Consider the following 51309-nt stretch of genomic DNA (forward strand, 5'->3'; position numbering starts at 1 on the left):
GTTTGTTTTTCACATCTTGTTTAGCTAGTTCTAAGTTAGCGGAAAGACTGTCTAAATTGCCTTTAATTTTCTTAAGTTCCTCTAACGTGTTACCAGTATTCGGCTTGTTTTCTTTTAACTCAGCAAGTTTGTCCTCAGCAGTTTGTTTCGCTTTCTTTAACTCAGCTAATTTTTCATCTACTTGTTTTTTTACTTCCTTAAGTTCATTAACCTTTTGATCGATGTTTTGCTTATGTTCTTTTACTTCAGCAACTTTATCTTCTACTTGTTTTTTATGCTCTTTTATTTCCGCGATTTTATCTTCGGCGATTTGTTTGTCTTGCTGAATTTTTGCATCTAGTTCTTGTTTATGCTGTTTAACTTCGTTAATTTTTTCATCAGCAACTTGTTTACGTTCATGTAGTTCATTCACCTTCGTATCAACATTTTCCTTAACCTTGTTAAGTTCATTGAATGTTTGATCCACGTTTTCTTTGTGTTGCTGTAATTTCGCATCTAACTCTTGTTTATGTTGCTTAATTTCAGCTAATCGATCTCCCGTACTTTGCTGAGGAGTAGCATCATTTACTTCCGCATGAGCAGAGTTCGCGCCAGCAATCATTGCTAAAGCTAGTGTAGACACAGCAATTGTTTGTTTTGTTTTCATATTTTTGTACCTCTTTTCTTTCATATGCATGAGCTGTTTTGTGTAAAATTGAGCATATAGAAGTAGATTCTTCCATCATTATATACCATCTGCGCCGCCTAGAGGAAGTATTTGCATAATAATCTATGATTATGTAATTTTTATAATCTCTTATTTCGGATAGGGGAGTACTCTTTAGCGATATGAATAATTTTTAATATAGTAGAGTTTACATCCTTACTATTACGAATAACAAGCAAATAATCAGCTTCATTTTCTACAGGATCTACTACGTCTTCATGTAGTGATTCAGCTTGGTTGTCTTGGTCCATAATAAAAGAATTAGGCAACTCTGTTTCTAGCTCTTTTGCAAATGTAGTTTTTCCACTGTGTGTTTTTCCAACTGTAATGATGACTAATCTTTTCATGACGCCCTCCATTTGTATTGTTATGAACTGGAATATTCGGTGTAGATCGAAATCTTCCTGCTAGAGATTACACAAATTGTTGGAGCATTAGTAGGGTGAAAACTTGACAAAAAAACTTATTTATGCTATAATTTACCAATTTAAAAATATGGTGTATAATAGGGTTCTCCTGGCCAGGGGAACCCTATTTTTGTTGTGAAAATGAAGGAGAGTGTATGTGCGTGAAACAAGGTGAAGCAAGTGTAACGTCGTTAGTATCAGCTTTCGGAAGGGCGTATCATAGTGAATTTGATAATCCTAAAATCTTTGATGATTATGTAGCTAAAGATTTCATTTCACAAAAAGAACGTAACAATATTGAAACGAACATGGTTCAAGGGATTCACTTTTTCAATACAGACATTGCAGAGCAGTTTCAAGACAATCCAAAAGAAATATTAAAATGGATTACGCAAGTTCAGTTATCACCAACACCTTTAGTACGTGCCGCATATTGTGAAAGAGTATTACTACGTGAAATTACATTAGGAGCGAAACAATACGTCATACTCGGTGCAGGCTTAGATACGTTCAGTTTTAGACACCGAGAATTAGAAAATAAAATAGAAATATTTGAAGTGGATCATCCTTCTACGCAGGCGTTTAAGAAGGAAAGAATAAAAGAAGTAGAACTTGAAGTTCCAAATCACCTTCATTTTGTTTCGATGGATTTTACGAAAGGAATTTCCTATGAACAGTTACAGACTGAAGGATTTGAACATAAAAAGACTTTCTTTAGCCTTTTAGGTGTTACGTACTATTTAACGAAAAAGGAGCTTGCTAGTTTAATAGAGTGCTTGTTCGAGATAGTTCCAGTAGGGAGTTCTATCGTTTTCGATTATCCCGATGAAAACTTATTTACGAAAAAAGGACTATCCAATCGAGTTGAAAACATGGTGAAAATGGCTGCGGTAGGCGGAGAACCGATGAAATCATGTTATTCTTATGCCGAAATGGAAGCACTGTTAGAGAAGGTGGGCTTACTTATTTATGAGCATTTATCACCAGAGGATATAAATACATTGTATTTTGAAGGAAGAAATGATTATTTAGAAGCTTTTGAGACGGTGCATTATGTGCATGCGGTGAAGAGGTAGAGGTTAGTAGGCATGGAGAGGAATCTCTGTGCTTTTTTGTGGAAAACAAGAGGATAGGGTTTATTGGGAAAGATAATGAAAAATATATTGCTATATAAGTTATTATATCTAAATGAACATCAGGAAGAGTTTCGGGTATATTTGTCGGAAAACATAGAATATTCAACAAAAATCCATGATTATGTTATATAATGATTTTAATAAACCATATTTTAGAAATTACCCCCGATTGTGTAGAAGGTATATTTTGTTTTGATAAGCTAAAATGTTTAGCTAAAAGAACTTGTAGTGGGGCTTGCTACAAGTTTTTTATTTGTAAAATTTTTATTGGCTAAAATATGGAAAAAAGGAGGATGCAAGTTTGATAAGAAATTTAAAGAAAGCAGCACTTAATTCGTTAGATGGGAAATGGGGAGTAAGTATAGGGATATCGGCGTTATACTATTTTGTACCAACTTTAAGTGCATCAGCAATCGCTAGTTTTATATATTTAATATTTGGTTTGTTTATTGGGATAATTGGTTTGGATGTTTTCTTTATTTATTCAATGGGTGGGCAACTACAAGTAGATCTAACAGCACTAGTTTTACTTATTCTAAGTTATTTTTTTATAGGACTGATTTGTTTCTTAATTTACAGTGTCATACAAGGTATCTTTAATTATGGGTATTCTGTTTTCACCTTATGCTTAGGTAAAAATGAAGATGCTAAGGTGGACGATGTATTTGTGGGGTTTAGGAAAAATAATTTGTGTAAATCAATGAAATTAGGAGTGTTGCAGGCTGTTTTTCTATTTTTATGGAGTCTGTTATTAATTGTTCCAGGTATTATTAAATATTTTTCTTATTCAATGGCATATTATATTTTAATAGAGAATCCGGATTATACAGCAAGTGAAGCATTAAGGGAGAGTAAAAGAATAATGAAAGGACATAAGTTCAAGTTATTTGTTCTTTGGTTATCTTTTATTGGTTGGTTTTTATTAACTGCATTTATAGGCATGTTTACATTTAATCTGTCATTCATATTCATTTCCCCTTATTACAACACAACTGTCTCGCATTTTTACTTAGACTTAATTAAGAAACAAGATGCTAGAGAAGCGAAGGTAAGTATATAAAGAATATAATTAGTAAGAAAATATGTATAATGTATATTTTCTCGATTGTGGACATGCAATTAAGCATATCCCTTTTTAATGTGATATTGAAAGAAATAAAGAAGCTGCAATTGGATATGTTTTACTTATAATAATTTGGACAAGGATGTTATAACATTGGAGGAATTTAAAATGAGGAAGAGTAAAATGTTTCAGGATTTTAATTTTAAGTTAGTAGTAATTGAAGCTTTATTAGATAAAGAGCCACTATTTCTAAAAGAATTGAAAGACTTAATAGAAAAGCATACGAATTATTTTGAATGGTATTCAGGAGCTGGGCCAATTGTTGAAATCAAAGCTTTTTTAGAAGCGTTAACTTTGGAAATAAGTGATTTGGAAAAGATTGAGTCCCTTTGCTTTGATGGTGGGAATGAAATTTATCATATTTTAAAGCCTGATTGGGACGGTGAAGACAGTTTATTTGATGTTATATCTGTTGAAGGATTTCAAAATCTAAAAAATTTAAAAACAGTGGAATATATTTCAATGTGTTACCCGAAAGTATTAGAACCATTAAAACAGGCTGGAATAGAAGTTGAGGATTAATGAAGAGAATTTAAAATGGTAAAGTACTTTATTGAAATTGTGTAAAGGAAATTAAAACACAACATATTAAACGAAGTGATTTATCGTATAAATTTACATTCAGTTAATATTAGTAGGTTAATAGAAAAATTAGTGTTAATTGTTAAATGGGGCGTGTAAAAAAGACAAAATCTCTTAAAAAACACTTAAATTTTTACTCCATTAATCTTTACAATCTCCCCCTATAATGTGAATTGGACAAGCACCTAAGAGAAAGCAGAACATGTCAGTTTGTACATTCTATTATTAGGGGGAGAATTTGTATGAAAAAGACAGTTGCTTCATTAGCAGTTATGGCGGCATTATTACCGACGTTTTCAGCACATGCGGAAGGGAAAGAGCAAGTCCGGAAATCAGCTACAACTTTTAACGTTATTAGTGATATTCAAGGGGATTTAGGGGATTTTGATCATGTGCTAAAAGATATGAACAAAGTGACGCCACTTTCTAGAGCGCTTATTATGAATGGGGATATAACGCCAACTGGACAACAGTCACAATATGATGATGTAAAGCGTGTGTTAAATAAAAATAAGCATCCAGAAAATGTATGGTCTACTGTTGGGAATCATGAGTTTTATGCTGGGAAATGGACAGCAGATGGGAAACTCTCTCAAAGTACATGGCCAAATGGTGTAACTGAGGAAACTTTATTTAACCGCTATCTGAAATTTAGTGGACAAGAAAAGGTATATCATAAAAAAGAATTAGATGGGTATCCGCTTCTATTTTTAGGAACTGAAAAATATATGAAATACCACGATTCAAAAATGTGGGACGAAGTATATATGAGTGATGAGCAATTAGGTTGGTTAAAACAAAATTTAGAAGAGTATAGTCAAAAAGATAAAAATAAGCCAATCTTTATTTTCTCTCATCACGTTTTACCTGATACGGTATCTGGATCAAGACAATCGCCGTATTTACAAGATTATTTAAACGTGGATAAATTGTACGATATATTAAAAGACTATCCGCAAGTTGTTTTCTTCACGAGTCATACGCATTGGGATTTAAACTTACCTGACTGGGCTGGTAAAAAGAAAATTAAAGGCGGAGATGAAAAAGGTTTCACTGTTGTAAATACGGGCGGGATTGAAACAGGCTGGATGTCAGCAGGACCAAATGGAGGAGAGAAAACTGCTCCAGATGGCTATTCATTTAAACAAGGGTTACAAGTGAAAGCATATGGTAACGATGTAATTGTGACAGCTTACGATTACAAACGTGATAAGGATATAAAGAAGTTATTAATTAGTGATTCAAAAATTGCGCAGATGGCACCAAATGTAACGGCAGATGATCGTAAAAATATAATTGTCGGTGCAACTGAATATATGGAGTATTCTATAGAAGGAACGAATGAGTGGCATACGTATAGTAAAGCAAACCCTCCGAAATTTGATGGGGATAAAGTGGTATATGTACGCCATAAAGGTGAAATGAATTTAGAGCCGGGATTAACACAGTTACTTCGTTTTTCGATAAATAAGTGATTGGAGGGAGTCTGCATTTGAATGTGTGGGCTCTTTTTTTGTTGATGAGAAAGGGGTTGCCTGTCTGTCGTTTTTTGTCGATAGATCGATATATTAAGAAAATCGTTGATATATTGCAAGTTACGATAGATATATTTGAAAAATCGTTGATATATTGTAAGGAATGAACGATATATTTAAAAAATTGTTGATATAAATTTCATGTACCGTAATTAAGTTAAAATCATTAATACGGTTTTACTTATCAAAACGAAATTCTAATACATTTTTAACCGAGAAAGATGACTTCACCATTTTTACGTGTAATAATAGTAACGTTACATATATTGTGAAAGAAGTACAAAAGGAGCGTTACAATGAATTTAGCTAAATTCCCGAGAAAAAAATATACAGAATCATATACACCAATTGAAAAGTTAAACAACTTTTCTGAAGCACTTGGTGGCCCGACTATTTATTTTAAACGAGATGATTTACTTGGTTTAACAGCTGGTGGCAATAAGACGAGAAAATTAGAATTTTTAGTTGCGGATGCACAGGAAAATGGTGCAGATACGTTAATTACAGCTGGTGGTATTCAGTCAAATCATTGCCGCCTCACACTGGCAGCTGCGGTAAAAGAAAAAATGAAATGTATCCTTGTATTAGAGGAAGGGCTTGAGCCAGAAGAGAAGAGAGACTTTAACGGAAACTATTTCTTATATCACTTATTAGGTGCTGAAAATGTCATTGTTGTACCGAACGGAGCAGACCTGATGGAAGAAATGCATAAAGTAGCAAAAGAAGTAAGTGAAAAAGGTAATACACCATATGTAATTCCAGTTGGTGGATCAAACCCTACGGGTGCTATGGGATACGTTGCTTGTGCGCAAGAAATTATGGCGCAATCATTTGAACAAGGAATTGATTTCAGTTCAGTTGTTTGTGTAAGTGGTAGCGCTGGTATGCACGCTGGTTTAATTACTGGTTTTGCTGGAACACAAAGCCACATTCCTGTAATTGGAATCAACGTAAGTAGAGGAAAAGCTGAGCAAGAAGAGAAAGTAGCAAAACTTGTAGATGAAACTTCAGCACATGTTGGTATTCCAAACTTTATCTCGCGCGACGCTGTTACGTGCTTTGATGAATATGTAGGACCAGGCTATGCGTTACCAACGCCGGAAATGGTAGAGGCAGTTCAGTTACTTGCGAAAACAGAGGGTATTTTACTTGATCCAGTGTATACAGGTAAGGCGGTAGCGGGATTAATCGACTTAATTAGAAAAGGTAAATTTAATAAGGAAGACAATATTTTATTCGTACATTCAGGTGGTTCACCAGCTTTATATGCGAATACTTCTTTATTTGCGTAAGTGTAAAAAGCATTGGGTATCCAATGCTTTTTTGTTATATACTGGAATTATTGAGAGGTAGGAGGATGATATGAATTCAAATTTAAAATGGATTATATACAGTACTCGGCATTTCTATTCTATTAATCTTATTTGCGGCTTATGGGGTGTATTCTTATTTTGCATTTTAAAAGCGTAATGGAAGTGAACCATAATGTAATGTATGTTATAGTTTGATATGTTAATTACTTACAATAATTTCTACAAGGAGAATACATAATGAGAGCAAAGAAACTAGTAACGTTAGCAGTTCCATTTATGCTGTTAGTCGGATGCGAGGCAGGAGATAAAGATTCTACTCATAAGACTGAGCAAACTAGTAAAGCAATAACGAAAACAGTACTTTCCGAACAACAGTATCCGTACTACATATGTGAGCAAGTGGTAGAGTTCCAATTTAAGAAGGATGAACTATTACTAAACTTAGGAGAATCCTTAAAGGACAAAGAAAAAGCAAAAGCTGTTTTAAAAACATCAAACGAGATAGATAAAATTTTAGACAATATGGAACACATAAAAGTACCTGATACATACAAAGACATTCACAAATCCATACAAGAAGGGGTAACAGAGGCAAGAAAAGCAACGAAGTTAATTAAGGATGCTGGTAAAGAAGATAAACAGAAGGTTCAAGAAGCTACAATGAAAGGTACTGAATTTTTATCAGGTGTAGACGGAGAGCATTGGAAAAAAGCAATTTATGAGTTATCGCAGGAAAACAAAGATGCTTATAGTAAGGCACTTGATAAGAAAGTAAAGGAGCACTCAAAGTAAAACAGTAACTTGTAACAATACATATCCACCTAAAATTTCCGCGAATGCTATGCTAGGAAGTTAGGTGGGAGATTACTGTCCTTAAATGTGGTTGATTAAAGCTACAGCCACATTCTCCTGTTCTAATTAACTAAAAGAAGAACTTCCCCATCCCGATTAGACTACTAATCATTCCTATTCCACTCATGGTGCCTTTTCCTGCTGTAAATAAGTTTCCAAGCATTCCTAGCTGACCGTTACCTCCGTTATTTCCCCATCCCATTGGGGCCCACGGACTACCCCATCCTGGAGGGTTTCCAAAAACACCCGAGTTATTGGTATTGATATGAAAAGGCTTAGCTGGCGGAGATAATAAAGCGGCAAGATGACCTTGTGCGAACATCCCTGTATGATTGAATGGTTGGGCCCAGGGGAAGGGAGGTTTTTGAAAATTAAAACCTGCATGACCTGGTAATGGAGGCCAATTAGTAGGGTGACCTTGTGGCATTATCCCTGCATAATTGATTGGTTCCCCCCAAGAGAAGGGAGGGGGTTGGGGAGTGAATCCCGTATAATTGGCTGATGAATCCCAACTAACTGGATAGACTCGGTAACTCCAATTCTCAGGAATCTTCAAATCATTCATTACCTCAGATTTAGTTATTTCGGGCTGTGAATATAATGAAATTTGGTTAGTATATTGTTCCCCGTTTCCCTTTGAATTCAAATACCAATATTGGTGCATACGCTTATTCTCCTCACTTTAAAAATGTAATGTTAGACTTAGCCTATGTAATATTCCTTTTTATGGATGGTTACATAACTAGATCTACAAGCCTGTATTTAAAGGAATAGGTGTGTGGCCTTGTTGATTTAAAGTTTCACTTTATTTTAGAAGGGTATTTTCAGTCGCTTCTTTTATATATTTCAGCCTAATTTAAATTCCGTTAACAAACGTTTTTATAAAGGTTTAATCAAAAAAAAGATTTTAAAATGTTATGTTGGGCAAGTGGAATTGCTAAAAAGAGAATATCCATTCGAAGAGTTTGGCAAAATACTGCAAGGGTAATGTTTTCTTGTGCAAATATGTAAACGATTTAAACGAATCAATGAAATTTATAATGAAGGGGCAATTAAATATATGAGTGAAACATTACATAAAAGAAAACCACCATATTTAATGCTTGTAATTCTTTTTATTGGGGCATTTGTTTCATTTCTAAATAACTCGCTTTTAAATGTAGCCTTGCCATCAATAATGAAAGATTTAGACATTCAAGATTATTCAACGATCCAGTGGCTTTCTACAGGGTATATGCTTGTAAGTGGTATATTAATTCCGGCATCAGCATTTTTAATAACGCGTTTCTCGAATAGAAGCCTATTTATTACATCTATGTTGATTTTTATTCTTGGTACTGCCTTAGCGGCTGTAGCGCCGAATTTTGGTTTATTACTTACTGGTCGGATGGTTCAAGCGGCAGGCTCTTCAGTTATGGGGCCTTTGTTAATGAATATTATGCTAGTAAGCTTTCCAAGAGAAAAAAGGGGAACAGCAATGGGGATTTTTGGACTAGTTATGATTACAGCTCCAGCAATTGGACCGACACTATCAGGTTATATTGTAGAGTATTATGACTGGCGTTTGCTTTTTGAAATGATTTTACCGTTAGCAATCATTAGCTTACTGTTAGGGATTTGGAAATCTGAGAATGTCATGAAACAAAACAAAAATGCAAAACTTGATTATCTCTCATTACTATTATCTTCTGTCGGTTTTGGCAGTTTGTTATATGGATTCAGTTCTGCGAGCTCCGATGGTTGGACAAATAAAGTTGTCTTAACAACCTTAATCATAGGCGCTATTGCCCTAATTGCTTTTATTATCCGCCAATTAAAAATGGATGAGCCGTTATTGGATTTACGTGTTTACAAGTACCCAATGTTTGCACTTGCGTCTGTAATTGCAATTGTCAACGCAGTGGCCATGTTTTCGGGGATGATTTTAACCCCAGCTTATGTACAAAACGTCCGGGGTATTTCACCGCTGAGCTCTGGGCTGATGATGCTTCCAGGTGCGGTAATAATGGGGATTATGTCACCAATTACAGGTAAACTATTTGATAAATATGGTCCTCGTATTCTTGGTATAGTAGGACTTTCCATTACAGCCGTTTCAACTTATATGCTAGCAAACCTGCAACTCGACTCTAGTCACACACATATTATTCTTATTTATACATTGCGGATGTTTGGGATGGCGATGGTGATGATGCCACTTATGACAAATGGCCTTAATCAATTGCCAACTCGCTTAAACCCGCACGGTACGGCTGTTAATAATACAGCTCAACAAGTGTCCGGTTCGATTGGTACTGCTATTCTTGTTACGATTATGAATTCTGTAACAAAAACAAAAGCTGAAAGTCTAATGGCTGATGTAGATCCAACAACCTTCACAGAGGCTACGAAGGCAATGTTAACTCAGAAGGCTTTATTATCCGGAATTCAATATTCATTCTATGTAGCGCTTGGCATGAATGTTGTTGCACTACTATTAGTTTTTTTCGTTAAACGTGTAGATACAAGTGCGGAAGCTGTCGAGAAGTTAAATCGGTAGAGAAGAATAAAACGCTAGATAATGATTCCTACAAGTTTTTTTGCTGCTAAGGCGCCGATATTTAAAGCTGGAAAAGAGCTGAAAGAAGCAGTGAAATAATTATATATAGTGAAAGAGGACCTGACGTTCATATCAGGTCCTCTTTCATTAGTAACACGGTATACTTGCTTATCGTATTGGTTTAACTAAACTACTGATTTTTCGAATACTACAATCTTAAGCTCGTCAACTTCTCTATTTTGGGGTGTTTTAGAAGAAAATAAATCAAAATGATCGTTTTATAAACAAATGCAAGAGATGAGATCCGTTTGCAAATTCTCATAAACATTATAATTTTAGCTTATCTTTTAACACCAATATTAAAAGGCTCCAATTATATTTATTCGCTTCATTTTAATTTAGTATTTTTCTACAATTTATAAATCTAATTGCCAAGCTTATACTCAATATCATAATCATGAATAGTTAGGGAAAAGATAAAATAAGGTAATCAATTACATATCTGTATCCCAGGCAATTAGTTGCTATTTCCTCTTTATTAAATGGGATATGCTATTTCATGCTTTTTTGAAAGGGTGTTTTAAATGGAAAAAAAAGTATCTGCCATTCCCCAGCCGAAAACATATGGACCGCTGGGTAATCTCCCATTAATCGATAAAGATAAACCGACTCTATCGTTTATTAAGCTGGCGGAAGAGTATGGTCCCATTTTTCGAATTCAAACTTTAAGTGATGCCATAATTGTCGTTTCTGGACATGAACTGGTAGCAGAAGTTTGTGACGAAACGCGGTTCGATAAAAGCATAGAGGGTGCTTTGGCAAAGGTTCGTGCCTTTGCTGGAGACGGATTATTTACTAGCGAGACTCACGAGCCTAACTGGAAAAAAGCTCATAATATTTTGATGCCTACATTTAGCCAACGGGCAATGAAAGATTACCATGCCATGATGGTCGATCTTGCTGTACAACTCGTTCAAAAATGGGCACGGCTTAATCCGAATGAAGACGTAGATGTTCCGGAGGATATGACTCGCCTTACGTTAGATACAATTGGTCTATGTGGTTTTAATTACCGATTTAATAGCTTTTATCGTGAGACCCCTCATCCTTTTATCACTAGCATGAGCCGTGCTCTAGATGAGGCAATGCACCAATTGCAGCGGCTGGATATAGAAGACAAACTCATGTGGAGAACGAAACGTCAATTTCAGCATGATATCCAATCTATGTTTTCTTTAGTAGATAATATTATTGCTGAACGTAAAAGTAGTGGAGATCAGGAAGAAAATGATTTACTTTCCCGTATGTTAAATGTACAGGATCCGGAAACTGGTGAAAAATTAGATGATGAAAACATTCGTTTCCAAATTATCACTTTTTTAATAGCTGGGCATGAGACAACAAGTGGATTGTTATCTTTTGCAATTTACTTTTTATTAAAGAATCCGGATAAGTTAAAAAAAGCCTATGAAGAAGTAGACCGTATTTTGACAGATCCTACTCCAACATACCAACAAGTTATGAAACTGAAGTATATACGGATGATTTTAAATGAATCGCTACGTCTATGGCCTACCGCTCCAGCATTCAGTCTCTATGCAAAAGAAGATACAGTGATTGGCGGGAAATACCCAATTAAGAAAGGAGAAGATCGTATTTCTGTTCTTATTCCACAGCTGCATAGGGATAAAGATGCATGGGGAGACAATGTGGAAGAATTCCAACCTGAACGATTTGAAGAGCTGGATAAGGTTCCTCATCATGCTTATAAGCCATTTGGAAATGGCCAGAGAGCATGTATCGGTATGCAATTTGCACTTCATGAAGCCACTCTTGTAATGGGAATGCTTCTTCAACATTTTGAATTAATCGATTATCAAAACTATCAGCTGGACGTAAAACAAACATTAACGCTAAAGCCCGGTGATTTTAAGATTAGGATTCTACCCCGAAAACAAACTATTAGTCATCCTACTGTTCTTGCACCTACAGAGGACAAGCTGAAAAACCATGAAATTAAGCAGCACGTTCAGAAGACACCTTCTATTATTGGGGCTGATAATCTTTCACTTCTTGTTCTGTACGGCTCGGATACAGGTGTAGCAGAAGGTATTGCAAGAGAATTAGCAGATACAGCTAGTTTAGAAGGGGTTCAAACGGAAGTGGTAGCTCTTAACGATCGAATTGGAAGTCTACCGAAAGAAGGAGCGGTTCTTATTGTAACTTCTTCTTATAATGGAAAACCGCCAAGTAATGCAGGACAGTTTGTGCAATGGTTGGAGGAACTAAAACCAGATGAGCTAAAAGGTGTTCAATACGCAGTTTTTGGTTGTGGAGATCATAATTGGGCTAGTACCTATCAACGGATTCCAAGATACATTGATGAGCAGATGGCTCAAAAAGGAGCAACAAGGTTTTCTAAACGCGGAGAAGCAGATGCAAGTGGTGATTTTGAGGAACAGCTCGAGCAATGGAAACAAGGCATGTGGTCTGATGCGATGAAGGCATTTGGATTGGAATTTAACAAAAATATGGAGAAAGAGCGTAGTACTTTGAGTCTGCAATTTGTCAGTCGTCTTGGAGGATCTCCTCTTGCACGAACATATGAAGCAGTTTATGCAACTATACTAGAAAATCGTGAACTCCAATCATCCAGCAGCGATAGAAGTACACGACATATCGAGGTATCCTTGCCAGAAGGCGCTACATATCAAGAAGGAGACCACCTTGGAGTGCTGCCAATTAATAGCGAGAAGAATGTTAATCGAATTTTAAAACGCTTTGGATTAAACGGAAAGGATCAAGTCATACTGAGTGCAAGTGGACGAAGTATAAATCACATACCTTTAGACAGTCCTGTTAGTTTATTGGACCTTCTTAGTTATAGTGTCGAAGTTCAAGAAGCAGCCACTCGTGCACAAATACGAGAAATGGTAACATTCACAGCATGCCCTCCTCATAAAAAAGAATTGGAAGCATTATTAGAAGAAGGGGTCTATCATGAACAAATACTAAAGAAACGTATTTCAATGTTGGATCTTCTTGAAAAGTATGAGGCTTGTGAAATCCGATTTGAACGCTTTTTAGAACTGCTTCCTGCGCTCAAACCGCGTTACTATTCTATTTCAAGCTCTCCACTTGTTGCACAGAATCGTCTGAGCATTACGGTCGGTGTTGTTAATGCGCCTGCATGGAGTGGAGAAGGGACATATGAAGGAGTCGCTTCTAATTATTTAGCTCAGCGTCATAATAAAGATGAGATTATTTGTTTCATTCGAACGCCACAATCAAACTTTGAATTACCTAAAGATCCAGAAACACCAATTATTATGGTTGGGCCAGGTACTGGAGTTGCACCATTCCGTGGATTCTTGCAAGCGCGTCGTGTTCAAAAGCAAAAAGGTATTAATTTAGGACAAGCGCATCTATATTTTGGTTGTCGTCATCCTGAAAAAGATTATCTCTATCGTACAGAGCTAGAAAATGATGAAAGAGATGGATTAATCTCTTTACACACAGCTTTTTCTCGTCTAGAGGGACATCCCAAAACATATGTACAGCATTTAATAAAACAAGATAGTATCAATTTAATTTCGTTATTAGATAATGGAGCTCATCTTTATATATGTGGTGATGGCAGTAAAATGGCTCCGGATGTAGAAGATACCCTTTGTCAAGCATATCAAGAAATTCATGAAGTCAGTGAACAAGAAGCAAGGAATTGGTTGGATCGTGTGCAAGATGAAGGGCGATATGGAAAAGATGTTTGGGCTGGTATATGAATGTTTCTTAATTAGATACGTATTAACTAATGAACTTCTTTCGAATAAATTTCACTTTATTAGTATCGTGTATTTAGCTGAATAATGATTAACCGGACTATTTAGTATCTACTAAATAAAAAACAGGACCTGATATGCATCTATCAGGTCCTGTTTCACATAGACATTATACATGGATATTTTCCACACATTATCAATGTTTGTAATGTAGTTAGCCTTGTGGGTCAGCTATAAAATCAGATATTATTTTTTCAATATCGAAAGGAGTAATCCCTTTATCCAAAGAGAAAATAGTTTCTGCTTCTTCGATGTCTTGAACGAGTTCACCTCTAGCTTCAATATGTAATCGGAACAAGTCATATAAATTCGGTTTAACTAAATTAGTTAAAGCCTTTCCAACTAGTATCATACCTTTTTGATTAGCCTCGATGGTATTATCATAAGTTAGATCTCTTGTAAGAGATAAATCTGTCCAAATCAATTTTCGTTCCTTTAAGTCTAAGATAACTGGAATAGAGATTTGGGTGTCGGCAGTAATATCCACTTTATCTTGAACAGTAGAAGGTTCAAATATTTCACCTGAACCAGGATATTGACGAACCATCCAACCAGTAAAGCATTCTGGTAAATCTTTATATGGTTGGTCTGTGTAAGAAAGCGAAGTCATGACTACATAGCGTCCACCATATTTCAGCACAGACGGAATATCGAAATCAATGAATTCAGATGCCCCCTTTGGTGCAGAAGTAATGTCTCCGCTATGGTAGGCTTTGAAATTTTTTGAACGTAAGTTCGTGAAGGATACATGTTCTTTGTATTGCCAATCTTCGTCGTATATTGCAGCAGACAAATCAATGTCAACGCGTCCTGTATGTTGTCCATTCACATAGCCTTCTTTCCACCATAGGAAAAAACGAATCGTATCTCCTTCTGGCAAATCTACTTTACTTCCTCGAGATAATGTGCGAAGCGCTTTGCTGGCTGAACGTTGAGAGAAGGGAACTAAGTGATTTTTTAACTGTTCATCCAAAAATACTTTTCCGAGACTTGGAAGTTTTGCGAAGCGATTTTTTAAAGTATCTTCACACATTTTTACAATCATTAAACAAATATCCTCTGAGATAAATGGAAGTGTATTTTCAATACCTATAGCTTTTGCTACATTTCCCTTTGGAAAAAAGGTACGAAATTCATTTTTATCATTTCGATGCTTAAAATGAGCTGTGAGTTGAAGTAATACAGGAGTAGAAACGTCTCCTATTATACTTAGAAACTCTTCGAGAATATGGAAAACATCTGTTGACTTATCACTACATAAACGGATTAAATGATCCAAGCGTCTGGCAAATTCCCCAGGGCGAGTTTTTAAAAGATTTTTCGCTGTCATGATATCACGATTCAACAAAGCTGCTTCTATTTTTCCATTAAATGTTTCAACTTTAATGTTGTTGCGAAGAATCTCAAATGCTCGGTGGGTTTTTGGGAAACGAGTATGATATTCTGCTGGATGAAGAATTTCACCTAGACGAATCCAACGTTTTTTGTATCGAAGCATATCTTCAGTAATGTTTCCGCATTGCTCTAACAATCCTAAAAGGAAGCGTCTTTCTGCTCGGTTAAACTTCTTGAATCGAACGGAAGATGCTAAACTCACATCGCCTTCAGATAAAGCAACTGCAAGGCGAAGAACATCAGTTGCTGTTTTAAAATACTTTGCAGCAGCATCGGCTGATATTTTTCTGTTTATTAATAAAACTCCAATTATAAAAGACATATTTTCCTTATGAGGAATTACATTAGGTAGAAAACAGGAAACATCTTCAGTGTGTGTAATAGCCCATTCTACATCTGTCTTATCAGTTGAGGAAATAGAGCTGTTTGCACTAATCAATTGAGAAATCATTTGATTGAAATCTTCTTCACTTCCTAAGTTAATAACTTTCAAATCAACGCTATCTAAAAGAGGAAGTCGTTCTTCTACTTTTGATACAGGTAGGCGCAACGTCACATAATGAATAATAGCATTAATGTATAAATCAGCGTCACTTAAATCCATCATTTGTTGCGGAAAGTTTGGATACATAGGAGTAAACTGAATATGTGCACCAACCATTTCTTTTAAATGTTTTACCAACTCTTTGTAAAACGATGTGAATGTATCAACCGAAAGTGTTTGCAACTCTTCTATTAAAGGCTCGGAAAAAGTAAATCCTAAACTTTCCAAGTTTTTTAAAACAGTGGCTAAATAAATGTTCGGTAGTTTATTTTCTTCTCTTTTTATAATTACTTTCAAACTTCTTCTTATGTAAATAGAATTTTTCATGAGAACGCCAGCTATTCACTCCTTATAAAAGAGGGGAATAGTCTGACTGTCCTCCTTTCAGTGGTAGATTTTTATTTTTACATGCATAAACACACTAATTATAGAGAAATGCACTGAGGGTACATAGCTATTTTTTAGTGGAAAATTAGGGGTATAACATTTAGTTGTTAAGTGGTAATTTGTTAATTAAGAAAAGAAAACCTCTACATCAATGGTTGATAAACTAAAGTTTATTCAATCCCAAAGAAGAAAGAGGTTTTATAGTCTAATTGTTTTCATAGGAAATTGACAACTCTAAAACAATTTGAAATTTCTGGAAAAGAAGGAAGAATTGTCATAGCCTATGTGTTTAGCAGGAAAGTAACATCCCTATTTCGCCAAAGAAGTTAGAAGGAAGGAACGTCATAGCCTGCTTTATTAGTATATTCTCTTGCGAAGAGCAATTCAAGTATACTGTCTGATTTTTTATATTTTTCTTAAAGGGGAATTTTCATGTTTATCCCGCATTAACGGGTAGCCCGATTGGTGAGTGGGATTAAAGTTTCACTTTATAAATAGGGAGACCATCACATGCCCTTTTTATAATACTATTACGGGAGGATTTTTATTTTTGATATATTATACCATTTATTTAATGGTATAATATGGTATTAGTTCTATGGAATGGAGTTGAATGAGTATTATAAATACAAAAGGTGAAATTAAAAAAACAAAAAGAAAAGTATTACTAACTATAATTACTATGTTAGTAATTATAATTGGGTTTGGATATTGGAAATTTTTTAGTTTGCAAGGTGTTCCAAAAGGGGAATTAATTCGAACAGTGAAATCTCCAGATGGAAAATATCTCATCAAGACTTATTTTCATAATGCAGGATCATTAAGTGCGGATGCTGTTAGGGGTGAATTAGTTAACCTTGATACAGATTCAGAGAAAAATATATATTGGAATTATCCAGATACCGATCCATATATTGAATGGGTAAATAAGAATATTGTTAGAATTGGAGATCAAACTTTAGATATTTCACAGAAAGAAACCTATGATTGGCGTGATGATGATAAGCACGTTAAAGAAATGCCTAAACAGTTTAGTAGATAAAGCAAGAAAATTTAAATTTATTTAATCTTATTCGTTTAACTATAGATAGGATTATATGAGTGAAAAAGTCCATTTAGATCTTCTAAATGGACTTTTTTAGGTTTCTAGATACGACTACTGATAAAAATGGAACAAACTTGTTACTTAAGTTGTCTATTAAGTATACGTATAAAACAGGTGTTCATGATAATTCGCTCATTTTATCCCGCTATTTACCCGTAAAAGCCCGATTGGTGAGGGCTTCTTGCATTTCACTTTATGAAAAGTGAGATGCAAGAAGAGTGATATCCGATAGACTTTTTCATTGTGTCGGTATGTATAACACCTAGAAAAACTATATATTCTTGAAAGAGGTTGAAAATGTATGATAGTCTTAAACAAGTTTTTTAACATTTTACATTACAAAAAGATGGTACCTGTAGTATTTCTTTCATGTGCAACGCTTATAGGCTGTTCCGATGGTAATACTCAATCTGAATCACTTAAACAAACGAAACAAACAAATCAAATCAAACAAGAAACTACTGGTAATGATTCTTTTGCTAAACTTGAAAAAGAATTTGATGCTAAACTTGGTATTTATGCATTGGACACTGATACGAATCAAACCGTTACGTATCAATCAGATAAACGGTTTGCATACGCATCTACCCACAAAGCTTTAGCTGTGGGAGTACTTTTACAAAAGAAATCAATAGAAGATCTAAATCAAAGAGTTTTGTATACTCGTGAAGATCTTGTTAATTACAATCCAATTACAGAAAAGTATGTTGATAGGGGGATGACTCTGAAAGAGCTTGCAGATGCTTCCCTTCGATATAGTGATAATACTGCACAAAATCTTATTCTTAAACAATTAGGTGGACCTAGCGAATTCAAAAAATCACTGAGAGAAATAGGAGATACCGTTACAAATCCTGAACGTTTTGAACCAGAGTTAAACGAAGTGCATCCAGGAGACGTACATGATACTAGTACCCCAAAGGCATTAGCTACTAGTCTTCAGGCTTTTGCGTTAGGAGATGTACTTTCAACTGAGAAACGGGATTTATTAATAGATTGGATGAAAAGGAATACTACCGGAGACAACTTAATTCGTGCTGGAGTTCCAGGAGGATGGGAAGTAGCTGATAAGACGGGCTCGGGATCTTATGGAACCAGAAATGATATCGCAATTATTTGGCCACCAAATAAAAAGCCAATTGTTCTTGCGATACTTTCTAATCATGATAAAGAGGATGCTAAATACGATGATAAGCTTATTGCAGAAGCAACCAAAATAGCGCTGGGTGTCTTAAAAGCTAAAAATAAATAATAATAGTATTAGTTATTGAAATTTTCCTGTTTTTCCGTCACAATACTGTGACGGTCTTTTTGTGTATTTTACAAAGAATCGTCTTAATTAAAGAAAAAAAGATAGAAACTATCTCTAGTAAGTTTATTAATTAAGTAACAACAAATATATGCTTTATTGTATACTTATTGCATTTAATGTGGAGGAATAATATGGAGTCAAAAATTCTTATTGTTGATGATGATAAAGAGATTAGAAATCTTATCTCTGTATATCTAGAAAATGAAGGCCTAAAAACTCAAAAGGCAGAAGATGCTATACAAGCTTTACAACTGTTAGAAGAAAAGGAATTTGATTTGGTTATTTTAGATATTATGATGCCGAATATGGATGGCATTGAAGCATGTATGAAAATTAGGGAAGATCGCAATATGCCTATCATTATGCTATCTGCAAAATCTGAGGATATAGACAAAATTCAGGGCCTAGCCTCTGGTGCAGACGATTATTTATCAAAACCGTTTAACCCATTAGAATTAATCGCTAGAGTGAAATCCCAATTAAGAAGATTTAAAAAATACAATACGTCCGTAGAACATAATAAAAGCATTCTAGAAATTGGTGACTTAACCGTAAATACAGATACACGTCAAGTATGGGTAAGAGGAAAAGAAACAAGGTTAACTCCAAAAGAGTTTGCTATTCTCGAACTACTTGCCCGCAACAAAGGGATTGTCCTGAGTGTAGCAAAAATATATGAAGCAGTTTGGAAAGAGGTTTTTTATAAATCAGACAATACCGTCATGGTGCATATTACAAAAATAAGAGACAAAATTGAAGAGGATTCTAAACATCCCATTTACATTAAAACTGTTTGGGGAATTGGGTATAAAATATGAAGAATGTTAGTTTCAGAAATAAGATCATTATAAAACTTCTTGGTGCTGTTGCAATTAGTTTTTTTATTTCATTTGGTTTAACAATCCTCATTTTGGCATACGTCATAGATCCATTATTTATAAAACACGAAGAATTTGGTATGTTTGAATTCAATGTCGCAATGTTGTTCTTATTCGCGTTCGCAATCTTTACCTTTATTATACTTTTTTTGATATTGGTTCGAAAGAAAATAGTATATTTGAAGCTTATTTCTGATAACGTGAATGATATTGCCAATGGAAAACTAGGTCTAACAATTGGGATTAAGGGGAAGGACGAATTGACCCAACTTGCTAAAAATATCAACTATATGTCTAAGGAATTGGAAAATACATTTGAACAAGAAAGACGATTAGAACGTACAAAAAATGAACTCATAACTAACGTATCTCATGACTTACGCACACCGTTGACATCTATTATTGGTTATTTAGATTTATTAAAAAGAGGGCAATACAACAATAACACACAATTACAGGAATACCTTGAAACCACTTATTCAAAGTCACAGAGACTGAAATATTTAATTGATGAGCTGTTTGAATATACTCGTTTATCAGGCATAGATGCTAAGTTAAATCTTAATGAAGTTGATTTATCAGGTCTGTTGGAGCAAATAGTTGGAGAATACATTCCTATATTTGAAAAGGAAAGTTTAATCGTTCAAAAATCAATTACACAAGAAATAATACCTATCTTCATAGATGCAGAAAAAATGGTACGTGTATATGAAAATCTGTTTATGAATGCGATAAAGTACAGCATGAAACCATCCCAATTATTCATATGTCTTGAATTAATGGATAACAAAGCAATTTTAAAAGTATCAAATAAAGTCGAGAGACCGCCTGTTAGCGATCCAAATAAATTGTTTGAAAGGTTTTTCAGGGGTGATAAGGCAAGAAAAAATGATCAAGGAAATGGACTGGGACTTGCTATCTCAAAAAGAATTGTTGAACTTCATGATGGTAATATACATGCAGAATATGAAGATGGCTGGATGTCCTTTATTGTTGAACATCCAATCAAATAGACCGGCTTATGGAATTACAGGTTCCATAAGCTTTTTTTATAAAACTTAAGAATTCTTAAGGATTTTACAGGGTGTTTCCTAATTTTCATAGTTTATCATGGGTGTATTCAAAGTGATGAGGTGAGCAAAGAAGAAAAAAGGAAAGACTTCATTGTAGCTTTAGGGTGAATGCAATATGACTATTTTATTAGTAGTAAACAAACGTAGTAGCTTATTGTAATGAAATAAAAAATGTAGGAGGATATAAATGATAAAGCCAGTTGTAGATGTAAAAAACATTCAAAAATTGTACGGTAAAAAAGGTGAGAATCAATCACATGCATTAAAAGGTGTATCATTCTCAATTCAAGAGGGGGAGTTTGTCGGTATTATGGGGCCTTCTGGTTCTGGTAAAACAACATTATTAAATGTAATTTCAACGTTAGATAAAGCGACAGGCGGCATTGTTGAAATTGCAGGAACGGATATTACGAGAATGAAGCAAGGTGAACTTTCTGATTTTCGTTCACAAAAGTTAGGGTTCATTTTCCAAGACTTTAACTTATTAGAAAATTTATCTATCTATGAAAATATCGCACTCCCACTTTCACTTCAAGGTGTTTCATCTCGTAATATTGGAAAGAAAGTAGAAAAAGTAGCTGATATGTTAGGTATTACAGCTATACTTCAAAAATATCCTTCTGAAGTATCTGGTGGACAAAAGCAACGTTCTGCAGCAGCACGTGCGTTAGTTCATGAACCAGCAATTATTTTGGGAGACGAACCGACTGGAGCTCTAGATTCTAAAAATGCAACGAGTTTACTTAATGCCATGACAAGCTTAAATAAAGAGCAAGGTGTATCCATTATGATGGTTACGCATGATCCTTATAGCGCGAGTTACTGTCAGCGTATTTTATTCATTCAAGATGGTGAGTTATATAAAGAAATTCATCGCGGTGGTACCCGTGAAGAATTCTATAAAGAAATTTTAGACGTGCTTGCAAACTTAGGCACACAAAAAGCGTAAGGAAGGAAGTTCAATCATGTTATTTAAGCTTTCTATGTCAGGCCTAAAAAGTAAGTTGCAAGATTACATTGTTTTACTTGTTGGTCTTATTGTCTCTATTTCAACTTTTTATATGTTTCAAACGCTAGCATCCAATAAAACGTTCCTTGAATCTAACTCTTCTATTAGGGATATTGTGGCTGTCTTTAAAATTGGTTCCTTTTTGTTAGCGGTTATCACATTTTTTTATATTTTATATGCAAACTCTTTCTTATCAGCTCTTCGTCAAAAAGAATTTGGTATGTATATGATGTTAGGAGCAAAAAAGCATAAAGTTACATTACTTATGTTTATCGAAACAATCGTATTAGGCGCTGCGTCTCTTGCGATTGGTATTACAGTTGGTGTAGGACTTGCAGAAGGAATCGGTCAGTTATTAATGAAACAACTCGAGTTTGCTGGTGAAGGTTATAAAGCATTTTATCTGCCATCAATAGCTATTACTTGCGTCTTCTTCTTTGCACTATTTGTATTATCTGCAATTATGAATAGTATTAAATTATCGCGTATTTCTGTACTGCAACTTGTACATGCAGATGCACAAACAGAACGTGTTGCCATAAAAGGAAAAATGACAGTTGTAATTGCATTCCTTGGTATTCTTTTATTAGGTATTGGTTATGCATCACTGATCTATATGTCATATGCAAATCCGCTAATTGCTTTGGGATTAATGGCCGTCGGATTAATCTCAGCAACCGTTGGTACTTACCTTATATTTGGATCCCTTCTTCCAGTTATGATTAACAAGCTAAAGAGTAATAAAAAACGTAGTGAAAAAGGCCTCAATGCTTTTACTTTTGCACAATTAAATTTCCGCATTAATAGTCTAACAAATGTGCTTGCAACAGTAGCAATTTTAGTGGCTCTTGGTGCTGGTGGAATTGCTTGTGGTATGGCATTTAAAAACAACATTATAAACATGACAGATCAAATGCGAATTTACGATTCAGTCATTCATAATCCAACTGCGGAAGAAAAGACAATTTTGGGTGGTATCTTATTTCAAGAAAAATTTGAATACCATTACAAAGTTGATGATAGGTATGTTTATTATCTTAAAGAAGATGTAGAAAAAAATCGTCCTTTCTTGCAAGGTATGAAAATAGAGAAAGTTTCAGAGGAAATACCAATTGGTGCATTTTCAATAAAATGGGTTAAAGGAGAGATCGACACAAAACAATGGATTCAGGCTTTCAGAACGATCCAGCCAAATTATATGTATCCTGATTATGAAATCAAAATTGTAGAACAAAACATATACGATGGGTTGAAGGGTAAAGAAAGTACTGTATTTATAGGGAAAACAGATGATTTTGGATCATACATAAAAGAATGGAAAAAACTTGATGAATTACAGATAGCAAAATATAAAAATGTGAAAGCGGAAGAATTGGATAGTAAGTATCAAAAATATATTACGAGTCATGATTTTTCCAGCGGACTAATGTTTATGGGCTTTTTCGTTGGAGTTGCATTTTTAGCAATGATGGCAAGTTGCTTAATGTTTAAAGTTCTGTCGGGAGCATCAAAAGATGTAGCACGTTATCAAATGCTTCGTAAAATTGGTGTTCGCCGAGAATTATTAACAAAATCAATCTATAAAGAGTTATTCTTCATATTCTTATTCCCAGCAATTGTGGGGATTACTCACATATTAGTTGGTATGAACATGTTTGGATCGCTTTTAATCGATCCGTACTTTCGTATTTGGTTACCACTTGTTATTTTTGTAGTAATTTACTCGATTTATTACTTGATTACAGTTCAATTATATAAAGGGATTGTACTCCCGAAAAAAGATTAATGTAATGATGTTATTTATACGAAGTATAGACATAATCGGACCTCGTTTTATTGATTATTTTGAATGGGTACAAGAAATTTAGAAATAATAGGTGGACTAGCACTACAGTCCATAAACTATTTATTTTAGATTTTAAATTAAAAATTTATCTTTTATCTAAGAAGGGGCGCGGCAACGATTACTACTTTTAGGGGCCATTGGCAAGTTTTATTTAATAGGATTAATTTGTATGAGTTTTCTTTAAAGCTTGTAATGCTATAATCTCATAAGTTAAAGTTTCACCCTGAAAATCTATTATTTATAATGAGTAGCCCGAAAGAGAAAGGATTGTTGCCGTGTCCTATCACCATCAAGCAAGGTTGATAGGTATGCGTCACTACGCCATATAGTAAAAATAAAGGCTCAAAAACGGCTTTTGTCGATTTAAAAGCTGCACGGATTTGTTTAATTTTATGAAAAAAAGTAAGAATCACCAATATAATTGGCGGTTCTTACTTTTTTTTACATACATATTATTAGCATGATAGCATTAAAAATTTTTGTACGGAGAGAGAGGTTTCTATATGCTCTATGATGAAAATATAAGTTTAACAGGACGTATTGTATCGCCTGGTGAAGCGCAATATGATTCAGCACGTCAAGCGTTCAACACATTTTTTAATAGATTCCCTTTTGTTATTGTCTTTGCACAAAATACTCAAGACGTTGTGAATGCAGTACGATGGTCGTTACATAATAACGTACCTATCCGAGTACGTTCAGGAGGGCACAATTATGAAGGCTTGTCAGTTTTAGATGGTGGTATTGTAATTGATGTCAGTGAGATAAATCAAATAAAAATAGATCCAACATCAAAAACTGTTACAGTAGGAGCTGGTTGTAAAAATCTCCATCTAGCTGAGCTTCTTGGGAAAGAGGGATTAGCTATTCCTAATGGGGTCTGTCCTAAACCAGCTATCGCAGGAATAGCGCTAGGTGGTGGGCAAGGTATTCTTTCTCGACCATTAGGACTACTACTTGATCATGTCGTAGAAATAGAAATGGTTGATGCTAACGGCTGTGTATTGCAGGTTAATGATCAGGAGCATCCTGATCTATTTTGGGCTTTACGTGGTGGAGGCGGAAGTTTCGGTATTTGTACATCTTTTCGCTTTCGTACTCAGGAAATTAAGACTGTTGGTTTTGTTGAAGTTAGTTGGAGGCATCAAGATTTAAAAGCCGTTATACAGGAATGGCAAAAGTATACTCTACCTACTTCTGATAAACGCTTTACTCCTACATTATTATTGTCTTCAGAAAAGACAGCTCCTGTGTTGATGCATGGGATTTTTCATGGATCAGTTACAGACTTACAGAAATTGATACAACCACTTCTCAAAATTGGATCACCTATAAAGGTAGACATAAAAGAACTCTCTTATTTAGAAGCTATAACGTTAATATCCAATCATCAGCCTACAACTCCTTTTCCATTTAAAAGCGTAGCACCTTTTATGGATTCTTTATTACCTGAAGAAGGTATTGCTACGATTCAACATTTTATGAGTCAATCTCCACCTAATTCTACTGTTTCTATATTTTTTCAGGGCTTAGGGGGGACTGTTTCTGCAGTACCCGAGGAAGCAACTGCTTATTTTTATCGAAAAGCTCTAATGAATATGGTGTTATTTTCCACTTGGGACAAACCTGAGGGAGCTGCACAAGGGATTCGTTGGGTAGAAGCTTTTCGTCACGCGTTAATTCCTTTTACGAAAGGTGTCTATGTTAACACACCTGACCTCTCAATGAAAGATTGGTCGGATTTATATTATGGTGAAAACTTTAAACGATTGACTCAAGTGAAAGCTAAATACGATCCAGAAGATATTTTCAATTTTCCACAAAGCATTCCACCTGTTTATAAAAAATAGAAATCCTTTGCCGACCTTAAATTTTGCAATTTATAAAGAATGATAGATAATCCTTTTTGGAAATAACAATTAAAAGAGAGAGATAACATTGATTATTGACTGTATCAAAAGTTAAATCACTTCTTTACAGAAGGAGAAGGAGAATTAAGTCAATCGGATGAATAGTATAGTCCTGCTAATATCCCAGAGTATGTTATAAATGATATTGCCACTTGGGTGCAAGGAAGAGTGAAATGAAATTAGCAACTATATTTTTAAATGACTATTTTCAGAGACAACAAGTGAATTAGGGGGGACTGGTTTAGAGGAATCCCCACATGAAAAGACCTGAAACTGTCTTCCGTATAGCGATAATAAAGATGTTTAATTTCTAATATAGAAAACAATAGCGTTGCTACATTCAATATGTAGTAACGCTATTTAAATTTTTTAAAACAGGGTTAAATTTTTCAAAAAAATTACCTATCAAAAATAATATTCAACTAAATTCATAAGTTTATCCCGCATTAACGGACAGTGAGACCCCCACCTCAAAATTCAGCGAGAGCAAAGAAGTGAGGTGGGGCGGGCTGCCCGTAAAAGCCCGATTGGTGAGGGCTGATAATCAGTGGGGGATGAACAAAACTCCCACTGATTAAAGTTTCACTTTATCCTTTACTGTATCTTGTAACTACATTTTACCTTGCTGTAGAGAAACAAAAAACATTTTTCTTATTCAATAATTCCAATTTCTAGAGCCTTTTGAACAGCTTCTTCTTTGTTGCGGACTCCTAGCTTTGTATAAGCTGTGGAAGCATAATTTCTGACCGTACCATTCGATAAATATAACCTTGATGCTATGGTAGTGTATCGAAGTCCCTTTGCCACTAGCTGCAATATTTCTATCTCCCTAGCTGTTAGCTCATAAGCGGTTGCTTTTGATTGTGGTGTCTCTTTTTGCTCATCAAACTTCTCAAATATTTTGTGAGACATTCCCTGATCAATCAGTGTCCCACCTTTGTGAATAAGTCGGATCGTATTAGCTAGCTCCAATGTTTCAATAGATTTGAGTAAAAAACCATCCGCACCGTTGCGAAGGGATTCCAACGCCTGTTCGGTATCCTGAAAAGTTGTGAAAATCAATACGCGGATATGTGGCCATTGTTGCTTGATTTTTTTGGTTGCTTCGACTCCATCCATGTGCTGCATATCTAAATCCATAAGTATAACATGGGGTTGAAGGCGCCCACACAAATCGATGGCTTCATTGCCATCCTCAGCTAAACCGACTACATTTAAATCTTCATATCTATCGAGTAGTGTCCTCAAACTTTCCCGAACAAATGGTTGATCGTCTACAATTAACAAACGAATAAGTCCATCTTTTATTTCAGTTTGTCGCGGTATGGTACATGTAACAAGCATTCCTTCCTCTGGCTTTGTATATACAGACAATTGACCTTGCAAGTTCATTGCCCGTTCTTTCATCGCATTCATACCAAAGCCTTCCTGCCATTCTACATTTCCTTTTCCATTATCTTGAACTTCTAACCTCGTATATTGTTCGTCAAACTGCAATGAAACTATAATTTCAGTCCCCTGACCATGACGTACTGCATTCGTAAGGGACTCTTGTAAGCAACGAATGAATGCGATCTTCGCTTGCCGAGACAGCTGATATTCCTCTCCGAATGTCCTAAAACTTACATTTACCTGAGCGTGCTCCTGAAATTCGGCTCCAAGATTTTGTAGAGATTGAATTAAGGAAGGCGATTGACATGAAGAATCCATTTGATGTAGGTAACCTCTCACGTCCTCGATACTTTTCCGTCCCATTTCAAGCAGAGAGTCTAGCCTCTGTATACCCATTTCAGTAGAAAGTTCGGTACGCAACGTTTCCATCCCCATAATAATAGAAGTATAAGCATGACCAACTGTATCATGAAGCTCACTCGACAGTCTGTTCCGTTCTTCCGCCAGTGTGATGCGTTCAATCTGAGACATATATTGCTCAAGTACCGCGTTTTGTTTACGAATTGATTCATTTTGTTTATGATTGACGATTAATAAATGAAAAGCGAAGCCCATTACATAAGCAAGTCCATAGTAGGTAACCAAAATCCAATAGCTATTACTTGGCGCAACCGCATAGAGAATTCCAGTTGTTATAAAAACTGTTGTTGGAGCTGTCCAATAATAGGACAAATGCTTACTATTCGCAGCAATTAGAAAAGCCGATATCAGAAATGTAACGTTAGCTTCCGGAAATAAAGAGGTTAAATATATACACAGTCCACCATATAGCAGTATTTCTGTGAACAAGTAATATTTGTAATTGAACAGTAAGGCTACCCATGGAATCGAGAAGGCAACAACCTCCCAAAAAATAACAATCCAAAGTGGCAATGTTAAACTATCCTGAAAATCTAATGTGGTTATGGCGATAGAGACACTAACAAGTATACGGACTCCTAACATAATCCAATCGTACCAAAACCAATACTTAACCATATCTAACAAGTCATTTACCCCCTAAATAGCCTACCTTTTTACTTCCTATAGTATAAATTAATCCTTCATGCCTTATTATACTTTTTAATTTAAAACTGCGATACTACTCACAGACTGCAAACTTCTATTGATTTAGTTGCTGAATCATACTACGTGTATAGCCCCCAATTTTCTGTGTCAAACCTTCTACTATTCTAATACTTATGGCGGTAAATACTATACCCATAAACATTACAAAGAGTGACTTGGCAAACGTATCTATCTGTATGAATATAATATTCATATCGATGTATCGATACAGTAGTGGTGCCAACAGGAACATAAGTGGCATTACATAAAAAATGATTGCACTAATAAGACTGAAAATGCCAATCACAAATTTCTGCATTAACCAATAGACAGCAGACCAAGTACAACGATCTGTAAGCACTAATTTCACCTGAGCCCAGTTCGATGTATCCATTGTTATATTTCTATCGTAAGAGTCTGTTGAAATATCTGTATAAATTTTCGTCTGTATGCGCTCGAATTGGATAAAGTGTGTGGTAGTCTGTAGTACGCGCATAATTAATGGAATCCCAACAACAGTAAATGAAAGGGTGAAACTAAATAGCAGAGCTATTAGATAAAAACAAAAATAAAACAATCCTGTAACGAAAGTTAGCAATAAAAAATAACCATTCTGGATGAATTTTGATTTCATAAAGTTCATCGCTCCTATCTATGTAATAACCGAATCATACTGCTTTTTTTGTCATTCTCACTAGTGTAAAAGTGTCATATGACATTTCTAAATGATGCTAAAAAGGGGAGAGCAGCCTACTGCTGGTTAAAAAGATGCTTATATCCCGCTATTTGCCGGGCAGTAAGACCCCCACCTCAAAATTCAGGTGGAAGCAAAGAAGTTAGGTGGGGGTCGGGCTGTCCGTAAAAGCCCGATTGGTGAGGGCTGATAATCAGTTGGGATGAACAAAACCCCTACTGAATAAAGTTTCATTTTATTAATCCTCCACAAAACAATCCCGTTTTTGCATTTGCAAGAACGGGATTGTTTTGTACTTTTATTTAATATGAGATGGACTTGTTTTTCGAATGTGAAAAATAATATCAAATTGCTCAAGCAATGATTTATCAAAGTATGTCGATTCGTTTGGGAATATTTGTCCCCCTATACTTAGTAATGGTCTTTTGGCTTTAACCCATTTCTCTGCTTGTCCTTTAAGGTGACGGTTATCCAATAAAAACATGTTATATGGTACTTTTCCGAGGGTATAGTTAAAACTATTTACATTTTGTGGAATCGCACGCGTTGTAATCTTACCTCCAGTAGAAGGATCATATTCGCTGTATAAGGTGAAATTCCCCTTCGTAGTTGTACTACCAATTGTGACATAATTATTGTCTAAACGTTCCTTCAAAAATTGCCCCGCAACATAAGGGTATAATTTCTCATCGATAATTCCTTTAGCAATATGAATATTGTGTCCCCATACCATCGTTTTACCACCAAATGTTTCTTGTGCCCACATTGCATGATCGGCCAAGTATTGCTCATGTAGCTTTAACATACTTGGATAGTCGTTAGGAATTAGCATTGTGGTAAATTTCTCTATTGCACTTGCCGTTGCTTTCGCCCAGATGTACTCGGGTGAAACTATTTCTGTGTTGGCTTGTTTATTCTCATCTTTTAGTAATCGAGCTACTCTCTCAGCGTTTGCTTTGAACTTTTCTTTTATTTCAGGAGCAAGGTCCATATATTCCTGTGTACTTCCATTAAAAGCCGACAATTCTTTATAATTTTCTTCTACTTCTGCCAGCAAATTTGGTCGATGCAGCTTTACATAATCAATTACTTTATTAAAGCAACCTTGGTCCAATTCCTTTAAGTCGAGCCCGATAAATTGGATCTTGTTTTTATTGGATGGATCGGCATTATAATCTTTCATCCACTCAATCATGGCTATAATTTCATCAGTAGGATATAACAAGTTTAAAAACTCCCTAGGGTTTCCTTTTCCTGTTTGGATATATTCATTTAGCTTTAAGCCGTTTCCCCAATCTTCTTCCATTGCGAAATTTGTAAAACCCATCTCAGTAACCAAATATTTCACAAGGCGAAATTTCATAGTGAAAATTTCAGAGCTTCCATGAGTATTCTCTCCTAATCCCACATATTGCGCGCTCCCAATCATTTTCTTAAGTGGTTTTAAATCCTCAAATGATTTTGACGGCTCTATCGTTTTTAATGGGTAAGCCTGTGATTGTATGGATTTAACTATATTTTTTTGTATTGATTGACCTGAATTTTCGACTGCTACTGTTTGAGCCTTTCCTACTTCTACACATCCTGTGACTAATAAAGCTGTACTAACCATTGCAATTATGCTTTTCTTATTCATTTTTTCCACCTCAATTGAATTATTTGTAAAGCAAGATTGATTCATTGTACTTGAACGAATCAATTGCCTTAATTCAATTGTTATCTATTCCATATCATATTTTCTAGTTACATATTGTCATAAGGTTAATTGACACAGGTCATAGACTAATCATTACACTTTTGTACTATCGGTTATGACAACTTATAAATAATAATTACATTGATGAGTCGTAAGTAAGACTAGACTATAAATTGGGGAGGGATTTTAAAGATGAATGAATCTGTATACAAAAACATTTTTATTCTAAGTTGTGTCTGTGGAAATGACAAGAAGTAAATTCGATAAACAAGTGAATGAAAGGGGAAGGGCGGATTAAAATGATATTACACGCAAAATCGTTCCACAATAAAGATAAAATCCAACGTGCTAAAATAGGACTTCAACTCTTTTTGAGTATCTTAATCATTACTTCTATTATCCTAAATGTAGTAGTAATAATTACGAAAAGTATGCCGCTTATTGTGGTATATATGTTTACCCCAGCATTATCTTCTATTTTGACTCGCATAATACTGAAAGAAGGGTTTAAAGATGTATCTTTTAGTCTCGGTAACTTAAAGATATGGAAAGGGATTGGTTTTGCTCTGCTAATCCCTATGATTATTTGTGGAATTACTTATTCTATCGCCTGGTTGAGCGGAATTGCGGGGTTTCAGTATCCCGAAGTTGGTATGTTTATTTTAGAACCGATCTACAATATGCTTGGGCTTCAGTATGTAACGGCACCATTCAACTTCATTTATCTAGTAGTATTGAGCGGCATTTTCAGAAGTTTGCTTGGCTTAATCCCGGCTTTGGGAGAAGAAATGGGTTGGCGAGGTTATATGCTCACAAGGCTAGTCGATGCAGAGTTTTCACGGCCCATCCTTATTAGTGGATTGATTTGGGCAACGTGGCATGTTCCAATAGTTATTGCTGGTCTATATGTAGCAGGACCATCTGTCGTTCTTTCAGTACTTGGTATCTATCTTTGTATTGTACCATTCGGTTATATTATAGCTTATTTACGACTTATCACAGGTAGCATTTGGCCTTCGGTTATCATCCATGCTACTTGGAATGCCATTATTCAAGGACCTTTCACACGTGCAAGTACAGGGTATCAAACTGAGATTTGGATTGGAGAATCTGGCTTGATAACCGCTATTATTATCTTGATTACTGCAATAATTACGTCTCGAATCGTAAATTTTACTAAATAGCATACGGATGTGTTTTAAATTCAATTAGTGAAATATGACGAGGCGAAATAAGATGCACCTAAAAATATTAGAAAAAATCTAGTTGAATGGACTCTTACTTAATCTTAGGCTGCTGGATATATGGGAGGCATCAAGCTAAGGGTTTAATTTATAAAAATAAACTTGATTGTCATAAAAAACATAATGTTTTTCATTTAAAGGCTATGAGATGAAATTTCATCATCTTCATCACGTTTGACCTTCAGGAAGTAAAAAGTTAAGCGATTATACAAATACTCTAACTGAAAAAACGGTATTCTTTCTATCTAAGATGTAGAAGGACTATCGTTTATTTTTTTGACAAAATTAGGGGTTGATGTTCATAAAATGGAGAATATAATTCGTATTTTACGTAAAGAGAAAAATTTCCCCCTAGAATATTAAGCTAAATCTCTTGGTGTGACGGTTGATTTAAGTTTCACTTTATGACTTGTAAAGGGCTGTTCAATGCATCGTACTATTAAAAAATCTAAATTTAATTATTAAATTGCGATAAAATGTGGTCGGAAATAATGAAATTTTAGGAAAAATAAGGTACACTAGTCTATGATTTTAGTTGAAAATCGTTTGACGTTAATGCATACGGGGGAAAGATTGATGAACAACAATACAACAAATGAATCAGTTGAAGAAATTGATCAAAAACGAGTAAGATCAAAAAAACGTTATACAAATTGGAAGTTTATCGCAGTGGGTATTGGTGTAATTGCACTTCTGATTGGGGGAATGAGTTATTATCAGGCAACTCACTTCAATTCGAATGTTACAATTAATGACACAAAAGTTGGTGGTCTGAGCGCTGATCAGGCAATACAGAAATTAAAGACATCTGGACTAGCAAACAAAGTCTATGTTGATCAACAACAAATTTTAGATGAAAAAGATACAAAAACGGAACTTACGGAAAAAGATTTGCCTCAAGTTAAGAAACTATTAAAAAGTCAGTGGACATTTTTCCCTTCCTCAAAGGGAGAAAATTATTCATTACTACCAGAGAAGGCAGATCAGTATCGTAGTGAAACGATGAAAAAACTTGTAGAAGAAACGCTCATCTCTATGAATGAAAAATTAAAAGCGCCTCAAGATGCTATGGCGAAGCTAGAACAAGGAAAAATAGTTATTTCGAAAAGTGTTGAAGGAAAACAGTATGACGTTACTAGTCTACTAAAAGATTACGATAAGCAAAAATATAAAAGCGAAATTCACCTGAAGTCTGCATACATAAAACCTATTAAAGAAGACGATCCGATTGTCAAAAAAGAGGAGAAAGCACTACAGAATCTTCTTGGGCAGTCTGTTGAGTATAAAGTGCAGGATGAAGTTTATCCTTTAAAAGCGAAAGATTTAATTCAAAATGCCTCTATGTCAAAGGATATGAAAGTTACAATTGATGCGAGTGACATTAAGAAGAAAATTACTGAAATTAATAATGCCAAATCAACATTAAATAAAGATTTCTCATTTAAAACGCATTCCGGTTCAGTTATATCAGTAAAAGGGCAAGGCTACGGCTGGGCACTAGATGTTGAAAAAGAAACTAAACAAGTTCAACAAGCCTTTGAGAAAGGCGAAAAGTCGCTTTCTGCTTCTAATATTCACGGAAATGGTTGGGAGAAGGAAGGTATCGGTTATAAAACAACAGCGAATAATGGCATCGGAGACACGTATGCGGAAGTTTCAATTGCAGAGCAACAAATTTGGATTTATAAAGATGGAAAATTAGTCGTTACAACAAATGTAGTAACGGGTAAACATAGCACGGGTGAAGATACATCACCAGGTGTTTGGTACGTCCTATATAAACGAACACCATACACGCTCAGAGGCAGCGCAGTAGGTAAAGCTGATTATGCAGTTAAAGTAGATTACTGGGTCCCATTCACAAATAGCGGTCAAGGGTTCCACGATGCCGGTTGGCGAAAAGACTGGGCAAATAATGCTTATTTAACAGGAGGATCAGGTGGGTGTGTGAACCTTCTTCCTAATGTTGCAAAAACTGTATATGATAGTTTGAACACTTATGATCCAGTTATCGTGTACTAAAAAATAGCTAAGTATCAAGAAATAAACAAAGCAGGAAATCTTACCTGATGGTATATGAAAAAAACACCTCTTGCATTCGCATACTAAGTGTGCAAATGTAATGGAGGTGTTTTTGTTTGAATATAAAAGTGTATTGCTTATAAGAAACAAAGTAGAAAGAGATTGAGAATAAGTATTCAAATAATCAATAAAATTGACAATGAATATCATTTTCACTTAATATAGAATCGTCGCATTTAATTAGACATGAATTTTTTGTTAATATAATAGATTTCTATTAAGTTGTCATATTTACGAACTATCATTAAATATTTTAAGAATTTAAACGTAGGAAAGGGTAATATAAAATGAACTGGAAAAAAGGCGGGTTATGGGTTATTATTTTTTTCGTTGTAAAAGGCACGATTTCTACACTTTTAATCGTTACAGGTGCTAAATATTTTGATTTATCATTTATGCAACTTATCTTATTAATTCTGACCTTATTAGTGATTTCTCTAATAAGTCGAAAATTGCTGTATAGACATAAACAAAACAAAAAGCAAAAAGAGCTAAATATATAATGGAGCCCCAGAGACCGTTGGATTTCTGGGGTTTTATTTCGATAGTTTTTTCGCATGTATATCAATTTAACAGAATAGGTTGTCCAAAATGATAAAATCGATGATGTTTAAAATGCGTCAGTTATTTTTACATAAGGATTGTAGAGAGCCTTTAAATATCAATCTTTATTTTGAAGCGACAGATGCGCATAAATTATGCTTGTTTTTCAATTGGTAGTTTAAATGTAAAAGTACTGCCTTCTCCTAATTCACTTTCAACTGTAATTTCTCCTCCGTGTAGTTCGACAATCCATTTTACCATAGACAATCCTAAACCTGTGTTTCCGATGTTTGAAGATGTTCGTGCTGCGTCAACTCGATAGAAGCGGTCCCATATTTTAGTAATATGTTGCTCGCTGATGCCTATACCATTATCAGAGACTTTACCTATTATGTTGGTTTCATCACGGAATAGTTGCATATTCACAGTTCCACTCGCTTTGCTATATGCAATTGCATTCGTTAGTAAATTCATTAATAAACGCATCATCAATGTTTGATCTGCTTTAATAAAGAGGTCTTCCTCTATATTAGTTGTTATATCAATCGAAGCCTCTTGCACCATTAATGAGAGCTCTTCTACGACGATTTCCGTTAATTCACTCATATTGATACATTCAAATTGGAAAGTATTATGTTTCCCTTGGTCAGCTCTTGCCAATAATAAGAGTTGTGAGATTAGAGTGGACATTTTACGTGATTGCCTTAAAATTACTTCTAACGATTCTTCCGTTTCTTTCGGATTATTCCTCTGTGATAAAGCGTATTCGCATTGCGAAATAATAACAGATGTTGGTGTTCTTAATTCATGAGATGCGTCAGATGTAAATTGTTTTTCACTTTCAAATGATGTCTCCAATCGCTCGAACATTTTGTCAAAGGTTTGTGCTAAATGATACATTTCATCTTTTGGTGAACCTTGTAAATTAATTCTTTTCGAAAGGTCTTTACCATCACCAATTTTACTAGCTGAATCACTCATTTGTTGCACAGGTCGAAACGCTCTTTGCGTAATAAAATATCCTCCGACTGCCGCAATGAGAATAAGTAATGGGAATGAGATGATTGTTACCACGATAAGCGTATTCATCGTTGATGATAATTGGTTCATAGTCATTATTCCACGAACCCAGATTTGCTCATCGCCGCCTGCATTATGGAGAAAATCATATACTATCCATTCTTTATTACCGTCTTTAATGGTTTGTATTTCATCAGATTTAAGCGATATATTTTTATTAAAGCTTGTAGGACTATTTCCTGCTAGCAGCTCACCTTGTTTATTATAAATACTTATATTTAAGCCATCTTCTAAGGCTTCAAAATCATCGTCCATCTTTAATTGTCCATGCTTATATTCGATATCTTCCATGCTTTCTTTTACTGTGCTCTTCAATTTATCTTTCATATTAAAAAGCAAAACTTTATCTGAAGAAGTTAAAATAAAAGCTAACACGAGTGCCATAATAATTACAATTAGCCCCGTATACCACAGGGTTACTCTCATTTTTATTGATAGTCTTTTCATGATTCTACTCGCAATACGTAACCAGTTCCTCGCACTGTATGAATTAACTTCGTTTCAAACTGGCTATCAATTTTTTTACGAAGATAGCGGACGTAAACATCAATAATATTCGAGCCACCTTCATAATCGTAATTCCACACATGTTGCTCAATTTTATCTCGTGTCAACACAACTTCTTTATTACGAATCATATATTCTAAAATAGCAAATTCCTTACTGGAAAGAGTGATAACTTGGTCTCCTCGTGTTACTTTATGCATATTGCAATCTACCACTAGGTCAGCGATTTCAAACACATTAGATGTATTTCCTGTTTTTCTTCGCATTAACACTCGAATTCTTGCTAACAGTTCGTCAAAAGCAAACGGCTTTACTAAATAATCATCCGCACCTAAGTCGAGTCCTGTTACACGATCATCAATTGTATCTTTAGCTGTAAGAAGCAAGACAGGAGTTGTATTATTGTCCGCGCGTAATCTTTGTAATACTTGTAAACCATCTATTCCTGGAATCATAATGTCAAGCACAATCAAATCGTAGGTAGCCATGTTTATATAATCCAGGGCATCTTCTCCATTCCTACATGCATCGACACTATAATGTTCTGCATTTAATCGTTTTACCAATATATTTTGTAAGTCTTGTTCATCTTCGACAATAAGAACTCGCATTAACATTCTCCTTTTCTTCTTATTAATATGTATCACTATAATTCAAAAACATTAAAGCAAGATTAGAAACGATTTAATTATATCATTTTATCCAGCATTAACGGGCAGTAAGACTCCTCCTTCAAAATTCGGCGAATGCGAGGGAGTTAGGGGAAGTCGGGCTACCCGTAAAAGTCTTCACTTTATTTTTTTATACATTAATCTTCCTTTAATGTTTGTTCAGTAATATAAAGGCAAGGATAAGGTGCACATGTAAAGGGAGGAAAACAGAATGCGAAAATGGATGCTGATTGGAGCGATATCTTGTGTATTGTTAACAGCTTGTTCTACTCAAGCTGTTAACAATACAGAAGTGCAACAACTGAAAGTGGAAAATGATAAATTACAAAAAGAAGTTGCTCAACTACAACAAGAACCAAACAAAACAGAGCCTGCTACGAATGATACGAAGCAAACACAAGATTTCAAAAACGAAGTCACATCTATTGTAGAAAAGGCAAATAACACGAAACCAGTTGGAGCAAAAGAAGATAACTTAAATATGTACTTGGCAACAAAAAAAGAAATTGACCAATTGGATGACAAGATAGATCTATCTGATAATCAGCTAGAAGCAGATTATCACGCTGGAACGATAACTGTTGAACAATATCAAACGCAAGAAAAAGAACACGATATACTGGAAGATCAATTAGAGCAAGCAGAAAATGCGCTTGAAGCAAGATTTGGAATAGAGGAGTAATCATTAAGGAGTGGATGAAAATGTTAAAGCATAAAAAGAAAATAATTATAAGTGTAATTGCTATTTTAGTAAGTGGTATTGCTATTGTTGGTGGATATTATGGTATGGGTTACAATTATGCAAAAAAGAATGAAAACTACACAGAGAAACAAGTTCGTGAAATTTCTTTAGCTCATACAAATGGAGAAATTATTAATGTGAAAAAAGAATTCGAATTAGAAGATGATAACTTAGCACAATCAAAATTTGAATATGAAGTAGAAATCAAGACACCTGATAACTTGTTAAATATTTTAAAGGTTAGTGCTAGAACAGGTACAATAGAAATCGATAATGAAGATTGAAAAAATATCGACAAATAAAATATTACGTACTTGATTTTTGTTATCGATAGCGAAGAAAAAGACGGTTCCCTAATTTTACAAGGGAATCGTCTTTTTTTTTGTTCTATGGATCTATGCATTTTTTATACTTTCCTATCCTGGTGCGGTTTTAGGGTTCTTGTCTCTTATTGGATTAACTGAAAAACTGTATAAAACCTTGTATACCCTTAGTGTGGTTTTTTCCGAAATACTGGCGGTACCCCGTCGCTATCAATCAAAGCTCATACAACGTCAATTATATTAGGGGGTGTTTCAGTTCTCGTTTTATCTTTTTACAATGATGAATATGAAATAATGACTTCCACTTATAAGAATGTGAAGAAGTGTTGATGCCAGTTGGAACTGTGGTAAAGGTTGAGGGTGGAATCTAAGGGAATATTAGAGATGTGCATGAAAGGTTATTAATCCATCTTCTATAAAATCGTGGGATTATATATGCACTTATTATCCTGGAGATTTTAAAATAAAACCTATCTAATTATAGAAGTGATTTGAACGTAAGGAAATTGTAAGAAATGGATAAGAAAAAAGAAATTTTTATTGTGTAGGATACAAATATAGAGAAGCGTAAAAGAGGGAGGGTAAATAGGATACATTTATACGAAAAACAAACTAGTAATAAGAGCATTCTATTGGTGGCAATTACTGAAAGAACAGAATACTCACTACAGTTCCTACAGGAAAGGGAAGAATCAATGGATATGGTCTAGGAATCTATGAAATTATATTTCCTAACGGTGTCCCGATATGGGAACATACAGATGTTATTCTAGGATTTGATACTTTTGCTGGAGGGGCATATGTTGACGGCAATTTGAACAGTATGGGTAGAGCCGAGAATACTGGTCTTTTTAAAAGTATTTTACTTGTTGAATATAGACAGTAGGGATAAAGCCAGAATAGTAGTTTATGTGATGTTTGTAATTGAACAAATAAAAGATGAAATCGATCATTTATCTAAGGAGGAATTTTTCTTATGGAAAATAAATTATCTGGAGTGTTAGCCGCTACCTTAGCTCTAACGATGAGTCTACCAACAGGAGCGATAGCGTCTTCTAGCAGTAAGACTCCGGTTGTATCTAGCCAAGAAGTTGCTAGCAAAGATTTGGAGAAGATTGCTGCAGAGAACGCTGCACTGCTCACGAAGTCCTATGAGACGACTAGTGTACAGTATGCGCTGATTGATAATGGTAAACTTATTTTGTCGGGGCAGACAGGTAAGAACGACATAGAAGGGAAAGAGCCACTAACCAAAGATACTCTATACGGAATTGGTTCAACCAGTAAAGTATATACAGCTGCGGCTGTTATGAAACTGGTAGACGAAGGAAAAGTTGATTTGGATGCTCCTGTTGCCCGCTATATTCCTGATTTTAAAATGAAAGATAAACGATATAAGCGTATTACACCGCGTATGCTGTTGAATCACTCCTCGGGTTTGCAAGGTTCGACGTTCAATAATGCATTTTTATTTAAAGATAATGATGCTTACGCCCATGATATATTATTGCAACAATTGTCCAACCAAAACTTGAAGGCAGACCCTGGTGCGTTCTCAGTATACTGTAATGACGGTTTTACACTGGCTGAGATCTTGGTAGAAAGAGTCAGCGGTATGAGTTTTACTGAATTTCTACATCAAAAGTTTACAGAGCCATTAAAACTGAATCATACGATAACATCGCAAGACAAATGGGAAGACGAAAAGCGGGCTGGACTGTATTCTCCGACATACCAGGGACAGCTACCAAGTGAAATGGTGAATCTAATTGGTACGGGAGGAATCTCTTCTACTGCAGAAGATGTGGTGCGATTCTCACAAATATTTATGGGACAGGGAAAAGAAATTCTCTCTAATAAAGCAGTCAAGGCGATGGAACAAGAAGAATATAAAAAAGGAATGTGGCCGGGAGATAGCGGAAATGTGTTCAACTATGGACTTGGCTGGGATAGTGTGAAACTATACCCATTCAGTGAATATGAGATAAAAGCGTTGACTAAGGGTGGGGATACGATACTGCAACATGCTACATTGGTCGTGCTTCCAGAACAGAAGATGGCAGCAGCTGTATTGTCCTCCGGCGGCAGCAGCATGACAAATCAACTGTTGGCAAATAAATTACTGCTAGCTAGGCTTAAAGAGAAAGGGACAATTAAGGATATAAAGCCAGATAAATCCTTCGGAAAGCCCGTCAAGGCTAAAGTGCCTCAAGACGTGGTAAAAAAAGCAGGATTTTATGGAAATAGCTATAGCCATTTCAAAATAGAAATTACGAAGAAGGGAGAACTGGTTTTACCAACTAAACCGGAAGAAAAATATGTATATACGGCGGATGGAAGCTTTATAAATGAGAAGGGTACTTCCAAGCTTAACTTCGTCACAGAGAAGAATGGAAAAGTTTATTTGAGAGAGAGCACATATGAATTATCACCGGGATTGGGGCAAAATGTGCTGACTCACTATTTAGCCCAGAAATTAGAAAACAATGTGTTACCGAAGAAAACAGCTGCTGCATGGGCGAAGCGCGAGGGTGGCAAGTTCTATCTCGTTAACGAAAAATTTAATTCTATGAACTATCTAGGACAACTAATGCCTCTTAACACACAAATTACGATCAAGGATGGATATTGGGACGGCAAAAAAATTACAGGTCCGAATACGGCGACGCATCAAATTCAAATTCCTGTGATGAATGGGCGGGATACAAAGGAAGCCCATTTCTATACAGAGGATGGTACTGAATATATGGAGATGTCCAGCTTTTTATACGTCAGTGAATCTAACGTAAAACCCCTTGATACAGGTCGATTATCAAAAGTTACATTGCAAAAAAATGGGCATGCGAAATGGTTTACGGTCCCGCAAGAGGCAGCAGGGAAAACGATGAATGTGGAGTTGCCATCAGGAAGTTCATTCGCGGTGTATGATGAGAATGGAGTATGCGTCAATTTTACCGTCGTTAGTGATAATAACAAAGTGAAACTACCAGAGAATGGAACGGTTGTATTTGCTGGCGCACCGAACTCCGAATTTACAGTCGCATTGAACTAGCTACAACTCGGGATAGACTTCAATAAAACAGTGCGACATGGAAAAGATATTTTATTTGTATCTTAAGTATTACCTTATTACAATTAAATTCTTAGCTTAATAGCAATGGGATAGCACCACATGCCTATCAGCCTAAGAAAATAAATCAACCCCATGTCCATCAAGCTAGTAAAAATAAATACCCAAAATATAGTAAAATTGACATCTCCAGAGTAAAAATGTAAAAAATTATTGTTTAGGGGCAACATAAAACCTTAGTTTGATAACGATATGGCGCTACTCATAAAAAAGAAATAGGAGAGAATATCCTATTTCTTTTTATTGATATAATAAAATGTAATGAATAGATCCAAAGTAATGATAATAATTAGAAGTAACAAGTGTATAAGTGCATCAGTTTTTCCGTTTAGTAAAGACTTTACAAAGAAATCCCATTCTGTTTCATAGGGAGGTTCTACCCAATTTCGTTGCAGACCTAATACCATTCCATTTATAAAATAGACAATACTTAATAGAATCCTTCCAACAAATAAGGCAGCTGTTTTTATATTCCAATCCTTTATCTTGATTACATAAAGGATTGGAAATAGTATCAGTATCCAAAAAACAATAATAAAGACTGTATTTCCCATTCTCTCCTCCTAACAAAATGATTGTATTTTTAATCTTGGTAAATTCTTAGGTTGGAGGTATGTTTCATTGTTACTGGTTAAAAACAAGGACCGTAATTCCGGCTCCTTTTCTATCCCGCAAAATAAAGGTTTGTTTTATCTCTCCGTCTCAAAAAACTCAATCCACTCTCCATCAGGACCAGCGAAGAATATGTAACGTGTTCCATCTGGTAATGTTTCGACTTCTTCTCCTAGTAAAAAGGTTACTGTGTGTTTCTTTAGTCTTGTGATTTCTTCTTCTAATGAATCTACCTTAAAGCAAATGTGATGTACTTTTCCTTCTGCCGGAAGAGAAGAATTGTAGCCTTCAATTAATTCAAGTATCGTTTCCTTCGATTCTTCTACACCTAAAAAAGCGAGTTTTAAGTCTGGGTTTGGGTGTCCCATTCGCTTAATGAGCTGTAAGCCAACTACTTTTTCATAAAAAGTAATAGATGTTTCTAAGTTTGCAACCATAAGTCCTACGTGTTCAATTCTTCTAACTGGCATGTAGATTCCTTCTTTCTGAAAATTATATACAATATATTATTGAAAATTAAGAAAATAAGCAAGATAAAAACCTTACAAATTTAAGCGTGTTGTATGGTATAGTGAGAAAGTATGTTTGGGGAGAAGGAAGGAGATTATACGATGAATATACCTACTCAAACTCCTTCATTATCGGAAACGATGAAAGAGTGGCATTATGCATTAGCATATGAAATTAAACATTGGAAAACGATAGGTGGTAGTAAAATTTCTATCATGAACGGTCGTTTTTTATATACAGATTATGAGAATACAGTGTATGTATTTCAGCTTATTTCGGAAGTAAGTTTACCTGAAGGTTCACCAATTCGAATTGAGTTCGATGGTGAGGAAGCGACAGGAGAAGTATTATCTGTACATGGATTAGAAATAGAATTGAAATTAAATGATTATATACAAGGTGAAATAAGAGAAGCGGTTTTATACAGTGAACCGTGGCAACTTTTAGAGCAACTGCAAGAGCGATTGAAAGAAGCACGTAAAGATAAGCTAAAACGTAATCGTATAAAGCGTCTCGTTGATGGGACGAGCAGTCCGAAGCATATTGAGAAGATGAAAAATCCGAAAAATGAACTAGCATATCGTTCGTTTTACAATCCGACAACGTACGTATGGGGACCGCCTGGAACAGGGAAGTCGTACAATTTATCACGTATTATTTCGGCTCATTACCAAAAAGGAAAATCGGTACTTGTGTTAGCTCATAGTAATGCGGCAGTGGACGTATTAATGAGCGAAGTAACGAAACAAATTGAGAAGAAAAAGAAATGGACACCTGGCGAAATTGTTCGTTACGGTTATAGTCAACATGAACATATACGAAATCATGAAACATTACTTACGTCGAAGCTAGTTGAAACGACGAACGGATCTTGGGGAGAAGAAAGACTCTATTTAGAAGAAACACGACAAGATCTTCGTGAAAAGATTTTATCATATAAAGCGACTTCTGCTGATAAGAAGCGTATACAAGAGATTGAAAGTGATCTTCGAAAGCAAAAAGCGAAAATTAAAGAAGTAGAAAAAGAATATATTGAAAATGCGAAAGTAATTGGTGCAACTCTATCAAAATGTGCAATTGATGCGCTAATTTATGAGCGTACATTTGATTTAGTTGTCGTAGATGAAGTGAGTATGGCGTTCGTTCCGCAAATCGCATTAGCTGCTTCACTTGGAAAACGTATCGTTGTTTGTGGCGACTTTTTACAATTACCTCCAATTGCGATGGCGAACCATGAACTTGTTCGCAAATGGCTTGGGGAAGATATGTTTTACCATGCTGGGATTGTTGAGTCTGTTAATAAATCAGAAGCACATCCGAACCTATTTATGTTGCAGGAACAAAGACGTATGCATGCGGATATATCGAAGTTTACGAATTCGTTTATTTATAAAAATAGAGTATACGATCATCCTTCTGTTTCAGAGCGTAAAGAACTTGCGCAATTGCAGCCGTTCGCAAATGAAGCGAGTGTTTTATTTGATACGAGCCAAATGGGAGCTTTTTCGTTAAAAGATGCGGCTTCTGGTTCACGTTTTAACATTATGTCTGGTTTAGTAGCGATGCAAATGATGTTAATCGGATTGTTAGACGGTGTTCAGTCGATTGGTGTTGTGACACCTTACAGGGCGCAGTCACGCTTTTTATCAACGTGTATTAGAGAAATGTTGCAGAGAACGAAATATCAAAACATACCAGTTTTAGCGGCGACAGTTCATAAGTTCCAAGGTTCTGAAAGAGATATGATGATCTTTGATACGGTTGACAGTTATCCGCAAGAACGACCTGGCGTATTATTCTTTGATCACAAAAACCATCGCCTCGTCAATGTAGCAGTGACAAGAGCGAGAGGGAAGTTCATTCAATTATCAGATTGCCATTATATGCGTAAAAACCTTTCGAGAAAACAAGCGTTATCACAATTAACAGCTCATATAGAACGTCATGGAGATGTGTATGATCGCACGACATCAAGACAATTGTGGGAACGGAAAATTTCGAAACGTTTACGCTGGTTTATGGAAATGAATCTTGAAGAGCCGAAAGGGTTATTAAAAGATATTTTAGCCGCAAAACGAAAAATTATTATTTCACTTCCAAGTACAAAACAAGTGGATAAGCGAGTATGGCAAGCGTTAATGCGTACAAATGCACAGATAACAGTTTATAGTGATGGACCAGTTCCACTGAAAAATGTAAAGTTACAAAGACAAAATAAAGCATTCCCGTTTATCGTAATTGATGATGAAATCTTCTGGGCAGGCGCACCGCTTACATCTCAAATGATGTTTGAAGGTAGTACAGAATTTCCGTACGTATGTGCCAGACTGCAAGCGCCAGAAACAATTGGTGTATTAAAAGGATTTTTAGATATTCGGTAAATTCGGATAGGAATTCCTTGACTTTTATTTGGAATGAACTTAGAATGAATGTAATTTAATATAATTTTATGAAAATTCTTATCACGAGAGGTGGAGGGACTGGCCCTATGATACCTCGGCAGCGGATTCGTTATGAATACTGTGCCAATTCCAGCAAGGTAACTTGAAAGATAAGAAAGAAGCTCATTTTGATTGTATATACAGAAGCCTCTTTCTATCTTTTAGAAAGAGGCTTTTTTACGTGAAAATAAAAGGAGGAAGAACAATGGGAGCGACAGGAGTAACGTCACAAAGAAAAACAATTGAAGAGAGTATCGAAAGAAATAAGGAAAAGTACATAGAAACAAGTCATGATATTCATGCGAATCCGGAGATTGGAAACCAAGAGTTTTACGCATCCAGAACGTTAAGCTTATTACTAGGTAGTGCAGGATTTCAGCTGCAACACAATATAGCTGGACATGAAACAGGTTTTATCGCGCGAAAAAGTTCAGGAAAACAAGGACCAGTCATTGCATTTTTAGCGGAGTATGACGCTTTACCAGGACTAGGTCATGCGTGTGGTCACAATTTAATTGGCACAATTAGCGTTGCAGCAGCAATCGCATTATCAGAAACGCTTGAAGAAATTGGCGGGGAAGTTGTCGTGTTTGGTACACCAGCAGAAGAAGGCGGGCCAAATGGTAGCGCGAAATCAAGTTATGTAAAGGCAGGTTTATTTAAAGACATTGATGCGGCGCTTATGATTCATCCGAGCGCAAAGACAGCGACAACGAGTCCTTCATTAGCAGTCGATCCACTTGATTTTCATTTTTACGGAAAAACAGCTCACGCTGCAGCCTCACCAGAAGAAGGGATTAATGCATTAGATGCGGTTATTCAGCTTTATAACAGTATTAACGCACTTCGCCAACAACTTCCGTCAGACGTGAAAATTCATGGCGTTATTACAGAAGGCGGAAAAGCACCTAACATTATTCCTGACTACGCCGCGGCAAGGTTCTTCATCCGCGCAGCAACGCGAAAAAGATGTGCAGAAGTAACAGAAAAAGTAAGAAACATTGCTGAGGGAGCAGCGTTAGCAACAGGTGCAAAAGTAAAAATTCATCAATTCCAAAATGAAATCGATGAATTACTCGTAACAAAAACATATAACGATATCGTAGCGGAAGAATTAGAACTATTAGGTGAAGAGGTAAATCGTAAAGAAAGAGTAGGGATCGGTTCAACCGACGCAGGAAACGTAAGTCAAGTCGTACCGACAATTCATCCGTACATTAAAATCGGACCAGATGACTTAATTGCACATACGAATGAATTTAGAGAAGCAGCACGTTCAGAACTTGGAGATAAAGCATTAATTACATCGGCAAAAGCATTAGCAAATACGGCGTATCGATTAATTACGGAAGAAGGGTTGTTAGAGAAGGTGAAGGAGGAGTTTAGAGAGGCACAGAGGAATCAGGGGTAAGGCACTTTTTCGAATATAAATCTAATTCATATGCAGAAATAATAGAAAAGAACATTGAAAAAAATCAATGTTCTTTTCTATTTATGAATCATTTGTTTCTTCATTAATTTTGAGGATGAATTTCTTTAGTGATATCTTGGATCTGGTCTAGTCTAGTCTAGTCTAGTTTAATAGTAACGGTGATCTGTGAGTTCGAATTGCATTAAAGGATAATAACTAGAGAATGTGTTGTAATTAAAATTTATATTTCTATATTAATTTGTAAAATAAATTCACTTTATGTTATTATATTTCCCTTGGACTGACAGTTTATAAAATGTATAGTGAATATTTGAAAAGTTGAAATAGGGGATGTATTACGTTGAAATGGTTATCTTGGGACAGAAATTTAAAAACTAGATTGATTGGCGAAACTATGTTCAATACATTGTTTTGGATGTATTTTCCGTTTATGGCAATATACTATAGCGATGCTTTTGGTAAAGCAATTGGCGGAATTTTAATGGCAATTATACCTCTTGTAGGCATAATAGGTAATTTGTTAGGTGGATATTTAGCTGATCGATTAGGGCGTCGACCTGTCATGCTATTAGGCACAATCATACAAGTAGCAATGTTTGCAGTTTTTGCTTTATCTCATTCACATTGGATTAATTATTTAGCCTATATCGGTATTGGAATTAGCGGGGCAATATACAGTCCAGCAAGTTCTGCAATGATAGCTGATATAGTGCCAGAAAAGGATAGAAGGGTGGTCTTTGCCACTTTTGTTACAGCAAATAATATTGGTGCTGTATTTGGACCAGTGTTAGGTTCATTTTTCTTCTTTCATTATCGAAGTGAATTGTTATGGACTTGTACAATTGTTACATTTATTTATTTTATAGCAATCTATTTCATAATTAGAGAAACGCTGCCCGAAGCTTCTAAAAATGATGGAGATAACAATCCAATATCAAAAATCTTTAAAGAACAATGGAATAATTATATGAAAATTTTTAGTGATAAAATTTTCTCTCTTTACATATTTGCGGGAGTTTTGATTATGATAGCTTTCATGCAGCTAGATCTTTATCTTGCATTATATGTAAAGGAATTTGTACCAACTCAATCTCTTTTCTCATGGAATATTGGTTCATTCTCTTTGAGTAATACTGAAATTTTCGGATGGATGATGGGGTTAAATGGCATTTTGTTTGTTTTATGTTCTTTACCTGTTGCAAAATATTTTGAGAATTGGAGCGACCGAAACGTTTTAATTGTCTCTAATATATTATTTGGAATGGGTATGTTTCTAATAGGGTTAACAACGAATATATGGCTACTATTTGGCTTTATGGCAATATTAACTATTGGGGAATTGATTCGTTCGCCAGTTTTACATAGTTTTGTCAGTAAATATGCACCTGAAAATTCTAGAGGACAGTATATGGCAGCATCTAATTTACAATTTACCATTGGGCGTTTTATTGCACCAATAATGATTGTATTTTCTACATGGCTACCTCCAATTGTTGTGTTCGGAATTATATTGCTTTGTACCCTTGTTAGTGCAGTTTTCTATGTGAAAGTATTTCGTATGATTTCAAATACAAACATGCATAATTCTACAAAATAGCCCTGTTATGCAGGGCATTTTGTAATTTAATAACTTAAAAGTTCTGTTAAGAGAAAGAAGAGAAGAATATATTAATCAAAAAAATTGATTAATTAGTTGCATAAAGAGCTAAACTACATATATACTATAAATATCAAAAAAAATTGATGAAGGGAGAGTGAACTAAAATGGCACAAGATTTTCAGCTCTATGAGAAAAAATTTAAAGCGTTGGCGGATCAGAAACGTTTAGAAATTATGTATGAGCTTTGTCAGCGAGGTCAGACGTGTGTATGTGATTTAACTGAAGTTTTTGAAATGACGCAATCCAAGTTGTCCTATCATTTAAAAATCTTATTAGATGCAGGTTTAATTGTAAAAGAAACAAAAGGTACGTGGAGTTATTATGATTTAAATGATGCGGAAGTAAATAATTTATTATCAGAAGAATTATGCTGTATCTTTAGAAAAACAGGCAAAGGTAGCTGCTGTTAAAATTTTATTCTATTAATCAAAAAAATTGATTAATTACATATAAAAGAGAGAAATTATCTATGAAATATATTTTGGTTTTTCATAGAAGAAGGGGGATAAAATGAAACGTTTATCTTTTCTAGATCGATATTTAACACTATGGATTTTTCTAGCTATGGCAGTTGGAATTGGTTTAGGGTTTGTGTTTCCTAGTGTAGTAGATGGACTGAATACATTACAAGTTGGAACGACGTCTATCCCGCTTGCTGTTGGTTTAATTGTCATGATGTATCCACCATTAGCAAAGGTTCGTTACGAGGAAATGGGCCGAGTATTTAAAGATGTAAAAGTATTGGTTTTATCTTTAGTACAAAACTGGATTATCGGACCTGTACTTATGTTTGTTTTAGCAATTATTTTTCTTCCTGATAAGCCAGAATATATGGTTGGTCTCATTATGATTGGGTTAGCACGTTGTATTGCGATGGTCATTGTTTGGAACGATCTTGCAGATGGGGATAAAGAGTATGCAGCAGGTTTAGTGGCTTTTAACTCAGTATTCCAAATGCTATTCTTCTCCGTTTATGCATACGTGTTTGTAACAGTCATTCCAGAATGGTTAGGAATTGAAGGGGCTATTGTCGATATTACAATGGTAGAAGTAGCGAAATCCGTGTTTATCTATTTGGGAATTCCTTTTATAGCAGGTATGTTGACGCGATTTGTACTCGTTAAGTTAAAAGGTAGACAGTGGTATGAAAAGGTATTTATACCGAAGATTAGTCCACTTACATTACTTGCATTACTATTTACAATCATCGTTATGTTCTCTTTAAAAGGGGAAATGATTGTTAGCGTACCATTAGATGTAGTAAGAATAGCGATTCCGTTATTAATCTATTTTATTGTAATGTTTTTTGTTTCTTTCTTTATGGGAAGAAAAATTGGTGCAAACTATCCGGTGACGACAACGTTAGCATTTACAGCAGGTAGTAATAACTTTGAGTTAGCGATTGCTGTAGCAGTTGGTGTGTTTGGTATTCATTCGGGCGCAGCATTTGCAGCTGTTATCGGGCCGTTAGTGGAAGTACCTGTAATGATTGCACTTGTAAACGTCGCTTTTTGGTTTAAGCGTAAATATTTTAATGATCAACCAGTATAATTTAAAAACAAAGGTGGAAAACAACATGGAAAACAAAAAGACAATCTATTTCTTATGCACAGGAAATTCATGCCGAAGCCAAATGGCAGAAGCGTGGGGCAAACAATTTTTAGAAGATAAGTGGAATGTGTATTCTGCAGGAATCGAAGCACATGGAGTAAATCCGAACGCAATTAAAGCAATGAACGAAGTAAATATCGACATAACAAATCAAACATCAGATATAATTGATGCAACCATTTTAAATAGTGCTGATTTAGTCGTTACGCTTTGTAGTCATGCAGATGCTGTCTGTCCATCTACTCCGCCGCATGTGAATCGTGTTCACTGGGGATTTGATGATCCAGCAGGAAAAGAGTGGTCTGAATTTCAACGTGTTCGCGATGAAATTGGTGAACGTATAAAGCGATTTTCTGAAACAGGGGAGTAAAGTAAAGAGTCAATCTTCTATTTTATAGGGATTGGCTCTTTTTATTATCTACTTCTTTGGTTTAAAACAACTATTAAAACGAATAGAGAATATTCTGTCATGGTGGTAAAGTTAGAATAGAGCAGTTTCAGGGGGGATAACATATGATTTCTGAATTAAACAAGGATGATTTTTATAAATGTAACCGTTTAGTAAATGAAAAAGGGCAATTGGAGGTAAAGGCTGTAATTGCAAGAGTGAATCCTGGTCGTATATTTGTAGATAACATTTATTGTCCTAATTTACGATTCAAAAAAGAAACAATATGGGGTGTCCGAAAATGAAAATACAAATTGTATTGTTTGATGGCTTCGGAGAACTTGTCTCTTTCGCGCCGTTTGAAGTACTGAAAAGAGCAATAGAAGAAGGGGCTCCGTTTACAGTTGAACTCGTATCAAGTGAACGAAAACAAGAAGTTACTACCTCGTTTGGAGTTACGGTTACACTACATGATTTTTTACGAATGGATAATCGCCCAGATTTGTTAATTGTACCTGGTGGTGGCTGGAATCATAAAGCTGAACATGGGGCACGAAAGCAAGCAGAGCTTGGAACACTGACAGAAACGATTAGAGAGATGCATAATGAAGGAACGATTGTTGCGGGAGTTTGTACAGGAGGTATGCTACTAGCAGCCTCAGGTATATTGAATGGTAAAAAGGCGACGATGCACCATTTGGCACAGGGTGAAATGAGTAAATATGGGGCAGAACTTCTTCATTACCGAATTGTAGATCAAGGCGATATTATTACTGCAAGAGGAGTTACTTCAGGAACTGATTTAGCTCTTTGGATTACGGAAAAGTTCGCAAGTTCTAAAATTGCAGCTGCTGTTGAATATAGAATGGAATATGAGAGGCGAGGTGTTGTTTGGAAGTAATTTAATTATATTTTTTGCTGCAGAGCGTATCAAATATTGTAAAAGAGAAAGAGCCAACTCATACGAGTAGGTTCTTTCATTTATATACTATATTGCTTATTTTTTCACAGTAATATCTTTTTCAAAAAATCATAAAATAGATAATATATTTTGTTCCACATTGATAATTATTTTCATTATATATTTATAAATTAGTAAAATTTAGTTTACAAATTTTCATATAGCTTATATAATTTGACTCATATAAAAAAGTTTCCTTAAGGAAACTTAAGCGCGGGTTTACATTCGCTTTATATTTTTTTGCTTAAAAGTTGCCTTTGCGCAAAATAATTATATACACGAAAAAAAGAAAGGGGAATGCATAAAAAATGGGTGAGGCTATAATTGTTAAAGATTTGTTTGTATCGTATCAAGGGAATCAAGTAGTTCAAAATGTCTCCTTCGATATTGAAAAAGGGAAGCTCGTTGGAATTATTGGTCCAAATGGAGCGGGGAAATCTACTTTAATGAAAGCTGTATTAGATTTAATCCCAAATGATAAGGGATATGTCCAAATTCTTGGAGAGGATATTCGAAGCGTTAGAAAGAGTGTTGCATATGTACCGCAAAGAAGTGATATAGATTGGGACTTTCCGATTACAGTTTTAGATGTCGTGCTAATTGGAACGTATCCATCTTTAGGTATGATGAAAAGACCGAAGAAAGAGCATCGGGATTGGGCGTTTGATTGCTTAAAAAAAGTCGGAATGGAAGAGTTTAAAAATCGCCAAATCGGTGAGTTGTCAGGTGGACAACAACAACGTGTCTTTTTGGCGAGAGCTTTAGCGCAAAAGGCGGAAATATTCTTCTTAGATGAGCCGTTTGTCGGAATTGATGTAACAAGTGAAGAGACAATCATTAAAATTCTTAGGGAACTACGTAAAGAAGGAAAAACGATTGTCGTTGTCCATCATGATTTAAGTAAAGCAGAATCGTATTTTGATAAATTACTATTAATGAATAAAAGCTTAATTCATTACGGAGAAGTACGCCAAGTATTAGAACCAACTGTT

Annotated in this window: 39 protein-coding genes, 3 pseudogenes and 1 riboswitch; of the genes and pseudogenes, 31 read left to right on the plus strand and 11 right to left on the minus strand. The window is 35.2% G+C overall.

From position 1 onward, the window contains the following. Together MR167_RS14775 and MR167_RS14780 are read right to left on the minus strand one after the other, a co-directional pair. Nucleotides 1-646 (minus strand): annotated as a pseudogene (locus MR167_RS14775) (LPXTG cell wall anchor domain-containing protein); the annotation flags it as partial. Nucleotides 647-786: 140 nt separating this feature from the next. Beyond that, complete coding sequence (locus tag MR167_RS14780) at nucleotides 787-1053, minus strand: ATP-binding protein (protein WP_242314898.1); 267 nt, start codon at nucleotides 1051-1053, stop codon at nucleotides 787-789. Nucleotides 1054-1268: 215 nt separating this feature from the next. Here MR167_RS14780 and MR167_RS14785 point away from each other — a divergent pair, with 215 nt between their 5' ends. The 6 genes from MR167_RS14785 (at nucleotide 1269) to MR167_RS14810 (ending at nucleotide 7594) form a co-directional block, all read left to right on the plus strand. Further along, entirely contained in the window at nucleotides 1269-2189 is a 921-nt protein-coding gene (locus MR167_RS14785; protein WP_242314899.1) for a class I SAM-dependent methyltransferase, read from the plus strand. Between the two features lie 361 nt (nucleotides 2190-2550). Then, nucleotides 2551-3309: a DUF975 family protein gene (locus tag MR167_RS14790; protein WP_242314900.1), complete on the plus strand. Its 759-nt coding sequence runs from the start codon at nucleotides 2551-2553 to the stop codon at nucleotides 3307-3309. 171 nt (nucleotides 3310-3480) lie between these two features. Continuing rightward, nucleotides 3481-3894 (plus strand): DUF6892 domain-containing protein, encoded by a 414-nt coding sequence (locus MR167_RS14795; RefSeq protein WP_001232168.1) that lies wholly within the window; start codon nucleotides 3481-3483, stop codon nucleotides 3892-3894. A 302-nt stretch (nucleotides 3895-4196) separates the two neighbouring features. Continuing rightward, entirely contained in the window at nucleotides 4197-5429 is a 1233-nt protein-coding gene (locus MR167_RS14800) for a DUF4073 domain-containing protein (RefSeq protein WP_242314901.1), read from the plus strand. A gap of 356 nt (nucleotides 5430-5785) precedes the next feature. Further along, nucleotides 5786-6781, plus strand: coding sequence for a D-cysteate sulfo-lyase (gene cuyA / locus MR167_RS14805; protein WP_242314902.1), 996 nt, complete (start codon nucleotides 5786-5788; stop codon nucleotides 6779-6781). A 258-nt stretch (nucleotides 6782-7039) separates the two neighbouring features. Then, nucleotides 7040-7594: a hypothetical protein gene (locus MR167_RS14810; protein WP_001201794.1), complete on the plus strand. Its 555-nt coding sequence runs from the start codon at nucleotides 7040-7042 to the stop codon at nucleotides 7592-7594. 130 nt (nucleotides 7595-7724) lie between these two features. Here MR167_RS14810 and MR167_RS14815 read toward each other — a convergent pair whose 3' ends face one another. Further along, a complete protein-coding gene (locus MR167_RS14815) occupies nucleotides 7725-8318 on the minus strand; it encodes a hypothetical protein (protein ID WP_000554429.1) in 594 nt (197 codons plus the stop codon). Between the two features lie 396 nt (nucleotides 8319-8714). On the opposite strand from MR167_RS14815, the gene MR167_RS14820 reads away from it, so the two are divergent. Continuing rightward, a complete protein-coding gene (locus tag MR167_RS14820; RefSeq protein WP_242314903.1) occupies nucleotides 8715-10193 on the plus strand; it encodes a DHA2 family efflux MFS transporter permease subunit in 1479 nt (492 codons plus the stop codon). Nucleotides 10194-10777: 584 nt separating this feature from the next. Then, nucleotides 10778-13975: a bifunctional P-450/NADPH--P450 reductase gene (gene cypD / locus MR167_RS14825; RefSeq protein WP_000412781.1), complete on the plus strand. Its 3198-nt coding sequence runs from the start codon at nucleotides 10778-10780 to the stop codon at nucleotides 13973-13975. A gap of 211 nt (nucleotides 13976-14186) precedes the next feature. On the opposite strand, the gene MR167_RS14830 is transcribed toward cypD, so the two are convergent. Next, on the minus strand, nucleotides 14187-16298 hold the full coding sequence (locus tag MR167_RS14830) for a TerD family protein (RefSeq protein ID WP_242314904.1): 2112 nt from the start codon (nucleotides 16296-16298) through the stop codon (nucleotides 14187-14189). A gap of 673 nt (nucleotides 16299-16971) precedes the next feature. On the opposite strand from MR167_RS14830, the gene MR167_RS14835 reads away from it, so the two are divergent. The 8 genes and pseudogenes from MR167_RS14835 to MR167_RS14870 form a co-directional block, all read left to right on the plus strand. Further along, nucleotides 16972-17400, plus strand: coding sequence for a DUF5412 domain-containing protein (locus MR167_RS14835; RefSeq protein ID WP_000022536.1), 429 nt, complete (start codon nucleotides 16972-16974; stop codon nucleotides 17398-17400). 364 nt (nucleotides 17401-17764) lie between these two features. After that, the gene (bla, locus tag MR167_RS14840) at nucleotides 17765-18715 is read left to right on the plus strand and encodes a class A beta-lactamase (RefSeq protein WP_000636466.1); all 951 of its coding nucleotides are present in this window, start codon (nucleotides 17765-17767) and stop codon (nucleotides 18713-18715) included. Between the two features lie 191 nt (nucleotides 18716-18906). Beyond that, nucleotides 18907-19593, plus strand: a complete 687-nt coding sequence (locus MR167_RS14845) for a response regulator transcription factor (protein ID WP_000444082.1) — start codon at nucleotides 18907-18909, stop codon at nucleotides 19591-19593. Further along, a complete protein-coding gene (locus tag MR167_RS14850; RefSeq protein ID WP_106082053.1) occupies nucleotides 19590-20666 on the plus strand; it encodes a sensor histidine kinase in 1077 nt (358 codons plus the stop codon). The genes MR167_RS14845 and MR167_RS14850 overlap by 4 nt, the downstream gene beginning before the upstream one ends. A gap of 247 nt (nucleotides 20667-20913) precedes the next feature. Continuing rightward, complete coding sequence (locus MR167_RS14855; RefSeq protein WP_000595165.1) at nucleotides 20914-21675, plus strand: ABC transporter ATP-binding protein; 762 nt, start codon at nucleotides 20914-20916, stop codon at nucleotides 21673-21675. 16 nt (nucleotides 21676-21691) lie between these two features. Then, the gene (locus MR167_RS14860) at nucleotides 21692-23521 is read left to right on the plus strand and encodes an FtsX-like permease family protein (RefSeq protein ID WP_242314905.1); all 1830 of its coding nucleotides are present in this window, start codon (nucleotides 21692-21694) and stop codon (nucleotides 23519-23521) included. Nucleotides 23522-24084: 563 nt separating this feature from the next. Next, the gene (locus tag MR167_RS14865; protein WP_000964999.1) at nucleotides 24085-25431 is read left to right on the plus strand and encodes an FAD-binding oxidoreductase; all 1347 of its coding nucleotides are present in this window, start codon (nucleotides 24085-24087) and stop codon (nucleotides 25429-25431) included. Nucleotides 25432-25473: 42 nt separating this feature from the next. Continuing rightward, nucleotides 25474-25668 (plus strand): annotated as a pseudogene (locus MR167_RS14870) (alpha/beta hydrolase); the annotation flags it as partial. Nucleotides 25669-26142: 474 nt separating this feature from the next. On the opposite strand, the gene MR167_RS14875 reads toward MR167_RS14870, so the two are convergent. The 3 genes from MR167_RS14875 to MR167_RS14885 all read right to left on the minus strand — a co-directional run bounded on the left by MR167_RS14875 (nucleotide 26143) and on the right by MR167_RS14885 (nucleotide 30320). Continuing rightward, nucleotides 26143-27930 carry a helix-turn-helix transcriptional regulator gene (locus tag MR167_RS14875; protein WP_000886420.1) on the minus strand — a complete coding sequence of 596 codons (1788 nt, stop codon included), beginning with the start codon at nucleotides 27928-27930 and terminating at the stop codon, nucleotides 26143-26145. A gap of 115 nt (nucleotides 27931-28045) precedes the next feature. Beyond that, nucleotides 28046-28624 (minus strand): sensor domain-containing protein, encoded by a 579-nt coding sequence (locus MR167_RS14880; RefSeq protein ID WP_000836848.1) that lies wholly within the window; start codon nucleotides 28622-28624, stop codon nucleotides 28046-28048. Between the two features lie 358 nt (nucleotides 28625-28982). Further along, the gene (locus tag MR167_RS14885; protein WP_001036324.1) at nucleotides 28983-30320 is read right to left on the minus strand and encodes an erythromycin esterase family protein; all 1338 of its coding nucleotides are present in this window, start codon (nucleotides 30318-30320) and stop codon (nucleotides 28983-28985) included. Between the two features lie 359 nt (nucleotides 30321-30679). On the opposite strand from MR167_RS14885, the gene MR167_RS14890 reads away from it, so the two are divergent. The 3 genes from MR167_RS14890 (at nucleotide 30680) to MR167_RS14900 (ending at nucleotide 34209) form a co-directional block, all read left to right on the plus strand. Beyond that, nucleotides 30680-31564, plus strand: coding sequence for a CPBP family intramembrane glutamic endopeptidase (locus tag MR167_RS14890; protein ID WP_242314906.1), 885 nt, complete (start codon nucleotides 30680-30682; stop codon nucleotides 31562-31564). Between the two features lie 636 nt (nucleotides 31565-32200). Continuing rightward, nucleotides 32201-33646: a L,D-transpeptidase family protein gene (locus tag MR167_RS14895; RefSeq protein WP_001064072.1), complete on the plus strand. Its 1446-nt coding sequence runs from the start codon at nucleotides 32201-32203 to the stop codon at nucleotides 33644-33646. A 347-nt stretch (nucleotides 33647-33993) separates the two neighbouring features. Continuing rightward, complete coding sequence (locus MR167_RS14900; RefSeq protein ID WP_001104104.1) at nucleotides 33994-34209, plus strand: hypothetical protein; 216 nt, start codon at nucleotides 33994-33996, stop codon at nucleotides 34207-34209. 193 nt (nucleotides 34210-34402) lie between these two features. On the opposite strand, the gene MR167_RS14905 is transcribed toward MR167_RS14900, so the two are convergent. Both MR167_RS14905 and MR167_RS14910 read right to left on the minus strand, forming a co-directional pair. Further along, entirely contained in the window at nucleotides 34403-35776 is a 1374-nt protein-coding gene (locus MR167_RS14905) for a sensor histidine kinase (protein WP_242314907.1), read from the minus strand. Next, entirely contained in the window at nucleotides 35773-36447 is a 675-nt protein-coding gene (locus MR167_RS14910; RefSeq protein WP_001264535.1) for a response regulator transcription factor, read from the minus strand. The genes MR167_RS14905 and MR167_RS14910 overlap by 4 nt, the downstream gene beginning before the upstream one ends. Before the next feature lie 271 nt (nucleotides 36448-36718). On the opposite strand from MR167_RS14910, the gene MR167_RS14915 reads away from it, so the two are divergent. From MR167_RS14915 to MR167_RS14925, 3 genes are all read left to right on the plus strand, one after another. Further along, a complete protein-coding gene (locus tag MR167_RS14915; RefSeq protein ID WP_001233663.1) occupies nucleotides 36719-37189 on the plus strand; it encodes a hypothetical protein in 471 nt (156 codons plus the stop codon). A gap of 20 nt (nucleotides 37190-37209) precedes the next feature. Continuing rightward, a complete protein-coding gene (locus tag MR167_RS14920) occupies nucleotides 37210-37533 on the plus strand; it encodes a PepSY domain-containing protein (RefSeq protein WP_000912129.1) in 324 nt (107 codons plus the stop codon). Between the two features lie 1015 nt (nucleotides 37534-38548). Next, nucleotides 38549-40624 (plus strand): serine hydrolase domain-containing protein, encoded by a 2076-nt coding sequence (locus tag MR167_RS14925; RefSeq protein WP_242314909.1) that lies wholly within the window; start codon nucleotides 38549-38551, stop codon nucleotides 40622-40624. A 308-nt stretch (nucleotides 40625-40932) separates the two neighbouring features. Here the strand turns inward: MR167_RS14925 and MR167_RS14930 are convergent, their stop codons facing one another. Beyond that, a complete protein-coding gene (locus MR167_RS14930) occupies nucleotides 40933-41256 on the minus strand; it encodes a hypothetical protein (protein WP_000528636.1) in 324 nt (107 codons plus the stop codon). 135 nt (nucleotides 41257-41391) lie between these two features. Next, nucleotides 41392-41784, minus strand: coding sequence for a VOC family protein (locus MR167_RS14935; RefSeq protein WP_001145295.1), 393 nt, complete (start codon nucleotides 41782-41784; stop codon nucleotides 41392-41394). A gap of 111 nt (nucleotides 41785-41895) precedes the next feature. Here MR167_RS14935 and MR167_RS14940 point away from each other — a divergent pair, with 111 nt between their 5' ends. The 9 genes and pseudogenes from MR167_RS14940 to MR167_RS14980 form a co-directional block, all read left to right on the plus strand. Next, nucleotides 41896-44205, plus strand: coding sequence for an AAA domain-containing protein (locus tag MR167_RS14940; protein WP_002162750.1), 2310 nt, complete (start codon nucleotides 41896-41898; stop codon nucleotides 44203-44205). Between the two features lie 75 nt (nucleotides 44206-44280). After that, nucleotides 44281-44382, plus strand: a riboswitch (SAM riboswitch). Nucleotides 44383-44470: 88 nt separating this feature from the next. Next, nucleotides 44471-45676 carry a M20 family metallopeptidase gene (locus tag MR167_RS14945; protein ID WP_000501375.1) on the plus strand — a complete coding sequence of 402 codons (1206 nt, stop codon included), beginning with the start codon at nucleotides 44471-44473 and terminating at the stop codon, nucleotides 45674-45676. A 361-nt stretch (nucleotides 45677-46037) separates the two neighbouring features. Then, nucleotides 46038-47294 (plus strand): MDR family MFS transporter, encoded by a 1257-nt coding sequence (locus MR167_RS14950; RefSeq protein WP_242314911.1) that lies wholly within the window; start codon nucleotides 46038-46040, stop codon nucleotides 47292-47294. Nucleotides 47295-47461: 167 nt separating this feature from the next. Next, entirely contained in the window at nucleotides 47462-47767 is a 306-nt protein-coding gene (gene arsR, locus MR167_RS14955; protein WP_000046018.1) for an arsenical resistance operon transcriptional regulator ArsR, read from the plus strand. A gap of 100 nt (nucleotides 47768-47867) precedes the next feature. Beyond that, a complete protein-coding gene (arsB, locus tag MR167_RS14960) occupies nucleotides 47868-48908 on the plus strand; it encodes an ACR3 family arsenite efflux transporter (protein ID WP_002110658.1) in 1041 nt (346 codons plus the stop codon). A 25-nt stretch (nucleotides 48909-48933) separates the two neighbouring features. After that, entirely contained in the window at nucleotides 48934-49338 is a 405-nt protein-coding gene (arsC, locus tag MR167_RS14965) for an arsenate reductase (thioredoxin) (protein ID WP_000428340.1), read from the plus strand. A gap of 143 nt (nucleotides 49339-49481) precedes the next feature. After that, nucleotides 49482-49619, plus strand: a pseudogene (locus MR167_RS14970) (GNAT family acetyltransferase); the annotation flags it as partial. Between the two features lie 38 nt (nucleotides 49620-49657). Beyond that, nucleotides 49658-50257: a DJ-1/PfpI family protein gene (locus MR167_RS14975; protein ID WP_000701570.1), complete on the plus strand. Its 600-nt coding sequence runs from the start codon at nucleotides 49658-49660 to the stop codon at nucleotides 50255-50257. A gap of 368 nt (nucleotides 50258-50625) precedes the next feature. After that, nucleotides 50626-51309 (plus strand): metal ABC transporter ATP-binding protein (locus tag MR167_RS14980; RefSeq protein ID WP_242314912.1); only part of this gene is annotated, 684 nt, incomplete at its 3' end.

It is taken from the genome of Bacillus cereus group sp. BfR-BA-01355 (genome assembly GCF_022663675.1).
Taxonomy (GTDB): domain Bacteria; phylum Bacillota; class Bacilli; order Bacillales; family Bacillaceae_G; genus Bacillus_A; species Bacillus_A thuringiensis_S.

What these genes read in the sequence shown, in the direction of transcription:
- MR167_RS14780 (WP_242314898.1), bottom strand. Translation starts at nt 1,053, where the DNA reads ATGAAAAGATTAGTCATCATTACAGTTGGAAAAACACACAGTGGAAAA.
- MR167_RS14785 (WP_242314899.1), top strand. Translation starts at nt 1,269, where the DNA reads ATGTGCGTGAAACAAGGTGAAGCAAGTGTAACGTCGTTAGTATCAGCT.
- MR167_RS14795 (WP_001232168.1), top strand. Translation starts at nt 3,481, where the DNA reads ATGAGGAAGAGTAAAATGTTTCAGGATTTTAATTTTAAGTTAGTAGTA.
- MR167_RS14800 (WP_242314901.1), top strand. Translation starts at nt 4,197, where the DNA reads ATGAAAAAGACAGTTGCTTCATTAGCAGTTATGGCGGCATTATTACCG.
- cuyA (WP_242314902.1), top strand. Translation starts at nt 5,786, where the DNA reads ATGAATTTAGCTAAATTCCCGAGAAAAAAATATACAGAATCATATACA.
- MR167_RS14810 (WP_001201794.1), top strand. Translation starts at nt 7,040, where the DNA reads ATGAGAGCAAAGAAACTAGTAACGTTAGCAGTTCCATTTATGCTGTTA.
- MR167_RS14815 (WP_000554429.1), bottom strand. Translation starts at nt 8,318, where the DNA reads ATGCACCAATATTGGTATTTGAATTCAAAGGGAAACGGGGAACAATAT.
- MR167_RS14820 (WP_242314903.1), top strand. Translation starts at nt 8,715, where the DNA reads ATGAGTGAAACATTACATAAAAGAAAACCACCATATTTAATGCTTGTA.
- cypD (WP_000412781.1), top strand. Translation starts at nt 10,778, where the DNA reads ATGGAAAAAAAAGTATCTGCCATTCCCCAGCCGAAAACATATGGACCG.
- MR167_RS14830 (WP_242314904.1), bottom strand. Translation starts at nt 16,298, where the DNA reads ATGAAAAATTCTATTTACATAAGAAGAAGTTTGAAAGTAATTATAAAA.
- MR167_RS14835 (WP_000022536.1), top strand. Translation starts at nt 16,972, where the DNA reads ATGAGTATTATAAATACAAAAGGTGAAATTAAAAAAACAAAAAGAAAA.
- bla (WP_000636466.1), top strand. Translation starts at nt 17,765, where the DNA reads ATGATAGTCTTAAACAAGTTTTTTAACATTTTACATTACAAAAAGATG.
- MR167_RS14845 (WP_000444082.1), top strand. Translation starts at nt 18,907, where the DNA reads ATGGAGTCAAAAATTCTTATTGTTGATGATGATAAAGAGATTAGAAAT.
- MR167_RS14850 (WP_106082053.1), top strand. Translation starts at nt 19,590, where the DNA reads ATGAAGAATGTTAGTTTCAGAAATAAGATCATTATAAAACTTCTTGGT.
- MR167_RS14855 (WP_000595165.1), top strand. Translation starts at nt 20,914, where the DNA reads ATGATAAAGCCAGTTGTAGATGTAAAAAACATTCAAAAATTGTACGGT.
- MR167_RS14860 (WP_242314905.1), top strand. Translation starts at nt 21,692, where the DNA reads ATGTTATTTAAGCTTTCTATGTCAGGCCTAAAAAGTAAGTTGCAAGAT.
- MR167_RS14865 (WP_000964999.1), top strand. Translation starts at nt 24,085, where the DNA reads ATGCTCTATGATGAAAATATAAGTTTAACAGGACGTATTGTATCGCCT.
- MR167_RS14880 (WP_000836848.1), bottom strand. Translation starts at nt 28,624, where the DNA reads ATGAAATCAAAATTCATCCAGAATGGTTATTTTTTATTGCTAACTTTC.
- MR167_RS14885 (WP_001036324.1), bottom strand. Translation starts at nt 30,320, where the DNA reads ATGAATAAGAAAAGCATAATTGCAATGGTTAGTACAGCTTTATTAGTC.
- MR167_RS14890 (WP_242314906.1), top strand. Translation starts at nt 30,680, where the DNA reads ATGATATTACACGCAAAATCGTTCCACAATAAAGATAAAATCCAACGT.
- MR167_RS14895 (WP_001064072.1), top strand. Translation starts at nt 32,201, where the DNA reads ATGAACAACAATACAACAAATGAATCAGTTGAAGAAATTGATCAAAAA.
- MR167_RS14900 (WP_001104104.1), top strand. Translation starts at nt 33,994, where the DNA reads ATGAACTGGAAAAAAGGCGGGTTATGGGTTATTATTTTTTTCGTTGTA.
- MR167_RS14905 (WP_242314907.1), bottom strand. Translation starts at nt 35,776, where the DNA reads ATGAAAAGACTATCAATAAAAATGAGAGTAACCCTGTGGTATACGGGG.
- MR167_RS14910 (WP_001264535.1), bottom strand. Translation starts at nt 36,447, where the DNA reads ATGCGAGTTCTTATTGTCGAAGATGAACAAGACTTACAAAATATATTG.
- MR167_RS14915 (WP_001233663.1), top strand. Translation starts at nt 36,719, where the DNA reads ATGCGAAAATGGATGCTGATTGGAGCGATATCTTGTGTATTGTTAACA.
- MR167_RS14920 (WP_000912129.1), top strand. Translation starts at nt 37,210, where the DNA reads ATGTTAAAGCATAAAAAGAAAATAATTATAAGTGTAATTGCTATTTTA.
- MR167_RS14925 (WP_242314909.1), top strand. Translation starts at nt 38,549, where the DNA reads ATGGAAAATAAATTATCTGGAGTGTTAGCCGCTACCTTAGCTCTAACG.
- MR167_RS14930 (WP_000528636.1), bottom strand. Translation starts at nt 41,256, where the DNA reads ATGGGAAATACAGTCTTTATTATTGTTTTTTGGATACTGATACTATTT.
- MR167_RS14935 (WP_001145295.1), bottom strand. Translation starts at nt 41,784, where the DNA reads ATGCCAGTTAGAAGAATTGAACACGTAGGACTTATGGTTGCAAACTTA.
- MR167_RS14940 (WP_002162750.1), top strand. Translation starts at nt 41,896, where the DNA reads ATGTTTGGGGAGAAGGAAGGAGATTATACGATGAATATACCTACTCAA.
- MR167_RS14945 (WP_000501375.1), top strand. Translation starts at nt 44,471, where the DNA reads ATGGGAGCGACAGGAGTAACGTCACAAAGAAAAACAATTGAAGAGAGT.
- arsR (WP_000046018.1), top strand. Translation starts at nt 47,462, where the DNA reads ATGGCACAAGATTTTCAGCTCTATGAGAAAAAATTTAAAGCGTTGGCG.
- arsB (WP_002110658.1), top strand. Translation starts at nt 47,868, where the DNA reads ATGAAACGTTTATCTTTTCTAGATCGATATTTAACACTATGGATTTTT.
- arsC (WP_000428340.1), top strand. Translation starts at nt 48,934, where the DNA reads ATGGAAAACAAAAAGACAATCTATTTCTTATGCACAGGAAATTCATGC.
- MR167_RS14975 (WP_000701570.1), top strand. Translation starts at nt 49,658, where the DNA reads ATGAAAATACAAATTGTATTGTTTGATGGCTTCGGAGAACTTGTCTCT.